Here is a 57,671-nt window from a genome sequence, read left to right as displayed (position 1 = left end):
AGATATTAAGTCCAAGAGAAGCATTCTATATGGATAAAAAAAATGTTAAAATAGAGAATAGCATAGGAAAAATTTCAGGTGAGTATATAATACCATATCCACCTGGAGTTAGCTTAGTATCTTCAGGAGAAGAGATTACGAAAGAAGTTATTGATTACATTATAGAATGTAAATCTAAGGGAATGAACGTTAATGGAGTTAAAGATAGTGAACTTAGGTTTATTCAAGTTATAGACATAGATTAAATTCATAAGAAAGGAAGAGAATATTAGTTACGTATATGAGTATATTAAGCGTGATCAATATTGATAGGTGTAAAAAATGAAAGGAAAGTTAATAATTATAGAAAGTGGTTCAGATGCTAGCGGAAAAGCAACTCAAACCAAAAAATTATACAATAGATTAATAGAGGATGGGTATAAAGTAAAAAAAGTCGAATATCCAAACTATAAATCAGACTCTGCTTCACTAGTTAAGATGTATTTAAATGGAGACTTCGGGAAAAATGCTAATGATGTAGATGCATATGTAGCTTCTACATTCTTCGCAGCAGATAGATACGCATCTTTTAAAACGGAATGGGAATCTTTTTATAATGAAGGCGGAATTATAATAGCAGATAGATATACTACTTCAAATATGGTTCATCAAGCATCGAAAATGGATGAACAAGAAAGAGATAAATATATAAATTGGTTATTTGACTTTGAGTTTAATTTATATAAGATTCCACAACCAGATTGTGTAGTATTTTTGGATGTTCCTGTAGAGTTTAGTAAAAAACTTATGGAAAATAGAAAAAATAAATTTACAGGGGAAGAAAAAAAGGATATACATGAAAGTGATATAGACTATCTAACAAGATCATATAATAACTCTTTATATATAGCAAACAAGTATAATTGGAATAAAATTGATTGTATAGACGATGAAAAATTAAGAAGTATAGATAACATACATGAAGAAATATATAAAGTCGTTAAAAAAACTATAGATTCTATGGAGAAATAGATATGTATTTTGAAAATATTATAGGACAAAGTTTTGCTAAAAAATATTTATCAAACTCTATTACAAAAGATAAAATAAATCATGCATATTTATTTGAGGGAATAAATGGAGTTGGTAAAAGCACACTTGCACAGGAGTTTGCAAAATTTTTACTTAAAACAAAACATCTTGAGAATAACCCTGATTTTATATCTATAGAACCTCAAGGTGCAAGTATAAAAATAGCTCAAATAAGAAGCTTACAGACTGATGTTATAATAAAGCCACATGGAGACTATAAAATATATTTAATTACTGATGCAGAAAAAATGACTATAGAGTCTCAAAATGCATTATTAAAAACATTAGAAGAGCCACCTAACTACGTAATAATAATACTTTTAACAAATAATAAAAACTCATTACTAGATACAATAAAGTCAAGATGTGATATAGTAAAGTTTTTACCAATACCTTTTATAGAATTAAAGGAGTATTTAAAAACAAAGGGAATTGAAGATAGAAAAGCTAGTATGTTAGCTACATTTTCTAGAGGAAGTATAAGCAAAGCTTTAGAACTGTCTGAGTCATCAGATTTTATGGTAATGAGAGAAGATATTCAAAGTAATATACAAACTATGTTAGACAAGAATGTAGTTGATATATTAGAACTTCCAAGTAAGTATGACAAATATAAAGATAATATTATTGAAGTTTTGGATATAACTTTGAATTATTTTAGAGATATAATGATGCTAAAAGAAAATATAAATAAAGATATGATTATAAATATAGATAAAATAACATTTTTACAAAATATGAGCAAAAAAATTAACTATTCTCAAGTGTCTAAGATTATTGATATAATAGAAGAGACTAAGAAAAAGTTAAAAAGTAATTGTAACTTTAATTTGAGTATACAAGTGATGTCTTTAAATATATATGAGGTGATTAAATGATAAGAATAGTGGGTGTTAGATTCAAAAGTGCAGGGAAAATATATTATTTTGACCCTGTAGAATTCGAAATAGAGAAAAATGTAGATGTAGTAGTAGAAACTGCAAGGGGATTAGAATATGGCAAGGTTGTAGTAGGACCTAAGGAATTAGATGAAAGTGAGTTAGTATCACCTTTAAAACCTATTGTAAGAATAGCAACAGAAGAAGATACTAAGATTTATTTAGAAAATAAAGAAAAAGCAAAAGAAACTTTTGAGGTTTGCCAACAAAAAATAAAAGAACATGAATTAACTATGTTTCTTATAGATTGTGAATATACATTTGATAGAAATAAGCTAATATTCTACTTTACAGCAGAAGGAAGAATAGATTTTAGAGAACTTGTAAAAGATCTAGCTTCTATATTTAAGACTAGAATAGAATTAAGACAAATTGGAGTAAGAGACGAAGCTAAATCTATAGGTGGACTTGGACCATGCGGAAGAAGATTATGTTGTTCTTCTTGGTTAGGGGATTTCCAACCTGTATCTATAAAAATGGCAAAGGACCAAAGTTTATCACTTAATCCTACTAAAATTTCAGGCATATGTGGTAGATTATTCTGCTGCTTAAAATATGAACATGATGTATATAGTGAAGCATTAGAAAAAATGCCAACAGTAGGCTCTATAGTACAATCCCCGGATGGAAAAGGAAAAGTAATTGAAATTAATCCTCTTTTAGAACAAATTAAAGTGGAATTACAAGATAAAAATATAAAACTTTATGAAAAAGAAGAGATAAAGATTTTACAAGAAGCCAAGAAATGTTCTGGATGTGGACAAAAAGATGAAAAACTTGATGCAGAAACATTAAGAGAGTTAAAAAAATTAGAAGATTAATAGGGGGGTAGGATATTTCCTACCCTTTAAATTGCGAATTTTTAACGCTTAAAGAAATTACACTTGCTGGAATTTGTGAATAATCTAAAAAATTTATTTGCATCAAAACACTATATTTTGAGCGTTAAAAAGATTTTAAGCAACGGATAAAGTCGTTTGAGTAACGGGGACACGAGCTTGCCGAGTGGACGTTGACGATATGAAATTTTGGCGATATGAAGTAGTTCGCAGACGTAGTTGCTCAAGCGAAGCGAATTTTTAATGTTAAGGAGTAGATTTATGGACGTAAAAATAAAAGAGACGGAAAGAATAGATGATATTCAATTAAAAGGACTAAGGTTGATACAAGACACAACTGGATTTTGTTTTGGAGTAGATGCTGTTTTACTAGCTAATTTTGCTAAAGTAAAAAGAGGTGCTAGTGTAGTAGATTTAGGAACAGGAACAGGTATAATACCAATATTAATAGCTGGTAAAAGTGAAGCTAAGGAAATTATAGGTGTAGAGATTCAAGAAGAAGTTTATGAGATGGCTTCAAGATCTGTACTATTAAATGACTTACAAGATAGGGTTAAAATTGTAAATGGAGATATAAAAGTAATAGATAAAACTTTAGAAGTTAACAAGTTTGATGTAGTTACTTCGAATCCTCCATACATGCACGATAATGGAATAAAAAATCCAAATGATAAAAAGGCTATATCAAGACATGAAGTAAAATGTAATTTAGAAGATGTTATAAGATCAGCATCTAGACTATTGAAAGATACAGGTAAGTTTTACATGATCCACAGACCAACTAGACTGATAGAAATAATAACATTAGCAAGACAATATAAGTTAGAGCCAAAGCAAATTCAGTTTATTCATCCTAAGCAAGGCAAGGCTCCTAACATAATGTTAGTTCAATTTACTAAGGGTGGAAGACCAGATTTAAAAATATTAGATCCATTATATGTTTATGATGAGAATGGAAATTATACTAAAGAAATTGATGACATATATGCAAATCAAGATATAGGAGAAAAGTAAATGAGTGGAAAATTATATGTATGTGGAACTCCAATTGGAAATTTAGAAGATATAACATATAGAACTTTAAGAGTTTTAAATGAAGTTGATTTAATAGCAGCAGAAGATACTAGACATAGTATTAAACTTCTAAATCATTTTGAAATATCGAAACCATTAACAAGTTACCATGAATACAATAAAGATAATAAAGGCGGATATTTAATAAATAAATTATTAAGCGGAGAAAATATAGCGTTGATAAGTGATGCTGGAATGCCTGGGATATCAGACCCTGGAGAAGAAGTAATAAAACAGGCTATTGAAAATGATATTGAGGTAGTTGTATTACCTGGGCCTACTGCATCTATAACGGCATTAATAGGATCAGGGCTTGAAACTGGAAAATTTGCATTTGAAGGCTTTTTAGATAGAGATAAAAAAAGAAGAAGAGCACAACTAGAAGAATTACAATATGAGAAAAGAACTATTATATTTTATGAATCTCCGCATAGACTAAAAGATACTTTAAAAGATATGCTAAAAATATTAGGGAATAGATCTATATCTATAAATAGAGAATTAACTAAAAAATATCAAGAAATAATAAGAAAAGATATACAAGGTTGTATAGAAATTTTTAATGAAAGAGAAGTAAAAGGAGAATTTGTACTTATAGTTGAAGGATTTAAAGGAGAAGTCGAAAAAGTTTGCGAATATGATGATTTAAATGATAGAGAGTATGTAGCAAAGCTTATGGAAAAAGGTATAAGCAAAAAAGATGCAATTAAAACTGTGTGTAAAGAAAGAAAATTAAAGAAAGATATAGTATATAAACAAGTTCTAGATTTATAAAATAGAGGTGATAAAACATGACATTAGTAAAAAAACTAATGGATTGTATAAAAAGTAAAAATACAGTTGATTCAATTAAAAAAATGGATGAGTCAGGAGATTTAGCAAAACTATTGCCTATTACCAGTGATATGAAGTGTGTAGGTGAATGCAAATATCATGTCATAAACTGCTTTGAACATTCAATTCTAGCTGTTAAATTATTTGAAGATATTGTAAAGGAAGAAAACTTTTTTGAAACCCATTTAAAACATAGGGTATTTGAATCTTTAAACAAAGAATTAGAAAATGGAATGAAAAAAATAGATCTTATAAAATTAGGGATATTCCTGCATGATATGGGTAAACCGATAGCTCAAACTGTTGATGATAATGGAAGAATTCATTTTAAAAAACACGAAATATTAGGAGCGAATAAATCATTAGAAATATCTAAAATATTAAATTTAAGTGAGTTAAATTCATCTATTTTATACAAATATATTAGATATCATATGTCATTACTTGAATTATACAGAAATAATGATATGTCCAAAGAAAGATTATTTAATATATTTGATGACCTAAAAGATGAAAGTATAGATATATTCCTTATAGGATATGTTGATATAGTATCAACTCGAAAATTAATAAGACCAGATGAAGACATGGGTATAATTAAATCTTATATGGACTATGCAATAACTAACTACATATATCGATATGAGAGAGGTTAGTTTAGATAAAAGGCAAAGTCGTTGGAATATAGGTATAGTAAAATTTTATTTAATATTAAGATATAGACAATTTGCAAAAATTTGTATATTATAAAAGTGTGTTAATTTTTTAAATTAATACACTTTTATTACGTTTATATTTAAAGATTTTATTTAAAAAAGGTTAAAAAACAATGCTTTGGAAAACGATTTTATAATTGACTTAAGCTTGGGGAGGATAAGGAATGAGAAAAGATATATCAAATAAATTAAAATCAATTCAACCATCAGTAACATTAGCTATAACTGCAAAAGCTAAGAGCTTAAAAGCTCAAGGCGTAGATATAATAGGATTTGGGGCAGGGGAACCTGATTTTAGAACTCCCAAACACATAAGAGATGCAGCTATAGATGCTATAGAAAATGAGAGTATAGGGTATACTGCTGCTTCAGGAATGGATAGTTTAAAGCAAGCTATATGTGATAAATTAAAAAGAGATAATAACTTAGAATACACTAAAGATCAAATAGTTGTTTCTAATGGAGCTAAACACTCATTATTTAATACTTTATCAGCGATATGTAATCCTGGAGATGAAGTAATAGTTCCTAATCCATATTGGGTAAGTTATCCAGAATTAACAAGATTAGTAGATGCAAAACCTGTATTTGTAGAGTGTCCAGAAGAAGCTGAATTTAAATACACAGTTGAAGCTTTAGAATCTGCAATAACAGATAAAACTAAAGCGATAATATTAAATACACCAAATAATCCAACTGGAACAGCTTATAAAGAAGAAGATTTAAAAGCTATAGCTGATTTAGCTGTGAAAAATAATATATATGTAATCTCAGATGAAATATATGAAAAACTATTATATGAAGGAACTCACAAAAGTATAGCATCTTTTAATGAAGATATAAAAGATTTAACAATAGTTGTAAATGGGGTAGCAAAAGCTTATGCAATGACAGGATGGAGAATAGGATACACTGCTTGTAAAAAAGAAATAGCTAAGTCTATGTCAAATTTCCAAAGTCATGCTACTTCAAATCCAAATACTATAGCTCAATATGCTACAATAGCTGCTTTAAATGCTCCAGAGGATACATTGAAGGAAATGCTTGAAGCATTTAAAGAAAGAAGAGACTTCATGGTTGATAAAGTTAACTCTATAGAAAATTTATCATGCTTAAAACCACAAGGGGCTTTTTATGTAATGGTAAATATAAGTAAACTATTAGGTAAAACTTTAAATGGAAAAGAAATAAAAAATTCAATAGACTTTGCTGATTATTTATTAGATGATGCAAAAGTAGCTGTTGTTCCAGGAATAGGATTTGGAAATGATAATTACATAAGACTCTCTTATGCAACATCATTAGAAAATATAAAAGAGGGTCTAGAGAGAATAGAGAAAGCTATAACTTTATAATTAAGAATTAACATGCTATTTTAACTTGTAGATTTATATTCTACTTGTTAAGATAGCTTTTTTATTTTTGATTTATATAATGTCAATTAGATTACAAAGGTCATATATTATAGAACTAAGTAATATTTTGGAGTATAATAATAAATATTGTTTGAAAAATAGAATAATGGGGGTAATTTATGTTAAAGAAAGGCATAGTAGCTATAGTTATAGCAATTGTTGTATTCCAAACGTATAGCATGGTATCATCAAAAGAAAAGGATACTTATGCAGATATAAATGAGGATAAAATAGAATCTATAGAAAAAAAACCAAAGCATGAAAGAAGTGAGTATATAGAAGGTATACAACCTCTTTATATAGATGGAATATTGGTTGCGAATAAAGATTATGGTCTTCCTAGTGAATATGCTCCAGCAAGTGGAAGTGAAGATTATGAAGCAATGGAAGCTTTTAAAGAAATGCAAGAAGCTGCAAAGAAAGATGGACTTGAAATAAATGTAAGAAGCGGATATAGAAGTTATGATACACAAGTTCAACTATATAATAATTATGTTCAAAGAGATGGAAAAGAAGCTGCTGATAGATACTCTTCAGTACCAGGGTTTAGTGAACATCAAACAGGACTAGCTTTAGATATATCAAATGGAAATTATAAAAAATCAATAGGGCCATGGTTTGACAATACACCACAAGCTAAGTGGTTGTATGAAAATGCATATAAGTATGGATTTATACTTAGATACCCAAAAGGTAAAGAAGATATAACTGGGTATATGTATGAATCTTGGCACTATAGATATGTAGGTAAAGAGCATAGTAAGAATTTTAAAATGAATGATTTAACACTAGAAGAATATTTGGGATTAAAATAGAGGATGAAAAAAATCATCCTCTATTTTATTTATAATATAGATTTACCTTCGATTATTGTTGAAAGAATAACAGATGTTTTAGTTCTTCCTACTTGCTTAATTTTATCAATTACTTGTTCAAGTGCATACATATCTGGAACTATAACTTTTAGTAAAAGACAATCATCCCCAGTTATGTGATGACATTCAACAATACGGTTATCACGTTTAACGTAGTCTATAAAAGATTGATAGTTTTCACTAGGTAAAGATATATTTATAAAAGATTTAATTACTCTTCCTAATTTATCTGGATTTACGATAGCTTTATAGCCTTTAATAACTCCAGATTCTTCTAACCTTTTAACTCTTTCTGAAACTGCAGGTGATGTTAAACCTACTATTTTACCTAAATCCTTCATGGAAATTCTACCATCTTCTTGCAGTAGTTCTATAATTTTAAAATCTGTTGCATCCATATTAAAACTCCTTTCGACTTTCGATATTAGTTAAACATTTTTTTTAGTGTCTAGCATAGAATTTTTTAGATTCCAAAGATTTTCAGATAAGTCAACTTTGTATGTTTGAGGATAGACTAGTCGTCTATATTCTCTCCATAAAGTATTTAGTTCATTTTGAGCATATTTTTTTATTTCAGACACTGATCTTTTTTCATATACACAATTTCCATTAACAAATAAAGGTTGTAAAAGTTCTCTGATTGTATAATTTTTAAATGTTTTTTTCTTCCATGTATATACTGGATGGAACACAGTCAATGGTTTTGTAGTATCTAGAACCTCATCTTCAAGCATTATTAAATCTGCTTCAGCTTTTCCCTGATTATTATATATTCTAACAACTTTTTTGTATCCAGGATTAGTAATTTTCTCTGGATCTTCAGAAATTTTTATTTTTGGTTCGATTTGGTTATTTTTAAAAGATGCTACCAGTTTATAAACTCCGCCTAATGATGGAGAATCAGCTGAAGTTATTAGTTTTGTTCCAACTCCCCAAGAATTAATTGGAGAACCAGATGATTTTAAGCTTGATATAGCATATTCATCTAAATCATTAGATGCTGTTATTTGTATATCCGTGAAACCTTCTGAATCTAATACTTTTTTACATGCTTTAGATAAATAATCTAAATCACCAGAGTCTAGTCTGATTCCAACTGGTTTATAGCCTTTAGTCTTTAAATCTTTAAAGACTTTAATTGCATTAGGAACTCCACTATTTAAAACATCATAAGTATCTACTAATAAAAGGCACTTATCTGGATAAATTTTTGCATAAGCTTCAAATGCCTCTAATTCAGAATCGAATTTTTGAACCCAGCTATGAGCATGAGTTCCAACTATAGGGATATCAAACATTTTCCCTGCGAGTACATTTGCAGTGGCACTACATCCCCCGATTATAGCTGCTCTTGCACCATATATTCCTGCATCTGGACCTTGAGCACGTCTTAATCCAAATTCTAATACTGAATCACCTTGAGCTGCAAAGCAAACTCTTGAAGCTTTACTAGCTATTAGTGACTGGAAGTTTACTATTGTAAGCAATGCAGTTTCAATAAGTTGAGCTTGATAAAGTGGTGCTTTAATCCTTATTATCGGTTCATTTGGGAACATTACAGTTCCTTCAGGAACAGAATAAATATCTCCTGTAAATTTAAAATCTTTTAAGAAATCTAAAAATTCATCTGAGAATAAGTTTAGGCCCCTAAGGTATTCCAAGTCACTGTTGGAAAAATTAAGGTTATTTATGTACTCAACTAGTTGATCTATACCACAAACAATCGTATACCCACCCTTGCAAGCGTTTTTCCTAAAAAACATATCAAATACGACTATATCATCATGAACACCATTCTCAAAATATCCATTAATCATAGTAAGCTGATATAAGTCAGTAAGAAGTGTTAAATTTTTCATTATATATCTCCTTATTACCCTAAAAATATAAAAAAATTACATAAGTATACTAAAACATAATATAGGATAAGTTTCAAGTATAATATGGGAACTTACTATCATAAAATTCATAAGAGGGGGTAGATTTATATGGGAAAAATATGGTTTTGGATGATTTCAATTGGGATAGTAGGAAGCATATGTACAAACAATTTAGCACAATTAAATGAAGTTATATTGAATGAATCATCTAAAGGAATTGAATTTGCAGTAAGTTTAGCCGGAATAATGGCCCTTTGGATGGGGATTATGAATATAGCTAAAGATTCTGGATTAATAAATAAAATAGGGGATATATTATATCCTATTTTAAAAAAAATATTTCCATCTATTCCAAAAGGTCATAAAGCTATGTCATATATAGTTATGAATATGGTTTTAAATATGTTAGGAGCAGGAAATGGAGCTACAGCATTTGGATTAAAAGCTATGAATGAATTACAAACTTTAAATAAAAGAAAAGATACAGCTACAAATGATATGGTTATGTTTTTAGTAATAAATATTTCATCTATACAAATTATTCCATTTACCATGATTAAATTAAGGTTAGATGGAGGATCATCGAATCCAGGAGAAGTAATAATTTCAACTTTATTTGCAACAATTGTATCTACTATAGTTGCAATAACAAGTTGTAAATTCCTTCAAAGAAGGAGGTATAAGTAATGATTGATTTATTTTCAAATTCTATAATACCTATTATTATTCTAGGGATTGTAATCCATGGAAAGATAAAAGGTGTAGACATATATGATAGTTTTGTTAAAGGTGCTATAGATGGATTAAAGGCTACATGGAGCATATTGCCATACATAATAGGAATATTTTTAGCAATAGGAATATTTAAAAGTGGAAAAGGAATTGATATGTTAGAGTTTATATTTAAGCCTATAGCAGAATTATTTAGTATTCCAAAAGAGCTAATAGGCCTTATAATAGTTAAACCTTTATCGGGAAGTGGAGCTTTAGGAATGTATAATGAACTTGTAAGTAGAGTAGGGATGGGAAATTTAGTTGAGAAAATGGGGGCAACTATAGTTGGAGCATCGGAAACCATATTTTATACAATGGCTATATATTTTGGAAGCTTAAAAATAAAAAATACTAGGCATACTTTAGCATGTGCAATGATGAGTCATGTTGCAGGTGTATTAGCGGCTGTGTTTATATGTTACATATTATTTGCTTAAAATATTCAATCTTAAAATTTAATATCGGATACATAGTATGTCCAATATTGTTCGATAGGCTAAAAACATTTTGTAGAATTTATACAAGAAAGTTTTTTGTTAAATTTTAAAATTTTTTATTTACAATTACATAATAAGGCACTATAATTAGTTTATAATAAAATTTCAAAATTAAATTCTATGAAAAAGAGAGTAACATTAAATTGAGTTTCAGCGAGCTAGGGTTGGTGTGAGCCTAGTAATGACGTTTATTGTGAAGAGAGCTTTGGAGAAGGTTGCCTGAAATAATAGTATGGTAATCGGTGAGCCTGCCTTAAAGGATAGAGTGGATAAGTTTACTTGTCAATTAGAGTGGTAACGCGGATATAATTCGTCTCTTGGTTTTTATAACCAAGAGACTTTTTTAATATAATGAATTATATTTGTATTAGCATATATTTGATTAACTTATCAATGAGAGTGGTACCACGGATAATTTCGTCTCTTAGCATTTTGCTAAGGGGCTTTTTTTATGCTTAAGTGGACAATTAAGGAAAAAATTATAACAAAAGCAACTATGAATTATCAATTACTAATAATTATTAATTAGGAGGTATTATAATGAAAATATTAAAAAAAGTAGTGTTTACTGGATTAATAGGAGTTTTAACTTTAGGTGTAGTAGGATGTTCATCATCAAAAGAGGATGAAAGTCAATTGCAATCAATCAAAGATAAAGGAGTACTAACGGTAGCTACAAGTGCAGATTACCCTCCGTATGAGTTCCATAAAAAAGTGGATGGAAAAGATAGCATAGTAGGATTTGAAATGATGATAGCAGAAGAAATAGCAAAAGATTTAGGTGTAAAGTTAGAAATTAAAGATATGAAGTTTGATGGTCTATTAGGGGCAATTAAATCAGGAAATGCAGATATGGTAATTGCAGGAATGAGCCCAACAGAGGAAAGAAAAAAAGCTGTTAATTTTTCTAATGTATACTACAACGGAGAACATACTATTTTAGTAAAAGAATCTAATAAAGATAAATATAAAAATATTGAAGATTTAAAAAGTGCAAATATAGCTGTACAAAAAGCTAGTTTACAAGAAACTATAGCTAAGGATGTTATAAAAACTAAGGATATAAAATCTTTAGGAAAAATATCAGATGTAATTTTAGAGCTAGAAAATAATAATGTTGATGCAGCTGTAGTAAGTAAAGAAGCTATAAGTGGATACTTAAAACAATATCCTGATCTTGTAGAATCAAATGTAAATTTAGGTGAAAATCAAGGTGAAGGATCAGCTATAGCTATAGATAAATCTCAAGATAAAACTTTAGTAGATCAAGTAAATAAAACATTGGATGAATTAAAATCTAAAAATAAAATAGAAGAGTTTGTTCAAAAAGCTACTCAATTAGCGCAATAAACAGGAGGTAAATTATAATGGATTTTAGTTTTTTAAGTGATTATTCACAGTTTTTTATAGATGGAACGAAAATTACAATTGGAATATCGATATGCACACTAATTTTAGGATTTTTAGCTGGAGTAATAGTTTGTATGGCGAGAATTTCAAGAAATAAAATTTTTAGTATTTTAGGTTCAATATATATAGAATTTTTAAGAGGAACTCCTTTACTTGTTCAAATATATATAATTTACTTTGGATTCCCTACAATAGGAATAAAATTTCCAGATGTAGGACCTATACCATCTGAGTATATATCAGCGATAGTGGCACTTTCTATTAACTCAAGTGCATATATAGCAGAAATTCTTAGATCAGGAATACAATCAGTAGATAAAGGACAAATGGAAGCTAGTAGATCATTAGGATTTGATTACTCGACTAGTATGAGATTAGTAATTATCCCTCAAGCATTGAAAAATGTACTTCCAGCTTTAGCAAATGAATTTATTGTTTTGGTAAAAGAATCTTCAATAGTTTCTGTAATAGGAATACAAGATTTAATGTATAGTGCAGATATAGTCAAAGGAAACACTTATTTAGCATTTGAACCATTACTAGTAGCAGCTATGATTTATTTTGTACTTACATTTACACTATCTAAATTAGTTGGATTATTTGAATTAAAACTTGAAAATAAAAGTGTAAGAGAATCAAAATCTTCTTTTAAAATTTTCAAAACTACTAATGCTTAATAAGGAGGTTAAATTATGATCCAAGTAAAGAATATAAAGAAAAAATTTGGTAAATTAGAAGTATTAAAGGATATAAATTTAGATATAAAAAAAGGAGAAATAGTAGCTATTTTAGGGCCAAGTGGATCTGGAAAGAGTACGTTGTTAAGATGTTTAAACTTATTAGAAAAACCAAATAACGGAGAAATTATTTTTAATAATCAAAATATACTAGATAAAAAATGTGATGTTAATAAGGTAAGAGAAAATATAGGTATGGTGTTTCAAAATTTTAACTTATTTCCAAATATGACAGTACTAGAAAATATAATTATAGCACCTATTAAATTAAAAAAAATAAATAAAGATGAAGCTATTGAAGATGCTTTAAACTTGTTAGACAGAGTTGGATTATTAGATAAAAAAGATGCATATCCATCTCAATTATCAGGAGGGCAAAAACAGAGAATAGCAATTGCTAGAGCGTTAGCCATGAAACCGGAAGTTTTACTATTTGACGAACCTACGTCTGCGCTTGACCCAGAGATGGTTAAAGAGGTTTTAGATGTTATGAAAGAACTTGCAGATGAGGGAATGACTATGGCTGTTGTAACTCATGAAATCGGATTTGCTAAAGAAGTTGCAAGTAAAGTTGTATTTATGGATGGAGGGTATATCCTAGAAGAGGGTACACCTAAAGATGTATTTGAAAATACAAAAAATATAAGAGCTAAACAATTCTTTGATAAAGTTATATAAAACATAGCAATGTAGGAAAATTACATTGACATAATGTAGTAAATTTAATAAAATTAAGCTTAATAAGTTATATAAAAATTCGCTTCTCTCATGTCGCCAACGACCTTAATAAACAGGTCCGTTGCTCAAGTTTATGAGTTGATAATTATATTAATCTAAAGTTCACGATTAAATATAATTACCTAAGAATTAAAATAATATTAACAAAAACAATGAATATAACATATACTTTATGTTAAATATAATAACTAATTAAGCTATGAAGAGATGAGTAAATAATTATTTTTCCTACAGAGAGCTAGATAAGGTGAAAGCTAGTGTTAAAAGAGTTATTGAATATGGTCTTGGAGCTATTTTATCCGAATAGTAGATTAATATCTATTTTTAAGATAAAACGGATGGACTCGTTATCGTCTTTTGAGATATCTAATATAATATTTTTTATTAGATAAAGTTAGGGTGGTACCGCGAATATAACCTCGCCCCTATGTATATCATAGGAGGCGAGTTTTTTATTTATATAGAAAATGAGGAGGAAAATATATATGACAAAACCAACTTTTTACGTTACAACTCCTATATATTACCCAAGTGGTAATTTACATATAGGACATACTTACACAACTGTTGCAGCAGATGCAATAGCAAGATTTAAACGTTTCTGTGGGTACGATGTAAAATTCTTAACAGGAACAGATGAGCACGGTGAAAAAATACAAAAAACTGCTAAAGAAAAGGGAATGACAGAAATAGAGTACCTTGATGGAATGATAGCAGATATACAAAAACTATGGAAAACTATGGATATATCTTATGATGACTTCATAAGAACAACTCAAGAAAGACATGAAGTTATAATACAAAAAATATTCACTAAGTTATATGAGCAAGGTGATATATATAAAGGATCTTATGAAGGAAGATACTGTACTCCTTGTGAAAGTTTTTGGACAGAATCTCAATTATTAGAAGGAAATAAGTGTCCTGACTGTGGAAGAGATACTTATATAGCGAAAGAGGAGGCATATTTCTTTAAACTATCTAAATATGAAGATAGATTAAGAGAGTTATTTGCAGATCCTAACTTCTGTTTCCCTGTATCTAGAAAAAATGAAATGGTTGCAAACTTCTTAGATAAAGGATTAGAAGACTTATGTGTAACTAGAACTACTTTTGATTGGGGAATTAAAGTTCCTTTTGATGAAAAACACGTTATATATGTTTGGGTAGATGCGTTATGTAACTATATAACAGCTTTAGGATATATGAGTGAAGATGATTCTGAATACAAGAAGTATTGGCCAGCTAATGTTCATATAGTAGGAAAAGAAATAATGAGATTCCATACTATAATATGGCCAGCTATATTAATGGCTTTAGGTGAAGAGATGCCTACACAAGTATATGGTCATGGGTGGATATTATTTGATAACGACAAAATGAGTAAATCTAAAGGAAATATAGTATACCCAGAACAGATGATAGAAAGATATGGAGTAGATGCTCTTAAATACTTTTTATTAAGAGAATTTGCATTTGGTCAAGATGGTAATTATACTCACAAAAACTTTGTAACTAGACTTAATTCAGATTTAGCAAATGATTTAGGAAACCTAGTAAGTAGAACTGTTTCTATGGTTGAGAAGTATAACGAAGGAATAATACCAATGCCAAAAGTAAGTACTGAGTTTGATGATAATTTAAAAGAAACAGCTAAAAATTCAGTTGAAAACTTTGAAATAGAAATGAATAAACTTCAATTTAATGAAGCTTTAGAATCAGCTTGGAAATTAATAAGAAGAACTAATAAATATATAGACGAAACTATGCCATGGGCTTTAGCTAAAGATGAAGCTAAAAAAGATGAATTAGATGCAGTGTTATATAATTTATGTGAATCTATAAGAATAGTAGCAACTCTTATAAATCCAATGATGAACGATACTGCTAAAAAGATATATGGACAATTAGGAATAAATGATGAGAGTTTAACTACTTGGGAAAGTACTAAAACTTTTGGATTAATAAAAGAAAATACAAAGGTTGAAAAAGGAAATGCATTATTCCCAAGATTAGATATAGAAAAAGAAGTAGAAGAACTACAAGAATTATTTTCAGAGAAAAAAGAAGAAGTAGAAGCGCCATTAGAACATAAACCAGAAATATCTATAGATGATTTAGATAAAATTGAGCTTAGAATAGGTAAAATTGTAAGCTGTGAAAAACATCCAAAAGCAGATAGACTTTTAGTATCACAAGTAAAAGTAGGTCCAGAGACAAGACAAATAGTTTCAGGAATAGCTAAATGGTATAAGCCAGAAGATTTAATAGGAAAAGAAGTTACAGTAGTATGTAATTTAAAACCTGTTAAATTAAGAGGGGTAGAATCACAAGGAATGATATTAGCTGCAGGAGATAATGGAGATGATTTAGTCGTACCATTCACAGAAGGAGCTAAAGACGGTTGCGAAGTTAGATAAGGAGATGACAAAATGTTATTTGACTCACATGCACATTTAAATGATGAAAGATTTGATGAAGATAGAGAAGAATTAATAAATTCTCTTAAAAATAAAGGCGTAGATTTAGTTTTAAATCCAGGAGCTTGTATAGAAACATCTAAAAGCAGTGTAGAATTAGCTAATAAATATGATTTTATATATGCTGCAGTCGGAGTTCATCCTCATGATGTAGGTGAAATGAACGAAGATGATATAGAAACATTAAGAAAACTTGCTACTCAAAATGAAAAAGTAAAAGCTATAGGTGAGATTGGTTTAGATTACTATTATGATAACTCTCCTAGAGAAACTCAAAAGGAATGGTTTAAAAGACAAATAGAACTAGCTAATGAACTTAAATTACCTATAATAATTCATGATAGAGATGCACATGGAGATACATTTGAAATAATAAAAAACACAAAAAGTCCTGAAATAGGATGTGTTCTTCATTGTTATAGCGGGAATGTAGAACTTGCTAAAGAATATATTAAAATGGGATGCTTAATATCTATACCAGGAACTGTAACATTTAAAAATAACAAAAAAACTAGAGAAGTTGTTAGAGAAATACCTCTTGAGTATTTATTTATAGAGACTGATTCTCCATATATGGCTCCAGAACCACATAGAGGAAAAAGAAATGATCCTTCTTTAGTTCAATTTGTAGCTGATAAAATAGCTCAAGAAAAAGGAATTTCATATGAGCAGGTTTGTGAAGTTACAAAAGAAAATGCTAAAAGATTTTTCAATATAAAATAAAGATAAAGGGGGTGTCTAAGACATCCCTTTATTTTGTATAAAAATATTTAAATTAAGGAACAATCTGATTTGTAGCCTTGATAAAATTTAGCATAAAGCTTAAAATATAAAGATATTAAGTAAAATGAGCGAAAAGGTGATTAGATGATAAAGGAAATAATAGTAGTAGAAGGAAGAGACGATGTAACTGCTGTAAAAAGAGCATTAGATGCAGAATTAATAACTACAGGTGGATTTGGATTTCCTAAGGGAGTTATGGAAAGAATAAAAGCTGCACAAGAAAGAAGAGGAGTAATAATATTTACTGATCCAGATTTTGCTGGTGAAAAAATAAGAAAGAAGATAGCTGCAGAAGTTCCAGGATGTAAACATGCATTTTTACCAAGAGAAGAAGCTAAAAAAAATGGAGACATAGGTATTGAAAATGCAACTCCAGAAAGTATAAGAAGAGCTCTTGAGAAGGTAAGAACTGAAAGTACAGATAAAAGAGATGAATTCGGACAAGTAGACTTAATAAGAAATGGGCTTATAGGAAGTGATGATGCATCGCATAGAAGAGATAAGCTAGGAATGATACTTGGTATAGGATACGGAAATGCAAAACAATTTTTAAATAGACTAAATAATTATGGAGTTAGTAGAGAAGAATTTGAAAAATCTTTAGAGACTCTATAAAAACTAGATAGGTAAAAGGAGAAAAATATGGATAGACTTTCGTCACATAGAAAAACCAAAGAAGTAGTAGATAAACATGGATTTAAGTTTTCTAAGTCATTAGGACAAAACTTTTTAATAGATGATAATGTAATAGATAAAATATTAGATGGAGCCAGACTTTCTGAAGGTGACAAAATAATAGAGGTAGGACCGGGAATAGGAACTCTTACTCGTGAAATGGGAAAAGTTGCAGATAAAGTGGTTGCTATAGAAATAGATAAAACTTTAATTCCGATACTTAAAGATACTTTAGATGAATTTGAAAATATAGAGGTTGTAAACCAAGATATATTAAAAGTAGATGTACAAGGATTAGTAAATGAAAAATTAAGTGGAGGGACAGTTAAGCTTGTTGCAAATCTTCCATATTATATTACAACTCCAATAGTAATGAAGTTTTTAGAAGAAGATATACCTGTAACAGATATAGTAGTTATGGTTCAAAAAGAAGTTGCAGATAGAATGAATGCAGGTCCTGGAACTAAAGATTATGGAGCATTATCTATAGCAGTTCAATATTATTGTGATACAGAAATTGTAGCAAAAGCACCTAGACATATGTTTATACCTCAACCAAATGTTGATTCAACAGTAATAGGTCTTCATGTAAGAGAAGAGAAAAAATACAAAGTAGACAGCGAAGAAATATTCTTTAAAACTGTAAAAGCAGCATTTGGCCAAAGAAGAAAAACATTACTAAATGCACTAGGAACTTTAGGGTTCTTAGATAAAGATGAAATAAGAGAAGTTTTACAAGAAGCAAATATAGATGAGAAAAGAAGAGGTGAAACTCTATCTATCGAAGAATTTGCAAATCTTGCAAACTGTGTAAATAAAAAAGTACCTTCTAAATAGAAGGTACTTTTTTGCATGTCCAAACATATAATGTTTAGAGGGATTTATATTTTTTATAGGGGGGATAACTTTGAGTACTAAAAAGAGATATAAAAGAGATTATATAATTTTAGAAGCCAAGGATATGAATTTCAGATATAAAGACAGAGTTTTACCTAAAGCTTTTGCAAAAGTTGAAGTGACAGAAGATAAATCACTAGTTGCTCTTTATGTAGAAAACTTAAAATATGTTAGAGAAGGATATAAAGTAGTTGCGATATTAGAAGATTATAACACTGTAGATTTAGGAAATATAGTTTTAAGCGAGCAAGGAAAAGGGGAATTTGCTTTAAGTTTAGATGAAAATACTTCAAATATTAAATCCATAGCTTTAACATACGAAAAAAGTATTCCTTTAATAGGTTTTAAAGGAAGTAAATTAGAAAATTATGAAGAACTAATATTTGCTGAAAATGAAGAATATGGAGAATATGAAGAAATAGAAGATGATGAATATGAATACGAAGAAGTTGAGTATATTGATGTAGAAGATGAAGATAGCGAATATGAATATGAATATTTAGAGTATATAGAAGTAGAAGAAGGTGATCAAGAAGAAGAGATAGAAGATGAATACACAGAGCCTAAACAAGAATATGTTCCTAATAACAATAATAGAAATCAAAATCAAAGTCAGAAACAAAAACAAAATAAATATAGCAAACAAGTTGAAGATATAAAACAGGTAAATGAAAATATAGAATATGAAGAAGTTGAAACAACTAAAATAAGAAACTTATTAATGCCTAGACAAATAAAAAAAGGATTAAAAATGTTTAAAGAAGTGAAACCATTTGTAAATGAAAGCTTTGATAATACTAGATGGTGGAAAATAGAAATAACACCAATGACTATGTGTGGTTATACAATGCCTTATTTAGGATATGTAAATACTCTAAATTATACTATGTATAGTGATATAGTTTTACAAGCTTATAGATATAGACACTATTTATTTGGTGTTGAATATGATGAATATAATAAACGTAAAAATTATATATATGCAATTCCAGGTAATAAAAATGAACAGCCTGATCAAGGACATACAGGATTTGATATGTATAAGCCTTGCGATGACAGAAGTGATAAATTAGGATACTGGATATGTCTTGTAGATTCTAGAACTAGAAAAATTGTAAAATAATTGGCACTAGTTTTAAAATATCGTTTTCTCTTGAAAAAACTACCAATATAAATTACAATGTATATATCACATATACCAAGGAGGAGATTTAAGATGATAAACAAACAAAGATTAATAGACGAATTCATTGAATTAGTAAAAATAGATAGTCCTTCAGCTAAAGAAGGCAAAGTTGCAAAGGCTTTAGTAGAAAAGTTAGAAGCTATAGGATGCGAAGTTTGCATAGATGAAGCTGGAACAAAAGTTGGAGGAGAAACAGGAAACGTAATAGCTAAATTAAAAGGAAACAGAGAAGGTAAAACTATTTTATTCAGTTCTCACATGGATACAGTTAGCCCAGGAGAAGGAATAAAACCTATAATAGATGAAGCTACTGGAATAATAAAAAGTGATGGAACTACAGTTTTAGGTTCTGACGATAAAGCTGGTATAGCAGCTATATTAGAAGCTTTAAGAGTTATACAAGAAAACAATATAGACCACGCTGATATAGAAGTAGTATTCTCTATATGGGAAGAAGGTGGATTATTTGGAGCTCAATACTTAGATTATTCTAAAGTAAGCCCAGATTTTGCATTCGTTTTAGATAGCGGTGGATCTCCAGGAGAAATAATAACAAAAGCTCCGGCTCAAGATAAAATAGAAATAACTATAAAAGGTAAGCCAGCACATGCAGGATTACAACCAGAAAATGGAGTAAGTGCTATAATGGTAGCTTCTAAGGCTATAGAAAATATGAAGTTATTAAGAATAGATGAAGAAACTACTGCAAATATAGGTATAGTTAATGGAGGAATAGCTACTAACATAGTTATGCCAGAACTTGAAATAGTTGCAGAAGCTAGAAGTTTAGAAGTAGGTAAATTAGAAGCTCAAACTAACCATATGGTAGAAGAATTTAAAAAAGCAGGAGAAGCTATGGGAGCAGAAGTAACAGCTAAAGTAACTAGATGTTATGCACCATTCAAAATGGATGATAATGAAGAAATAGTAGAACTTGCTAAAAAAGCATTCTCTAACTTAGGAATAGAAGCTTATACAGCAGCAACAGGTGGAGGAAGTGACACTAACGTATTAAATGGAAATGGCGTAAAAGCTGTAAACTTAGGAATAGGTATGAAAAATGCTCATACATTAGAAGAATATATAGCTATAGAAGATATAATAAATTCTTCAAGAGCAGTATTAGAAATAATTAAAGAAGCTTAATCAAATATATGATATAATATAAAGATCGCCCAACATTTGTTGGGTGATTTTTCATTTTAAAGATAAATGATAATTAATATTGAATTATAACTATAATTTATTGCACTTAATATTTAATATAAGTTTAAATGTGAATAAAAATGGATAGTAAAATAAAAGATAGTATTAAAAGGAGGAAAATTAAGTGGAAACAAGGTATGATGAAGCAAATAAGGTAACAATAAAATCTATAGTATGGAATGTTATTTTAACTTTTATAAAAATATTTGCAGGTATGGTAGGTAAATCTAACGCTATGGTTGCAGATGGACTACATTCAGCATCTGATATTATTAGCTCGGTAGGAGTTTTAATAGGAAACAAAATAGCTAATGCTCCCAATGATGAAAATCACAATTATGGACATGAAAAAGCTGAGACATTGGTATCTTTTTTACTTTCTATATTATTAATAGTGGTATCTGTAAAAATAGGATTTGATGCATTAAAATCATTATTTAATTTAAATAGTGTTAAAATCCCCACAGTTTTACCATTAGTAGTATCTGTTATATCAATAGCTATAAAAGAGTATCAATATAGAATAACAATAAAAATAGCTCAAAAAATAAATTCACCATCATTAAAAGCAGATGCATGGCATCATAGATCAGATTCTCTTTCATCTATAGCAGCATTTATAGGTATAGGAGGAGCTATGTTAGGATTTAAAGCATTAGATCCTATTGCTTCTATAGTAGTTGCTTTATTTGTTGCAAAGGTTGGATTTGATATATTGAAAAATTCAGCAAATGAACTTATGGACTATTCTATTGATACAGAAGAAGAAAAACAAATTATAAGCATAGCTGAAGGAACAGAGGGTGTAATCAACTTAGGTGAAATTAGAACAAGAAAACATGGTGCAACTGCATATGTGGATTTAACTATATGTGTAAATAGAGATTTAACTGTATATGAAGGGCATGAAATCGCCACGAAATTAGAAAAAAGGATAATAAAAGACATGCAGTTTGTCAAAGGAATAACAGTTCATGTAGAACCATGTATAAATTGCCCAGGAAATTCATGTAAAAAATAATAAAAAATTTTAAAAGTAATAAAAAAGCACTATGATTAAATTGTAGTGCTTTTTAGTTTGTGAATTTTATAGTATAATAAAATCGTAATTATATAGGGGGGAGCTTTTATGGCAAAGAAAAGAAAAATAAAAAAACGTGTAATCATACTTATAGGGATTATTGTTTTTTTCGTTGTATATGCAGGTACATATATTTATTTCTCAAAACAACAAGAAAGTAGTGAACCTGTTAAAGTTCAAGATAAAAGTACAGAATCCGATAATAAAACTTTAATTTCTCAAATGAAAGAGACTGATACTGTGTATATTTCAGATGATAAATTAAAGGATGTAAGGATAGAAAAAGATTACTGGGATCAAATAAAGTTTTTCTCTACAAAATTTAAAGAAGTTAGAAAGCCTAGTAATTACGAAAGTAAATATGAAGCTTACATGGACAATGGAATTAGATTTTCTACAGACTTAGATTACTTTAGAATTTATACAGTAAATAAAGAGGAGTTTTATAAAATTCCAGTATCAGAAAAACAAGCATTTGACAAGTTGCTTCAAGAAAGTATATATACATCTATAGATTCTGTAAAGAAATATAAAACTTGGGATAGTGTAGAAATAATATACAAAGATGAAGTGAAAAAACCGTGGAAATGGAAATATGATGATTTAGCTTATAAAATATCTGTAAAGAGATTAGTTGGAAAAATTCAACCAGAAAAGAGTAAAGAAAGAAGTGAATATAACTTTACTATTAAAATTCATGGTGATGGTTACTCTACTACATTAGAAACAATGGGTAATGATTATGTTAAAATAACATCAGATAAAGCAACTGCATATTATGAAGTTCATAATGGATTATATGAATATTTAAAAAATGATATATTTAAGATTGGAAACAAATAAAAAAACTAGGGCTTAACCCTAGTTTTTTTATTTATTAAGAAGCATTTCACCGATTTTGTAAACTGTACCAGCTCCTGCAGTTATAACTAAATCATCTTCAACTACATTTTCAGCGAGATAATTAGCGATATCTTCAAACTCACTTAGGTAGATTACATCAACATTATTTTGATATAACTTATCTACTAAATCTTTAGAATGGATATCTCCAGGATCTTTTTCACGAGCAGCGTATATATCTGTTATTATAACTTTATCAGCAGCGTAGAATGCATCTGAAAATTCGTTTAATAAAGACTTAGTTCTTGTATAAGTATGAGGTTGGAATATACACCATAATTTATTCTTTTTAATTTTCTTAGCAGCAGATAAAGTTGCTTTTAATTCTGTTGGATGATGAGCGTAGTCATCTACAACTAAAGCATTTTTATATTTACCTTTAACTTCAAATCTTCTTCCTACTCCTCCATATAATGCAATATTTTTTCTTATAGTCTCTAATTCTACACCAGAAACTAAAGCTGCTATTATAGCACCAGTAGCATTATATATATTGTGAACACCAGGAACAGAAAGTTTGAATTCTCCTAAATTGTTTCCATTATAGTTAATGTTGAATATTCCGTATCCATTTTCATCAAATCTAACATCTTTTATTAAAGCATTATTTCCTTCATTTTGACCGTATTTTATAACAGTAGCTTTTATTTCATGAAGTATATCTTTAGTATTTTCATCATCTCCATTGATTATAAAGTATCCATCATAAGGTAGTAATTTACCAAACTTATTAAAAGATGCCTTTATCTCATCTATTCCAGAGAAGTAATCTAAATGATCTTCTTCTATATTAAGTACTACTGAAATTTTAGGGTTGAAGTTTAGGAAACTGTCAACATACTCACAAGCTTCAGTTATGAAGTTTTCAGATTTACCTATTTTAACATTTCCACCTATAATACTAAGGTTTCCTCCAACTAATATTGTAGGATCAAGATTCGCGTATTCAAAAATTGCAGATAACATCGAAGTTGTTGATGTTTTCCCATGAGTACCAGATATTGCTATAGCATTTTGATACTCCCTCATTATTTGACCTAAAAATGCAGCTCTATTTATTGTTAATTTATTTTTTTCTTTAGCAGCGATTAATTCTTCATTGTCAGATTTAACAGCAGCAGTATACACTACCATATCTATATTATCAGTTATATGTTCTTTTTTATGGCCAACATATATTGTTGCTCCCTGAGAACGCAAATCATCTAATAGATATGAATCTGTAGAATCTGAACCGAAAACATTATAACCTTTATTTAGGCATATTTTAGCTAGTGCACTCATGCTTATACCGCCAACACCTATAAAGAATATGTTCATATTGAAACCACCTTTCTAATAAATTAAAAGTTCTACAATAAGAACTATGTTTGTGATATAATAGTATAATGTTCAATATTTTAAGCAAACTAAAATTATAAAATATTTCTATACATTAATATATTAAATTTCAAATAAAACATAACAAATATTATAACATATTGGAAAAAAATATGCATTAACAAGTTTAAATACATAGGTTTCAGGTACAGGAGGTATTATATATGAAGTTTAAAAGAACGGAGCGTATAGGAGCGATAGTTAAAATACTGTCAGATAATCCTAATAAAATATTTACTTTAAGTTATTTTACATCAAAATTTAATTCGGCTAAATCTACTATAAGTGAAGACTTAATAGTTGTTAAAAATGTTTTTGAAAAACTAGAACTAGGACAAGTAATAACTATATCAGGAGCCGCTGGTGGAGTTAAATATATTCCAAAAACATCAAAATCAGAAAATGAAGAATTTTTATTAAACCTATGTGAAGAAATAAAAGATCAATCTAGAATTCTTTCTGGAGGGTTTTTATACCTTATAGATTTAATATACGATCCTAGAATAGCGTCTAAGATTGGTAAAATATTTGCATCAAATATAGATTATTCACAAGCTGATTATGTTGTTACTATGGAGACAAAAGGAATACCTATGGCATTAATGACAGCAAAAGCTATGAATCTACCTTTAGTGATAATAAGAAAAGACACTAAAGTATCAGAAGGTCCGACACTTAGTATGACATATGTAAGTGGAAACAGTTCTAAGGTAGAAAGTATGAGTTTACCAAGAAAGGCTGTTAAACCTGCAAGCAAAGTTATATTAATAGACGACTTTATGAGGGGCGGAGGAACTATAAAAGGTATGATGCAACTTATGAATGAGTTTGGAGCAGAAGTTATAGGAAAGGGAGTATTCATATCTACTACTAATCCAACTCAAAAAATGGTAGAAGATTATATATCTTTAATAGAAATTGATGTAGTTAATAATGAAGTTGTAAGCGTTAAACCTAACTTACAAACTTTTAGGGAAGAGTATTGGTCTACAGATGAAGTGGGAGAAACTGTAGAAGAACAAAGTGAAAATGATAAATTAGAAGAATAATACAAATTTTAAGGGTAAATTTCTATCAAATAAAAAAAAGGTAAAAAAATAAAAAAATTTTTCTGAAATAATAGAGGAAATTTAGCAGTTTGATAGAATTAATATATTATAAATAAAAAAAGATTTTTTAATGTTCAAATTAAATGTGTCAAAACTAAAAGGGGGATATTAGTAAAATGAAAATCACTGACGTTAGAGTAAGAAAATTAACTGATGAGGGGAAAATGAAGTGTATAGTTTCATTAACTTTCGATAATTTATTTGTGGTACACGATATAAAGGTTATAGAGGGGCACAATGGATTATTTATAGCTATGCCAAGTAGAAAAATAGGTGAAGGAAACTTCAGAGATATAGCTCACCCTATAAATGCTGAAATGAGACAAATGTTAGAAGAAGAAGTTTTAAAAGCATATCAAGAAGCAATTTCTCAATTAGAAGTAGCTGCTGAATAGTAAAAAGAAGAACTAAAATAAGATATATTTTCGAATATATTTCTTAAAGAGCCGAATCTTAGGCTCTTTTTTATTTGAATAATATGTACTTTTTACTTCAAAAATGGTATATTAGTTAATAGAATTAGGAAATTGTATACAAAATAAAATATTTACACATCATATATAGATTTATTTAAAATTAAAAAAGATTGAAATGGAGTGGGTTTATGAATTTTAAGGCAATAATCCTTGCGGCAGGAAAAGGAACAAGAATGAAATCAAGTTTGCCAAAGGTAGTTCACAAGGTATGTGGAAAAGAGATGGTAAACCACGTTGTCAATGTATCTAAAAAGTCAGGGGTTAATGAAATTGTTGCGATTTTAGGTCACGGAAGTCAGGTAGTTCAAGATGTATTACCTACTGACACTAAAATAGCTATGCAAACAGAGCAATTAGGAACAGGTCATGCTGTTATGATGGCAAATGAGCACATATCAGAGAATGACACTATAGTTGTTTTATGTGGGGATACTCCTCTAGTAAATTCAGATACATTAGAAAATCTATTCAAATATCACTTAGATAATGAATATCATGCTACTGTATTAACTACTAAAGTAGAAAATCCAACAGGATATGGAAGAATAATAAGAGATGAAAATCAAGACTTATTAAAAATAGTTGAACAAAAAGATGCTAACGAAGAAGAAAAACTAGTAAATGAGATAAATTCAGGAATTTATTGTTTTAATGGAAAAAGTTTAAAATATGCTCTTTCTAAAATAGATAATAATAATGCTCAAGGAGAATATTATTTAACTGATACAGTAGAAATAATGAGAGATAATAATCTTAAAGTAGGAGCATTTAATGGAGCTACAATAGAAGAACTAATGGGTGTAAATTCAAGAGTTGAGCTATCTAAAGCTGAAGAAATAATGAGAAGAAGAATAAACACTATGCACATGGTAAATGGTGTAACTATAATAGATATAAATAGCACATATATAGAAGCGGATGTAGAAATAGGAAATGATACAATTGTATATCCAGGAGCAATGCTAAAAGGAAATACAAAAATAGGAAGTAATTGTAAAATTGGAATGAACAGTTCTATATCTAATTCAACTATAGGTGATGAAACAGAGGTAGAAAATTCTACGATAATAGATAGTAAAGTTGGTAATAATACTACAGTTGGACCTTATGCATACTTAAGACCTAAGAGCAATATAGGTAATAATGTAAAAGTAGGCGATTTCGTAGAAGTTAAAAATGCTACAATAGAAGATAATTCTAAGGCATCTCACTTAGCTTACATAGGAGATGCTCATGTAGGAAAAAATGTTAACATAGGTTGCGGAACAGTATTTGTAAACTATGATGGTAAAAATAAATTTAAGTCAGTTGTAAAAGATGGAGCCTTTATAGGATCAAACTCTAATTTAGTAGCTCCAGTTGTAGTAGAAGAAAATGGATATATCGCTACAGGATCTACTATAACAGATGATGTTCCACAAGGAGCATTAGCAATAGCTAGAGAAAGACAAGTTATAAAAGAAGGTTGGGTAGAAAAGAAGAACCTTAAGAAATAAATTGATATAAATAAGGCTATAACGCAGATATAGCCTAGTCTATACCTGCGTTTAAATATAATATTTTCTTTAACAAAATTTTCGGGAGGTAATTATGAATACTAGCGGAAGCGAAATTAAAATACTTGCAGGAAATGCGTCGAAAGAGTTGGCTCAAAAAGTAGCTGATTACATAGGTGTACCAATGGCGAAATGCGAAGTTGGGACATTTAGCGATGGAGAAATATCTGTAAATATAAGTGAAACAGTAAGAGGTTGTGATGTTTTCGTAATACAATCAACTAATAGCCCAGTAAATGATAACTTAATGGAGCTATTAATAATGATAGATGCATTAAGAAGAGCATCTGCAGGTAGAGTAACTGCTGTTATACCATACTATGGATACGCAAGACAAGACAGAAAGGCTAAGGCTAGAGATCCAATTACAGCTAAATTAGTTGCAAACTTAATAACTGCAGCAGGAGCAGATAGAGTTTTAACTATGGATTTACATGCAGCACAAATACAAGGATATTTTGATATACCATTAGATCACTTACAAGGTGGAACAATATTAGCTGACTATTTCAACACAAAAGAAATAGAAGACTTAGTAGTAGTTTCTCCAGATCTAGGAAGTGTTACAAGATCTAGAAAATTTGCTAATACTTTAAACGGAGATGTTCCAATAGCAATAATAGATAAGAGAAGACCAAAAGCGAATGTATGTGAGGTTATGAATATAATCGGTGAGGTTAAAGGTAAGAATGTTATATTATTAGATGACATGATAGATACAGCAGGTACAATAGTTAATGCAGCTAATGCTCTTAAAGAATTTGGGGCAAAAGATGTATATGCATGTTGTACACACGGAGTTTTATCAGGTCCAGCTATAGAAAGAATAGAGAATTCAGCTATAAGTGAGTTAATAGTACTTGATACTATACAACTTCCTGAAGGAAAGAAAATTGACAAGATAAAAGTGAAAAGTGTAGCTTCTTTATTTGGAGATGCAATAAAGAAAATATTTGCTAATGAATCAGTAAGTCAATTATTTTAATATGAGAATCAAATAAAAAAAGAGTTCATTTATTTATAAATGAGCTCTTTTTTTACTTCAATCTTAATATAATATTTTAAAGTTTAATATAATTTTCATATATTTCCTAGGAAAATATTTGTATATCTGAACTCAATAGAGAAATAATCTTAAAAGGGATGCAAATAAATCGTAGGAGGTATATATTATGGATATATTTGATATTTTAGTAAACGCTAGTGATTTAGGAGCCTCAGATGTACATATAAATTATAAATGCGAACCGATAGCTAGAGTGAATGGAAAGTTTATAAAAATTTCAAATGAATTATTAAGCAAGTCGGATACTGAAAAAATGGTTAATGAATTAATAGGGGCCCAAAAACTCAACGAGGTCAAAGAATTAGGAGAATATGATTTTTCTATCTCAATAAAGAATTTGTATAGATTTAGAGTGAATATATATAAACAACAAGATAGTTACGCTATTGCTGCAAGAGTAATAAATTCTAAAATTCCTAGTATTGAAACATTAGGACTGCCTGATGTTGCAAAAGAGTTTGTAAGAAAAGAAAATGGAATGGTTTTAGTTACAGGTCCAACGGGAAGTGGTAAAAGTACAACATTAGCAAGTATATTAGATTGTATTAATGAAAATTTTCAAAAACATATAATAACTTTAGAAGATCCAATAGAATATATTCACAATAGAAAAAATAGTATTATATCTCAAAGAGAAATAGGCAAAGATACAAGCAATTTTAGTTCTGGATTAAAATCAGTTCTTAGACAAGATCCAGATGTTATCCTTATAGGAGAGATTAGAGATGAAGAAACATTAGCTACAGCTTTAATAGCAGCAGAAACTGGGCATTTGGTTTTTTCCACATTACACACTATTGGAGCAGCTCAAACAATAGATAGGATCATAGATATGTTTCAAGCTAATCAACAAAATCAAATTAGGACGCAACTATCGAGTGTATGTGAGGGTATAATTTCACAACAACTTATACCTGATATAAATAATGAAGGTATGGTTGTAGCTACGGAGGTAATGGTATCTACACCTGCTATAAAAAATTTAATAAGAGATTCAAAAACCCATCAGATTTCAAATATTATACAGACTGGATCTAAAAATGGTATGCAGCTTATGGATCAAGATTTAGTAAATTTATTTAAAGGAAGGAAAATTTCAAAAGAAAGTGTAATAAATAGATGTATAGATTTAGAATATACGAAACGATTAATTGGATTAGAATTTTAGCAAGATGTTAATAATTAAAATATCCTGCTATTAGTACTTAAATTATGATGAAAATAATATTAATGAGTTTATTAATGGTACAAATAATAATATTTTTTTTAGATGAGGTCTTTAAAATTGACTTAAAAGATAATAAAATTAAAATCTTTTTATATGTTATAATACCTATAATTATCTATATGTTATACGTGAAACTAGGATTAAGTAAAGAATTTATAATGTACTCAATACTAATAGATTTTTTAATAGTGATATCTATAGTGGACTATTATACAATGTATATATACGATATAACTACGATTAGTGGTATAATAGTTCAAGGATTTATTATATTGATAACAAGAGGAATAATAATAGATCATTTGATGGGATTGATATTTGGATTTATGATTCCGTATATAGTGGTAAAAATAACGAAAGGTGTAGGCTCAGGAGATATAGGAGTCTATGCTTTGTGCTGTTTTTGTATAGGAATAGAAAAGTGCATATATATAATACCTATATCTTTTGTAATTGGGGGTATATATGGTATGTATATGTTGATTACGAAAAAGAAGCGTGTAGGATCGTATGTTCCTCTTGCACCATGGATTTCTTTAGGTACATTGGCTGTGATATTTTTAGAACAAAACAGCATGTTACTGATATGAAAATTTTAAAGTAAGGTTTAAATTGAAACAAGATATAAGGAGGAATGAAAATGTATGTAATAGTAGGATTAGGAAACCCAGGAAAACAATATGAAAATACAAGACATAACGTTGGATTTAATGTTATAGATATTTTGGCAAAGGAATATGGCATAAGCGTAACGAAAATAAAACATAAGGCCTTTATAGGTGAAGGTAGAGTAGGAGCTGAAAAAGTTTTATTGGTAAAACCACAAACTTACATGAATTTAAGTGGAGAAACTTTAATTGATATATATAATTACTATAAAGTAGATTTAAAAAATATAGTTGTTATATACGATGATATAGACTTAGATGTTGGGAAAATAAGAATAAGAAAAAAAGGTAGTGGCGGAACTCATAATGGAATGAGATCTATATTAAAATGCTTAGGTAGTAATGAATTTCCAAGAATTAGAGTTGGAGTATCAAAGCCAAGACAAGGACAGGACTTAGCAGATTTTGTGTTATCTAGATTTAGAAAAGAAGAGTCAGAAGATATTCAAGATGGCTTAGAGAAAGCAGCTAAATCCGTAGATTGTATGATTAGAGAAAATATAGATTTAGCAATGAATAAATATAATGGTTAGGTTATAAGGGGGATTTGAATATGTCTGATATTTTTATATCTCCTTTGCAAAATTCTAAAGAATATAAAGACATAATAAATAATATTGAAAATAATAAAAGTGCATTGCTTGTAAATGGATTATTACAAGCTCAGAAATCCAATATAGCTTACTCTATATTTAGTGATTTAAAGAAGCAAATTTTATATGTTGCAAATACTGATTTAGAAGCTAAAAAAGTATATGAAGATTTATGTTTTTATATGAAGGATAAAGTGGATTATTTAAGTTCACAAGATATCTATTTTTATCATTTAGATGCAAAGGATAGAAATGAAGAAGCAAAAAAATTAAAAGTACTTTTAAAGATGATAAGCAGAGAAAATACAATTATAGTCACATCTGCAGAAGCTATACTTAGAAAGTATATACCTAAAGAAATTTTAAAGAAAAATATTTTTACATATAAAATCGGTGATGTAATAGATTTAGATGAACTATCAAAAAAGTTAGTTTCTTTAGGATATGAAAGAGTATCTAAAATAGAAGGTTTTGGTCAATTTAGTATTAGAGGTGGGATAATAGATATATTCTCTTTAGAATATGATATGCCTATACGTATCGAATTATTTGACGATGAAATTGAATCTGTAAGAACTTTCGATGTTTTTACTCAAAAATCTGTAAAGAAAATAAAGAAATGTACAATAACACCATCAAGAGAATTTATATATCCTGATGATGTAAATACTACTATTGAGAAAATAAAAAAAGATACTCATAAATTTACGGATGACGATGTATATAAAAGTTTAGATAATATATCTAGCAAAACGTATTTTGAAGGTGTAGAAAATTATATAGATTATATGTATGAGGAAGAAAACAAAAGCATTTTTACTTACTTAAAAGAAGATGCAATAGTATTTATAAATGACTTATCTCGTTTGAAAGAAAGATGTGAAAATTACACATCAGAGTTTAAAGAAAATTATAAGTTAAATCTAGAAAGAGGATTAGCTTTAAAAGAACAAGGCAAACTTCTTTATCATTATTCAGATTTAGAATATTTAGTAGAAGAGAAAAAATTGATATTAAATATGCTATTAACTAAATCTGTTAAGGAATTCAACATAGGAAGTATAGTTAATTTTGAAAGTAGAGAAATACCTACTTTTAATGGAAAGATAGACATTCTAGCAGAAGAATTAAATAGACTAAAATATAATGGACATAAAATTCTTTTAGCAACTAACACATATGATAGAGCTAAAAAATTAAACAAGGAACTATTAAATTTAGGAACAGAAAGTATTTTATCTAGAAAAAGAGATATAGATATTCAATCATCACAAATTGTTATAGTTGTAGGTAATATAACGTCAGGTTTCCAATATAAGTCTATAAAATTTGATGTTATAACCGATAAAGAAATGATAGGCTCAAACAAAAGAGCTAAAACAGTGAAAACTAAAAAATCTAATAAAGGTCAAAAGATAGAAAGTTTCTTAGATTTAAATGTAGGAGACTATGTTGTACATGAAAACAGCGGGGTTGGTAGATATGTAGGTATAGATCAACTAAGTGTGAATGGTGTAAAAAAAGATTATATGAGAGTTGTATATCAAGGTGGAGATAATTTATATGTACCTATAGACCAAATGGATAAGATACAGAAGTTTATAGGTTCAGATACAGAAAAAATTAAATTAAATAAACTTGGTAGCAATGAATGGTCAAAGGCTAAAGCTAAAGTAAAAAAAGAAATAGAAGACATGACCAAAGATTTAGTAGAACTATATGCAAGAAGAGAAAAAATAAAAGGATACAAGTTTAGCAAAGATACTTTATGGCAAGGTGAATTTGAAACTTTATTCCCGTATCAAGAAACAGATGACCAAATAAAAGCTATAGAAGAAACTAAAAAGGATATGGAGTCTAACAAGGTAATGGATAGACTTATATGCGGTGATGTTGGTTACGGAAAGACAGAAGTAGCTATAAGAGCTATTTTTAAGGCTTGTATGGACCAAAAACAAGTTGCAGTATTAGTTCCTACTACAATACTTGCTCAGCAGCATTACAATACTTTTAGAGCTAGATTTGAAAATTATCCTATAAGAGTTGAGGTATTAAGTAGATTTAAGACTCCAAAAGAGCAAAAACAAATAATTGAGGATGCTAGAAAAGGATTGGTAGACGTAATTATAGGAACTCACAGAATAATATCTAAAGATATAGATCTTCCTAATTTAGGATTAGTGGTAATTGATGAAGAACAAAGATTTGGGGTAAAACATAAGGAATCTTTAAAAAAGATAAAATCAACAGTAGATGTTTTAACATTATCAGCAACACCTATACCTAGAACTTTACACATGTCTCTAAGTGGAATAAGAGATATGAGTGTTATAGAAGAACCACCTCAAGAGAGATATCCAGTTATAACATATGTTGTAGAAGGTAAAGAGAGTATAATACAAGATGAGATAGAAAGAGAAATCGCTAGAGATGGTCAAGTATTTTTTGTATATAATAGAGTTGAAAGAATAGATGAGATGGCTAGCATGATTCAAAGATTAGTTCCAGATGCTAAAATAGCTGTTGCTCATGGAAGGATGACTGGTAAAGAGTTAGAAAATATTATACTAGGATTTTTAAACAAAGAATACAATGTTCTTGTCTGTACAACTATAATAGAAACAGGTATGGATATATCTAACGCTAACACCATGATAGTTTATGATGCTGACAAAATGGGATTAGCCCAACTGTATCAGTTAAGGGGTAGGGTTGGAAGAAGTAATAGGCAAGGTTATGCTTACTTTATGTATGAAAAGGATAAAGTTTTAAGTGAAGTTGCAGAAAAAAGATTAAAAGCTATAAAAGAGTTTACTGAGTTTGGATCAGGCTTTAAAATCGCTATGAGAGACTTAGAAATTAGAGGTGCAGGAAATATACTAGGACCACAACAACATGGACATATGGCTGTTATTGGATATGATTTATATGTTAAAATGTTAAATGATGCAATAAGAAAGGTAAAAGGAGAAATATTAGAGGAAGAAATAGATGTAGAAATAGATTTACCGGTAAATGCATACATACCTGATAGCTATATAGAAGATGAAATTATAAAAATTGAAATGTACAAAAAAATTGCTTCTATAGAAAATGAAGAAGATTTAAATGATATAAAAGATGAATTAGAGGATAGATTCTCTGATATTCCTAAGTCTGTAAATGCACTTATGTCTATTGCTTACATGAAAACATTATGCAAAAAGTTAGGTATAGAAAAAGTTAGAATGGCAAAAGATGAAATTATTCTTTTACCACAAACAAGATACAAAACTAAGGAAAAAAATGGATATAAGATAATTTTAGAATTAGAAAACATACTTGAACAAATGTGTAATTCAAAAAATAAAAATTAGAGAGGATGTTGAAATTGAAAAAAATAATATCATTAATAATGGTAGTTCTTTTAGGGGTAGCTATGACTGCGTGTGGCAATGAAAAGCCTGTAGCGGTAGTAAATGGAGTTGAAATAACTGCATCTGATTATAAAAAGACAGTTGAGACTTATAAAGAATCTATTTCTAAAATGTATGGTAAGGATTTATGGGATCAAGAAATTAAAGAAGGTGTAAAATATAAGGATGAAATGAAAAAGGCTATTTTACAACAAATGGTACAAGAACAAGTTATATATCAACAAGCAAAAAAGGATAAGTTAGAAGCTAAACAATCAGAGGTTGATAAACAATTTAAACAATTAAAAGAAAGTGTAAAGCAAGATAAAGATTATGAGAAATTTTTAAAAGATAATGGTATCGATGATGAGTTTTTAAAATCTCAATTAGAAAAAGATATAACTATACAAAACTTTAAAAATAACTTTGATAAAAATACAAAAATAAATGAAGCTGAAATGAAAAAGTATTATGACGAAAATAAAAATAACTATGTAGATGATGAGGTTAGAGCATCTCATATATTAATATCAACAGTTGATCAAAAAACTAATAAACCTCTTTCTGAAGAAAAACAAAAAGAAGCTAAGAAAAAAGCTGACGATCTTTATGAAAAAGTTAAGTCAGGAGGAGATTTTGCTAAGCTTGCTAAAGAAAATTCAGATGATAAAGGTTCTGCAGCTAAAGGTGGAGATTTAGGATTCTTCTCAAAAGGCCAAATGGTTCCAGAATTTGAAAAAGCTGCATTTGCAATGGACAAAGGAGACATTTCTAATGTAGTAAAAACTCAATATGGATATCATATAATAAAAGTAACTGATAAAAAATATAAAGAATACACATTTGATGAAGTTAAAGACAATATAAAACAAAACTTACTATATCAAAAATATACTGAAAAAGTTAAACAGTTAACAGATAAGGCAGACGTTGAAACAAATGAAAAAGAAGCTCTAAAAATTAACATATAAAAAAAACCTATACCATTATTATAATGGTATAGGTTTTTTTTGTATATTTTTCTTAACGTTGGTAAAAATAAGTTCAAAGTTACTAATGGAGGTATTAATCTGATATGAGAGCTACAGGAATAGTTAGAAGAATAGATGACCTTGGAAGAGTTGTTATACCAAAGGAAATAAGAAAAACTCTAAGAATTAGAGAAGGAGATCCTTTAGAAATATTTACAGCTAAAGATGGAGAAGTAATATTAAAAAAATACTCTCCAATTGGAGAGCTTAATGAATTTTCTCAAGAATATGCAGAAACTTTGGGAGAAACCTTAGGTCATGGAGTTGTGGTAACAGATTTAGATTCAATAATAGCTGTATCTAAATTACCTAAAAAAGATTATAAAGAAAAAAGTATAAGTAGGGAATTAGAAGATCTTATAGAAAATAGAATTTCTACTCACGTAAAAGATAATAAATTAGTTGCACTATACAAAGATGATTCAATGGACTATAAAATGCAAATAATAATGCCTATAGTTAGTTCATCTGGAGATTGTATAGGATCTATATGCTTAGTTTCTAAAGATGAAGCAGGTCTAAATGATAGTGATGAGAAATTACTTAAAGTGGCAGCTAATTTCCTAGGCAAACAAGTTCAATAGTATTTTTTAAAAGACCCTTTGATATAGGGTCTTTTAAAGTTTACAAGGTAATTATTGAATCTACAATAGCATATATGTTATATTAGAGTTTGTTATACAACATAATATGGAGGGGAATTATGAGTAACAATAAGGGAAAAGATTCATTCTTGAAAGGGGCATTAATACTAGGATTAGCAGGAATCATAGTTAAAATAATAGGTGGATTTTTTAGAATACCTGTTGGGAATTTAATTGGGGCAGAAGGTATGGGGTATTATCAAGCTGCATACCCTGTATATACCTTTTTTTTAATTTTGGCAACTGCAGGGTTTCCAACTGCACTAGCTAAATTGGTTTCAGAAAAAATAGCTATAGGTAACTATAAAGGAGCACATAAGGTATTTAAAGTATCTCATCGTGTACTGACAATAACAGGGTTCGTATCATTTTGTATATTTTTCTTTGGATCAGATTTTATTGTAAATTACATAATGAAAAATCCGGGAGCTAAATATGCAATGGTTGCTATTTCACCAGCTCTTTTATTTGTTCCGGCGATGTCATCTTATAGAGGATATTTTCAAGGAAGAAGAGAAATGACTCATATAGCGATTTCTCAAATAATTGAACAACTTTTTAGAGTTATATTAGGAATAACTCTTGCGTATCTTTTTATGACTAGTCTTGGGCCAAACCCTGGATCACAACAAGGTGCAGCAGGGGCTATAATTGGTGCTACTATAGGGGCTATAGCATCTATTATATATCTGATAATAGCTTATTTATTTAAATTAAAAACTATAAAAAGAGAAATAAAATCAAGTAAAAAATTTAGAGAAGAAAGTGTATCTAGGATACTAAAAAAATTATTAGTAGTAGCTATACCTATAACTATAGGAGCAGCTGTTATGCCACTAGTAAATATGGTAGATACTGTAATTGTTATAAGAAGGTTAGTAGAGGCTGGTTTTACCCAAACTGAGGCAAATGTAATGTTTGGTCAATTAACGGGAATGGCTATGGCTATAATCAACTTACCAGCAGTTATAACTGTTGCTATGAGTATGAGCTTAGTTCCTGCCATATCACAAGCTTATGCTGTTGGAAATAGAGCTAAAGCTATAAAAGAAACTAAAACTGCTATAAAAGTAACATTAATGATTGTTTTACCAGCGGCTTTTGGGATGGCATCTTTAGCACATCCTATAATGAAACTTTTATTTCCAGCGCAACCAGATTCAGTTGGGACTATATTATTAGTTTTAACACCTTGTGTAGTATTTTTAGGGCTTATACAGAGCTTAAATGGTATACTTCAAGGTATGGGAAAACCTATGGTTCCAGTTTTTTGTTTGGTTATAGGTATGGCTTTTAAAATAGTGATTAGTTACACATTAACAGCAATACCAGAAATAAATGTTATAGGATCAGCTTTAGGGACTGTAACGGCTTATTTTGTAGCTGCTATGCTTGAATTAAACTACATAAAAAAAGCAATGAGAATGAGATTATCAGTTAAAACATTTTTCATAAAGCCATTAATAATTGTACTTATTATGTTTGTAACAGTAAAATTAAGTTATGGTATTATGATAGGAACGTTAGGAAATACTTTATCGACTTTAATATCAATGGTTATTGGAGGTATAGTTTATGTAATTTCAACTATTGGATTAGGCGGTATAAAAAAAGATGAATTGTTAAATATGCCTAAGGGAGATAAAGTATATAAAGTTCTTAGAAAATTAAAACTTATGAAATAATGTATATATATGTGTAAATAAAGGAAATACTTATATTAAGTAACTTCCTTTATTTTTACAGGATAAGGAGACTTTTTATATGGGAAAAATAACTATAGTAGGTCTTGGGCCTGGAGAATATTCTTTAATAAGCCAAGGAGCTTTAGAAGCTTTAAAAAATAGCTCTAGAGTTTTTCTTAGAACTGAGAAACATCCTATAATTGATAAGTTAAAGAATGAAATAAAATATACATCTTTGGATTATTTTTATAATCAAGATGAAAACTTTGATAATATTTATAATAACATATCAAATTTTATAATTGAAGAAACACAAAATGGGGATCTTATATATGCAGTACCTGGACATCCTAGGGTTGCAGAAAAGACTGTAGGTATAATTGCTGGGATTGCACATAGAAAAGGCGTAGAAGTGGAAACAATAGCTTCTATGAGCTTTGTAGATGCTATGTTTAACTATTTAGAAGTTGATCCATCAGAAGGATTTAAGTTAGTAGATGCATTTGAAATTGAAAATAGCTATATAGATATAAATACTAGCATGATAATTACTCAAATTTATGATAGATTTATAGCATCAAATGTAAAGTTAGCATTAATGGAAAATTATGATGATGAACAAGAAATATGTATAGTAAAAGCTGCAGGTGTTAAAGCTTTAGAAAGCAAAAAGTATGTTAAATTATATGAACTTGATAGAAATGATAATGAATTTGATTATTTAACAAGTTTATATATTCCAAAATCTGATAAAACTATGTATAATACAGTAAAAGATCTAGAAAATATAGTTGAGCAACTTAGAGGAGAAAATGGATGTGATTGGGATAAGAAACAAACGCATAAATCTCTAAAAGCTCATATAATTGAAGAAGCATATGAACTTGGACAAGCTATAGATAATGATGATATTGATGAAATGATAGAAGAACTAGGTGATATTTTACTTCATGTTGTTTTTCACTCACAAATAGGTAAAGAAGAAGGCTACTTTGATTTAAAAGAAATTACTAATAGCATTTGTGAGAAATTAATATTTAGACATCCTCATGTATTTAAAAATGAAGAAGTGGATATGAATACATATGACAAAACTTGGGAAGAGTTAAAAAAGAAGGAAAAAGGTGAATCTACGATAACAGAAGGATTGAAAAGAATTCCAAACAGTTTACCAGCACTAACAAAGGCTAAAAAAGTACAATATAAGGCATCTTTGGTAGGGTTTGACTGGGATGATATTGACGATGTTTTTAAAAAAATTGTAGAAGAATATAAAGAATTACTTGACGAACACAAACAAGGAAATATAAAATACATAAAGGAAGAACTAGGAGATTTACTATTCTCTATAGTTAATCTTGCTAGATTTTTAGATATAAATCCAGAAGAAGCATTGAACTTGACTACTGAAAAATTTGTAAATAGATTTGAATTTATAGAAAATAGAGCTATAAGTTTAAATAGACAATTAGAAGATATGTCATTAGCAGAGATGGATGAAATTTGGAATGAATCTAAAAAAATTTAGTAAGCAGAAGGTATTTTGTTAAAAATCTAGAATTTTATCTAATATTGAGTATAAAATTCTATAATATAAACTTTTAGGAGGTAAGTAACGTGAATAAAGCTGAATTAGTAGCAAAAATGGCAGAAAAGAGTGAATTAACAAAGAAGGAAGCAGAAGCAGCATTAAATGCTTTCATGAAATCAGTTGAAGAAGCATTAGTATCAGGAGAAAAAGTTCAATTAGTAGGATTTGGAACTTTTGAAACTAGAGAAAGAGCAGCAAGACAAGGAAGAAACCCAAGAAACCCAGAAGAAGTTATAGATATACCAGCTTCTAAGGCACCAGTTTTCAAAGCTGGAAAGGGATTAAAAGATATAATAAATGGATAATTTTATTTATATTTAAAAGTGTGGATTTTCCACACTTTTTCTATATAAGGAGGTTTTCATAGATGAGATTAGATAAATTTTTAAAAGTTTCAAGAATAATAAAAAGAAGAACAGTGGCTAAAGAGGCTTGTGATAAAGGTATAGTTACTATAAACGGTAAGTTAGCTAAATCATCATCAGAAGTTAATATAGGAGATATTCTTGAAATTCAATTTGGTGAAAAACTAATGAAATTTGAAATAAAAGAAATAAAAGATCATGTATTAAAAAATGATGCTAAAGAAATGTTTGAGATAATAGAATAAATTTTAAATATCCCTCGTATATTTATATTAGGTTAATTATAAAGATTTAATATGGAGGGATATTATGGAACATAGTATAAGCTTAAACAATCGATCAAGTTTAACTATTTCTGGAGTAGAGCATATATACTCTTTCAATGATAAAAAAGTAGAAATAAGAACTACATCTGGAGATATGATTGTAGATGGAGAAAATTTAGACATGAGTAAGCTTAGTATAGACGAAAAAGTTATTACTGTGACAGGGACTATAAATGGAATAAATTACAGTAAGGCTAAGGAACCTCAAGAAAATTTCTTTAAGAAGTTATTTAAATAATGATACCATTCACTCAGGACCTCGGAGCATTTTTTGCAACGATATATGGTGGAATATTTATAGGGGTTTTATTTGATCTATATAGAGCTTTTAAACAAAACTTTAATATAATAAAAATTTTCTCAGTTTTTTATGATGTATTATTTTGGATAATTGTGACTTTGCTTGTTTTTGTAACTATAAATGTCATAGAATCCTTTGATTTAAGATATTATCATTTTATTGCTTTATTTATAGGATTTATTATTTATTATAATACTATCAGTAAATTCATACTAAAAGTATTAAATAAATCAATAGGATTTGTTATTAACACTATAAGACGAATTTTAGTATGTACGTGCAAGATTTCGGTTAATTTGTATTACGTTATAATCTACTCAATACACTTATTATTTGATACTATATTTTATATACCTAATTTAATTTTAAGAATAGCGATGTTTATGAAATTTAAGTTAGGTAAGTTAAAAAGAGTAAAAATTAAATCGTAAGGGGAGAGATTATGAACAAAAGAAAAAAATTTTTAGGGCAATATCTAATTGTTGGGATGTTTTTATCTTTTTTAGTAATATCACTTATAGGTGGGTTTACTACTCAAATTTTTAAATCTGTTAAATACAACAATGAAATTGCTTCTTTGAAAAAAGAAATAAAAGAAACAGAAAAAGATATTAAAGGATTAAAAAAATCCAAGAAAAGCTTAGATGATGATAAATATGTAGAGGACATAGCCAGAAATAGATTGAAAATGGTAAAGCCAAATGAAATAATATATGTAGATATAAATAGAGGAAGTAATTAGATACTTCCTCTATTTATATCTACATTTTTTAATTACGTTAATAGGAGGTTAGCAAATTGAGATTAGGAGCTATAGATATAGGAACGAATTCTATGAGATTATTAGTAGCAGATTTCATAGATGGCAAACTTTTAAATAGAGAGAAGTTTGTAAATACTACTAGAATTGGTCAAGGGGTAGATGGTGAAGGATGCATATCAAAAGAAGCTATAGAAAGAAATATTGAAGCTTTAAAAGAATTTTCAATTTTAGCAAAATCTAAAGGTTGTAAAACAATTTTTTGTATAGGGACATCGGCTTTAAGAGATAGCAAAAACAAATTGGATTTTGTAAATAGAGCAAAAAAGGAATTGAATATAGATGTAGATATAATAAGTGGAGAAGAGGAGTCCAATTTAGGTTTTGCAGGGATTTTACAGGGTCTAGAAGAAAAAGAAAGTATATTAGCTATAGATATAGGTGGAGGTTCTACAGAATTTATTTTAGGAGGCTCTGAAGGAATTGAATTTTGCCAAAGTGAAAATGTAGGAGCTTTAAGAATGACTGAAAAATTTTTAAAGCAGGATCCAATATGTGAAATAGAGTTTAAAAATATGGAAAAATTTATATTTAAAACTATAAATAAAACTCTAAGTGTATTAAAAAAAGAAAATATAAAATCAATAGTTGGTATTGGAGGAACAATAACTTCTGTTTCGGCCATAAATCAGGAGTTAGAAACATATTCTATGGAAAAAATCCATGAAAGTGAAATATGCAAAAAAGATTTAGATAATATTTTACAAAATTTAAAAAAGATGACATTAAATGATAAGAAAAACTTAAAAGGGCTACAGCCTAAAAGAGCGGATATTATAACAGCTGGTGTAGCAATTTTAAATTTAATAATGAAAAACTTAGAAAAAGAAAAAATTATAGTAAGTGAATACGATAATTTGGAAGGATTATTATGTCAAAACGCAAAAAAAATGTCTTAATATTATAAGGTATTTGCTACCTATTATGACAAAAAAGCTATCTCTCATTTGTTACAATTTCAGTATGAAAATAACAGGGGGAGGTTTTTTTATGGAAAGAAGTATATCGGTTAATAAAAGAAATTTAGTTTTTAAAAATATAGGACAAGTTAATTTTTTGGATACGAACACACTTGTTTTATGTTTGTTTGGATTTTTACTTAGTAGAGCTATGGTTGTGGATAATATAGCTCCATTGGGGGTAGCTTTTTTCTTATGTGTATCTGTTATAGATAAGTATAAACTACCTGTATTTATAGCTACTTTAGCGGGTACGGTACTATCGTTTAATCAAGTATCTAACATTATAAAATATTCAATTTGTATAATTATTATTCAAATTATTTCTAGTTATATTAAAAATATAAAATCAATAAATAAAATATCTATTATAGGAACTTTAATAATGATTCCCATATCTATTGGACAAGCTCTTATATTTGGTAGTTATGTATATAACTTAAGTATAGCTTTAGTTGAATGTATTCTAATGTTTGTAGGAACATATATTTTTTCGTATGGAGTAGCTGTAATAAACAAAAGGGCTTCAAGAACAGTTACATCTAATGAAGAAATAGTAGCTTTAACGATCATTGTGATCTTTAGCATAATGGGAATAGGAGAAGTTTCTTTACTTGGAATATCTATTAGAAATGTTTTAACAACAATGACTATACTAATATTATCTATTACAGGTGGGGCTGCACTAGGTTCATCTAGTGGAGTTATAATTGGATTAGTTTACTTCATAAATAACCTTGTATCTAGTATGTATATGGGTATTTATGCATTTGCAGGATTGATTTCAGGTGGATTTAATAAAGTTAACAAGTATTTAAGTATAGCAGGATATATAGTAGGATGGAGTTTGATTTATATTTATACATCTGGAATTGGATCTAATATTATGGAAGTTAGAGATATTTTGATAGCAAGTGTATTGGTAATACTTATTCCTGATAAGATAATAAAAGGTATAGAAAAAACTATAAAAGGTAATGGCAGTCTTAAAGATGGAATTGAAGATTATTTATCTAGAAATAGAGAAATAACAAATAATAGATTGAGGGGAATGTATAAAACGTATTCAGATTTAGCGAATACTTTTGATAGGGTAAGAGAAAAAGAAAAAATATTAGATCAAAAGGATATAGCACACATAATAGATATGGTTCATAACGATGAGTGTAAAAATTGTGGAATGAGAAGAAGATGTTGGGACTCTAAATTTAATTACACTTATACAATGCTGAATAGGATATTAGAAGAATTAGAGGATAGTGGTGAAATTTATTTAGAAAATATACCTATTGATTTTAAAAAGGATTGTATAAAACCTGAAAGTATTGTTAAGGCATCTAATTATTATTATAAAATGTTTGCATTAGATTATAGTTGGGAACAAAAATTTTCTGAAAATAGGAAATTGGTAGCAAATCAAATCAGGTATATGTCTAAATCAATAGAATGTATGGCTAAAGAATTAGATAAAGATATAACGTTTGATATGGAGATGGAAAAAAACTTGCTCGTTGAACTAGATAGAAATAATATAAGTGTAAAAAAACTTAATTATATATCTACAGACAGCAATGATTTTGAAGTTTTAATAGAAAAAGAAACTTGCAGTGACAATAAATTATGTGAAAGGAAAATAACAAATATTATATCTAATATTTTAGGAGAAGAGTTAGTGGCAAGAAAAGTTGGATGTACCTGTACAGGAGGCCAGTGTAAAATAAAACTAACTAAAAGGCAAGAATTTAAAATTGCAACGGAAGTTTCAAATATGTCAAAAGATGGATACATAATTTCTGGAGATAATTATACTTATATGGAAGTGTCAGATGGTAAATATATGCTAGCCATAAGTGACGGAATGGGTAAAGGAAGAAAAGCATATGAAGAATCATCTGTTACCATAGATATATTAGAAAATATGATGGATTCCAATATAGATGAAGAAATAATAATTGATACTATAAATAATATATTAATGCTTAAATCATCAGATGAGATGTTTTCGACATTAGATTTAGGAATTATTGATTTAAACAAGGGAGTATTAAATACTATTAAAATGGGAGCTTGCTCAACTTATATAAAAAGAAGTAGTGGAGAAATAGAACTTATATCTAGTGCTTCTTTGCCAGTAGGAATACTATCAGATATAAATATAGATAGAGACAGTCGAAAATTAAAAGATGGAGATTATATAATTATGGTTTCTGATGGAATTGTTGATGCTGGAAAGAATAAAAATTTAGGAGATAACTGGCTTATATATTTCTTAAAAGGATTAGATACAACTAATCCAAAAGAAATTTCAAATGAAATTTTAAATAGAGCACTTGATATACAAAATAATAATATTCATGATGATATGACGGTACTTGTTAGTAAAGTATTCAAGCATTAAATTTATAAATCCACAAGTTATACACAAAATGTTAATAAAATGTGGATAAAATGTGGATATATATATATGATTTAAAGCTATGAATATGTTGAAATTACAATATTCGACAAAATATGCGCGAATTTAAAAATAATTCTAACAATTTTAACTAGAAAATATCTATTTAAAAATAAATAAATATCAACAAAAAAACATAAAAAATGTTAATAACTATGTATAATATGTGGATAATTACAGTGTTAAATGTATAAATACGAAAAAATTTGTATAAAATATGTTGAAAAATTAACATTTTAAACATGTGAATATGTTGATAATTATGTGGATAATTTTCAAAATACTTATTTTCCAAAAACTGAATAATATAAATTCAAAAAGCCATCCTAATACTAATAATCTTAGTGAAAGGATGGCTTTTTATGGGGAAAAATATGTATAGAGTAATAACTATAGTCATTGCAGTTATATTATTTGCATCTATTTTATTAAAACGAGATATAAACGGAAACAGTGAAGCTTTTAGTGAAAAAGCACTTGAAATGATAAATGATACTAATAAAAAAGAACCTTCTAAAAATGATAAAAAAGAAGAAGAAAAAAAACCAACAAAATTTACTACTTGGGATATATCTAAATTATATAAGAGTAATAGTGATTGGAAAAAAAATCTAAGTAAATTTAGTAAAGAAACTAAAGAGTTAGAAAATTATGTGGGAAAAGTAACAAAATCTCAAAAACATTTACTATATGCATTAAATATAAAAGAAGAATTAGATTCAGAATTAGAAAAATTAAGTGCGTATGTATCTTTAAATAGTGATATTAACAATAAATCGTATGACTATCTAAATATGAACGAAAGTTTGAATAAAGTATATAAAGAATATAGTTTTATTTGTTCTAATTTAGAATTAGAAATTTTAAAACTATCAAATAAAGATTTTAAAGATATCATGAAAAATGAAAAAATATCAAGTAAGTATAGTATGTATTTAAATGATATCAGAAGGAACAAAAAGCATTATCTAAATTCTAAGGAAGAAGAAATGTTAAGCAATATAAGTGATATAGCTTCTTTACCTAAAGAAGTATATGACCTTTTTATGAATATGGATAAAAAATCGAACTTAAATCCATCACAATATGCATTAGCACTAGAAAGTTCTAATCGAGAAGAAAGAAAAAAAGCTTATGAAAATGAATCTCTACAGTACAATGATAATATAAATATGTTATCAGGATTATTTATAGGACAAGTTAAGAAAAATATTTTTTATTCAAATACTAGAGGTTATAAAAATTCAAGAGATATGTACATGTCAGGCGATGATATAGATCCTAAAGTTTATGATGAACTTATAAATACGGTTGATAATAATTTAGGAAGTTTGCACAAATATATACATTTAAGAAAAAAAGTATTGAACTTAGATAAAGTTTACTCATATGATATGCATGCTCCAATCATAAATCCAGTAGATGAGTATATTCCATATGATAAAGCGCAAAGTATTGTATATGCATCGTTAAATCCTTTAGGTAAAGAATATGGAGATATACTTTATAAAGCTTTTAATGAACGATGGGTGGATGTATATTCTAATCATAATAAAGTAAGTGGAGCATATTGTTTATCTGTATATGATAGTCATCCCTATGTTTTAATGAATTATAGCGGAAATTTAGATTCTGTATCTACTTTATCTCATGAATTAGGACATGCTGTGTATGGATATATGAGTTCAAAGAATCAAAATTATTTAAATTCAAAACCTAGTATTTTTACTCATGAAGTAGCATCTATAACTAATGAAGCTATGTTATATGAAATGTTAATAAAAAATACTCAAAATAAAGATGAAAAAGCTTATTATATAACTCAGTATCTAGATTTAATAAAAAATACTTTGTTTGTACAAACCATGTATGCGGAATTCGAGTACAAAGTGCATCAAAAGCTTGAAAGTGGAGAAGTTGTAAATGTATTAGTACTAAATGATATATGGGGAGAACTTTTGCAAAAATATTATGGTAAAGATTTTGGAGTAGACCAATTATCTAAGGTTGGTTGGTCAAAAATACCACATTTTTACAATAGTTTCTATGTTTATAAATATGCTACAGGATGTAGCGCCGGAATTGCATTTTCTCAAGATATAATTAAAAATGGTCCTGAAAATTATTTATCATTTCTTAAAAAAGGAGGTTCTAACTATCCGATAGAATTATTGAAAGAGAGTGGTATAAATCTTTACAGTACTAAACCTATAGAACAAACTACACAAAAATTTAATTCTTTAGTATCAGAGTTAGAAAAGCTCTTAATAAATTAAGGATAGAAGTAATTGAGAAATAGTGGTAGAATATATTAAAAAGTCCTTGTAATTTAAGGACTTTTTAAACTTTTAGTTTAGGTTAATTTATAAGTAATACATAATGTTTAAAATTGATAAGGTAATAACTTTATTTATAGGATTGTAAATATAAGGAGGTAAAACATGAAACTATTTATAGATACTGCAAATGTAGATGAAATAAAAGAAATAAACTCTTGGGGAGTTATAGAAGGTGTTACAACAAACCCTTCATTAATAGCTAAAGAAGGAAGAGTTTTTGAAAATGTAGTTAAGGAAATAACTCAAATTGTAGATGGACCAATATCTGCAGAAGTTATCTCAATGGATAGCGAAGGAATGATAAAAGAAGGCGAAGAGTTAAGTAAAATTCATGAAAATATAGTAATAAAGATACCTATGTGTGCAGAAGGATTAAAAGCTGTATCAGCTTTACATAAAAAAGGAATAAAAACTAATGTAACTTTAATATTCTCATCAAACCAAGCATTATTAGCAGCTAAAGCAGGTGCTTCTTATGTAAGTCCTTTTGTTGGTAGATTAGATGATATAGGTCAAGAAGGAATAATGTTAATAGAGGAAGTTGCAGAAATATTCAGCATACATGGTATAGACACTGAAATAATATCAGCTAGTATAAGACATCCTCAACATGTTTTAACTTCAGCTAAAGCAGGTGCTGATATATCAACTGTTCCTTACAAAGTTTTCAAACAAATGCTAGGGCATCCTATGACAGATATAGGTATAGAAAAATTCTTAAAAGACTGGGAAACTGTACCTAAGAACTAATAAAAAGGCGATAATTTTTAAATTATCGCTTTTTTTATGTATTTTTACAATTATATAACATACTAAAACCCTTATTTAACATTTATAAATGTTTACTATTTATTAAATGTGATATATAATTTGAAGAGAGATTAACGAACTAAGGGAGATGAATTTTATGGATAGAAATTTAGCATTAGAGTTAGTTAGAGTAACGGAAGCAGCAGCTTTAGTCTCATCGCAGTTTATGGGCAGAGGAGATAAAAACGGAGCTGACGGCGCAGCAGTTGAGGCCATGAGAAGAGCTTTTGAAACAGTTAAGGTCGATGGTGAAGTTGTAATAGGAGAAGGAGAGTTGGATGAGGCTCCTATGTTATATATTGGTGAAAAAGTTGGTATGGCGACAGATGATAGCATGAAAGTTGATATAGCAGTAGACCCTTTGGATGGAACTACACTAATCGCTAAAGGACTACCTAATGTTATTTCTGTAATAGCAATGGGTAAAAAAGGAAGTTTACTTAAAGCGCCTGACACTTATATGAAGAAGATAATTGTTGGACCTAAGGCAAAGGGATGTATAGATTTAAACGCAAGTGTTGAAGAAAATATAAAAAATGTAGCAAAAGCTTTAAATAAAAAGACAACAGAAATGACTATAATAGTACAAGACAGGGAAAGACATGACTATATATTTGAAGCAGCTAGAAAATTAGGGACAAGAATAAAAATGTTCGGAGATGGAGATGTAGCAGCAGGTATTGCAACTTGCTTTGAAGATACAGGAATAGATATGCTTATGGGAATTGGTGGTGGACCAGAAGGTGTTATAACAGCGGCAGCAATTAAGTGCATGGGCGGAGATATGCAAGCTCAGATTTATCCACTAAGTGAGCAAGAAAGAATTAGATGCCATGAAATGGGATTAACAGATGAAGATATATCAAAAATATTATCATTAGAGGACTTAGCTCAAGGTGATGAACTGTTCTTTGCAGCAACAGGAATAACAGATGGAGATTTATTAAAAGGTGTAGTTAGTTTAGGGAACAATAGAATAACAACAAATTCGGTTGTTATGAGAGCAAAAACAGGAACAATCAGATTTGTCGATGCAATACATTCAGTTGATAAAAATGATATATTAACGGATTTAATGGGTAAATATAGTATATAGAAGGTGAGAAAAATAAAACTATTTTGTTTGAATAGTTTTATTTTTTTATTTGTTGACCATAATGTATAAATAGTGATAGTATTAAGTTTAACTGTTTGCTATAATAATGGTAGCTTCTCATTTGCACGCCTTTAATTTCCGAATAAAATTGTAATTTAATTATGGGATAGGAGGACTTTTTTGAATACGAAAGATATGACTTTGGATAATTTAGATGACATGACTCTAGTTCAACTAAAAGAATTAGCAAAGAAATTAGAGATTAAGTCTATAAGTAAGTATAAAAAAAATGAGTTAATACAAATAATAAATGAGTATAAAAATAAGGACATGATAGATAATAATAAAGAAATCGAGAAAAAAGAAACCGAAAAAAAAGAAATTAAAAGTGAACAAAAACAAAGTGTGAATAAGCAAGAACCTAAGGTTTATGAAAATAGAACTCAAAGATACAATCAAAATTACAACAGGAATTCATATAATGTTAAAGAAGTTGATGAAGCTAAAATTGTTGACGAGTTCAATACATCTAAAGATGATGAGGTAATGGGTGTTTTAGAAATACTACCAGATGGATTTGGATTTTTAAGAGGACCTAACTATTTATCTACAGAACACGATGTATATGTTTCACCATCGCAAATTAGAAGATTCAATATGAAAACAGGAGATAAAGTTAAAGGTATAACAAGACATCCAAAAAGTGGTGAAAAATTTAGAGCATTATTATATGTTCAAAAAATAAATGACGAACATCCTGAAACAGCTACAAAAAGAAGGTCTTTTGAAACTCTTACACCGATATACCCAGAAGAAAGACTTACATTAGAGAAGTATCAAAATGAAATATCTACAAGGTTAATAGATTTAATTTCTCCTATTGGTAAAGGGCAGAGAGGATTGATAGTAGCACCACCTAAAGCTGGTAAAACGATTCTTTTAAAAAGTGTAGCCAATAGTATAGTTAAAAATCATCCAGATGTAGAGTTAATAGTTCTTCTTATCGATGAAAGACCAGAAGAAGTTACAGATATGCAAGAATCTATAGACGCAGACGTTATTTATTCAACTTTTGATCAGGTATCAAGCCATCATGTTAAAGTTGCTGAGATGGTTCTAAATAGAGCGCAAAGATTAGTTGAGCATGGAAAAGATGTTGTTATATTATTAGATAGTATTACAAGACTTGCAAGAGCGTACAACTTAAGTATATCACCAACTGGAAGAACGTTATCAGGAGGATTAGATCCTGGAGCGCTTCATGGGCCTAAAAAATTCTTTGGAGCTGCGAGAAATATTAGACAAGGCGGATCTTTAACTATTTTAGCTACAGCGTTAGTTGAAACAGGATCTAGAATGGATGATGTTATCTTTGAAGAGTTCAAAGGAACTGGAAATATGGAATTACACTTAGATAGAAAATTAGCTGAGAAGAGAGTGTTCCCTGCTGTTGATATATACAAATCAGGAACAAGAAGAGAAGATTTACTATTAACAGAAGAAGAGAAAGCTGCACTTTGGAAACTTAGAAAAGATATGAGCAGTAATTCAGTATATGAAGTAACTGATAAAGTACTAGAATTACTTAAGAGAACAAAGGATAATAATTCGTTTATAAAGTATATAAAAGAGACTTTAAACTAATTAGAAAACTCTTGTACCCTAAATAATCTTATGTTATAATGGTGTAGTTGAATAATGAAAAACGAAAAGTTAATATAATTAATTTCGAAAAGTAAGGAGAAGAGGTGACAAATATGCAAAAAGATATACAACCAAAATACCAAGAAGTTGAAGTACGTTGCGCTTGTGGAAACACATTCGTTGCTGGATCAACTAAAGACGAAATAAAAGTTGAGATATGTTCAGAATGCCATCCTTTCTATACTGGAAAGCAAAAGAATATAGAAGCTGGTGGAAGAATAGACAAGTTCAAGAAGAGATTCAAAATCGACTAATAGTAAATACGGAGTTGGCTTGCCAACTCCTATTTTATTTATATAGGAGGATTAAGTATGTATAGACCGGTAAATCATGGATATATAGAAATTGTCATAGGTCCTATGTACAGTGGTAAAAGTGAGGAATTAATAAGAAGATTAAAAAGAGCTAAGATTGCAAAACAAAACGTAGTTGTTTTTAAACCTCTTATTGATGATAGATATAGTAAAGAAGATGTAGTATCTCATAGCGGATATGCAATAAATGCTATTCCTATAAAGGATTCTTCGGAAATGGAAAAGTATATAAATGAAGATACTCAAGTAGTTGGAATAGATGAGGTTCAATTTTTTGATAATGAAGTAGTTGATATGGCTATAAAGTTAGCAGATAAAGGGATAAGAGTTATTGCAGCTGGATTAGATATGGATTTTAAAGGAGAGCCTTTTGGTCCTACGCCTAAATTGTTAGCTGTAGCTGAATTTGTAGATAAAATTCAAGCTATATGTTCAGTTTGTGGCCAACCAGCAACTAGATCTCAAAGACTTATAAATGGTAAGCCAGCTAAGTATGATGAACCGATAATACAAGTTGGAGCTGTAGAAAGTTACGAAGCTAGATGTAGAAAATGTCATGTAGTTGAAAAATAAATTTACACATAACAAACACCTTTTAGGTGTTTTTTCTTTGCCTAATATAGTAATATTATATATATAGTTTAGGAGTAGAGGTGGATATATGAAAAAACAACCAGTAGGTGGGCAAGCTGTAATTGAAGGGGTTATGATGCAATCTAAAAACAAGAGAGCAATAGCTGTTAGAAAAAATGATGGAGAAATTATAATTAGAAAAAGAAATATAAAAAGTTGGATATCTGATAAGAATATAGATAAGATTCCATTTTTAAGAGGTGCTTTTATATTAATAGAAACCATGATTGAAGGAATAAATAGTATGAACTTTTCATCTGAGTTTTTTTTAGATGATGATGAAGAAGAGTCAGCTTTTGATAAATTCATAAATAAACTATTTAAAGATAAGGCAAATGATGTGATAATAATAATTTCCCTGATAATAGGATTGTTTTTTGCAATGTTATTATTTGTAGTAACACCCACAATGATAGGTGGATTATTTTCAAGATTTATAAATAGTGACTTAATATTGAACTTAATAGAAGGATTTACAAGAATATGCATTTTATTTATTTATATACTATTAATATCTATGAATAAAGATATTAAAAGAGTGTTTGAGTATCATGGAGCTGAGCATAAAGCTATTTATTGTTATGAAAATGATCTAGATTTAACTGTTGAAAACGCAAGGAAGTTTAAGACACAACATCCAAGATGCGGAACTAATTTTTTATTTATAGTAATGTTCACTTCAATAATACTTTTTTCTTTTTTTGGGTGGCCTAACCCAATTGTAAGAATTATTATGAGAATTGTATGTGTTCCTATAGTTGCCGGAATATCATATGAAATAATAAAATTGCTTGGGAAATATAATAACATTTTGACAAAAACTGTAGCTTATCCAGGAATGATGTTACAAAAACTTACAACTAAGGAACCAGATGATAAACAACTTGAAGTTGCATTAAAAGCATTAGATGCTGTCATAAAGTAAAAAAGGAGAAATTCTATGACAATAAGAGAAATTTTAATTAAATATATGGAGGAGTTATCAAGTATCAGTGATACTCCCAAATTAGATACAGAAATAATATTGCAGAAAGTATTAGGTGATGTTGATAGGCTGTATATTCAATTAAACTTGAATAAAAAACTTTCAGATGAACAAATGGAAGAGTTTAATAGAATGATTAAGGAAAGATTAGATGGAAGACCTATTGCATATATAGTTAACAATAGAGAATTTATGGGATTAGATTTTTTTGTAGAAGAAGGAGTTTTAATTCCTAGACCAGACACTGAACCGTTAGTTGAGGAGATAATAGAACTTACTAAGGATAAGAAAATGTTGAACATTGTTGATATTGGAACTGGATCAGGAGCTATATCTGTAAGCTTAGCAAAGTATATAGACAACTGTCATGTCTATTCACTAGATATATCCGAAAAAGCTTTGAGTATAGGTAAAAAGAATGCTATAAGTAATAAAGTTAACAGTAAAATTGATTTTATAGAATCTAATTTATTTAGTGGAATTAAAGATAAAAACATAAAGCTAGATTTAATAGTTTCTAACCCTCCATATATAAGAAAAAAAGATATAGATACACTTCATACTCAAGTTAAAGATTATGAACCATATATAGCGCTTGAAGGTGGAGAGGATGGTTTAGATTTTTATAGGTCAATAACTAAAGAATCTGTTTGTTATTTAAAGGATGGAGGAATATTAGCTTTTGAAGTTGGCCATGATCAAGCTAAAGATGTGTATGATATTATGAAGGATAATGGTTACTCTAAAATATATACAAAGAAAGACTTGCAAGGAATCGATAGAGTTGTTATAGGTTATAAACTATGATATAATCAACTATTGATATTTTACAATTAAAGAGGTGAAAAGTATGCTAAACAAATTAGAAGTACTAGAAGATAAATATAAAGAACTAAGTGAAAAAATAGCGGACCCGGAAGTAATAAATGACCAAAAAGTATGGCAGAAATTTATAAAAGAACATGCTGAAGTAGAGCCAATTGTAATGAAATTTAGAGAATATAAAGATGTGATGAAAGCTATATCTGATTCTAAAACTATTTTACAAGAGGAATCAGATGAAGAACTAAGAGAATTAGCTAAAATGGAACTATCTGAAATGGAAGAAAAAGTTGAGCCTATAGAGGAAGAATTAAAAATACTATTATTACCAAAGGACCCTAATGATGATAAAAATGTTATAGTTGAAATAAGGGGTGGAGCTGGAGGAGATGAAGCAGCTCTATTTGCTGGGGACTTATTTAGAATGTACTGCAGATATGCAGAAAGAAGAAAATGGAAAATTGAGTTATTAAGTGCTAGTGATACTGGTGTTGGGGGATATAAAGAAGTATCTTTCATGATAAAAGGTAATGGAGCATACTCTGTTCTTAAATACGAATCAGGAGTTCATAGGGTTCAAAGAATACCATCTACTGAATCAGGAGGAAGAATACATACATCAACAGCAACTGTTGCAGTTTTACCAGAGGTAGAAGACGTTGAAGTAGAAATAAATCCAAATGACTTAAGAATAGATGTTTTCCGTTCTTCAGGAAATGGAGGACAAAGTGTTAACACTACAGACTCTGCAGTAAGGGTTACACATATACCTACAGGAGAAGTAGTATCTTGCCAAGATGGAAAATCTCAATTAAAGAATAAAGAACAAGCTTTAAAAATATTAAAGGCTAGATTGTATGATAAAGCAGTTGCTGAGCAACATAAAGATATAGCTGCAGAAAGAAAAAGTCAGGTTGGAACAGGGGATAGATCTGAAAGAATAAGAACTTACAACTTCCCTCAAGGAAGAGTAAGTGATCATAGAATAAACTTAACTCTATATAAATTAGATGCATTCTTAGATGGAGATTTAAATGAAATGATAGATGCATTAATAACTGTAGATCAAACTGAAAAAATGATGTCTATATAATTTTAATATAAAAAATCCCTATTTTGAATAGGGATTTTTTGCAAGCAAAAAGAGTTATTATCTAGTGTTGTAATAATAGTAATTTATATTACATAAAATTTAGAGCAAGTTAAATAATACTAGGGGGTAACAAGAATTGTTTCGAATAACATTGATTGGATTGATATCTGGAGTTATAGGGACAGGAATCGGAGGCATCATATCCACTGTTTTTAGAAAAAATATAAAAAGATATATAACTTTTTTTATGGGAATATCTGGAGGCGTGATGCTAGCTGTTGTGGTATTTGATCTTCTTAAAGAATCCATGAACCAAATAGGGGTTATTTATACAAGTTTGTTTGTATTTGCTGGAGCTTTACTTACTATGTTAATAAAAAATAAACTAGAAGTAGAATCGGATCTTAAATCAGGGTATTTAATATTTTTAAGTATACTTTTACATAACTTACCGGAAGGTTTAGCGATAGGATCTTCATTTATAGCAACTGAAAACCTAGGAATTACCTTAGCAATTGTAATAGGTATTCATAACATACCAGAAGGTTTAGCAATGGCGCTTAGTTTAGCTGGGAGTAAAATGAGCACGTTTAAAGTTGTATTATTAACATTAATAGCAGGGATTCCTATGGGTATAGGTAGTTTTTTTGGCGCATATTTCGCAGGTATGTGTACTTCTTTAATAGGGGGGTTCTTGGCTATAGCAGCAGGAACTATGATGTATGTAGTTTTAGAAGAAATATTTCCATCAGCAAAATCTATGTATTCTATAATAGGTTTTTTAATTGGAATTTTAGTAGTCAGCTATATATAAACTAAATATGGAGGAAGGTATACTAATGATAAATACAAAAATAAGTAAAATTGATGAATCAAATATAGATATAGAAGAAATAAGAAAGCATGCGAAATTATTATCTGAAGGAGATACAGTTATTTTTCCTACAGAAACAGTTTATGGTTTAGGTGCAAATGCTTTAGATGAAGATGCTGTAAAAAAAATATATGAAGCAAAAGGACGACCTAGTGATAATCCTTTGATAGTACATATATGCGAACAAGATGAGGTAAATAAATTAGCTACTGATATAAATGAAAAAGCTAAGGTGTTAATGGATGAATTTTGGCCAGGACCACTTACTATGATTTTTAAGAAAAAAGAAATAGTTCCACAAAGAACTAGTGGTGGTTTAGATACGGTAGCTATAAGAATGCCTTCGAATCCTATTGCTAGAGAAATTATAAGACAATCAGGAGTACCTATAGCTGCTCCATCAGCTAATATATCAGGTAGACCATCTCCAACAAAAGGGAAGCATGTATGCGATGAAATGAACGGAAGGGTAAATGGGATTATAGTTGCAGGAGACTGTGATTTTGGACTTGAATCTACAGTTGTAGATATGACATCTGAAAAGCCTATGATCTTAAGACCCGGAAGTGTTACTAAAGAGCAAATGGAACTTTTAATAGGAGAAGTTCTTATAGACCCATCTATTGAAGGAAAAGCAGACGTAAAAAAAGCTAAAGCACCAGGAATGAAATATACGCACTATTCACCAAATGGAGATGTTTTTATAGTAAGAGGAGAAGATTCAAAAGTAATTAATAAAATAAACTCTTTAATAGTTGAAAATGAAAAAAAAGGATTAAGATGTGGTGTTATGTGTCTTAATAAAAATAAAGAAAACTATAAAGGCGAAGTCATAGGTCTTGGAGACAACTTAGAAGAAGTTGGAAGTAACCTTTTTAATGCATTAATAGAAATGGATAAAAAAGAAATGGATATAATATATTCTGAAGCTTTTTCTAATCATGGAGTTGGTAGAGCTATAATGAATAGATTAATGAAGTCAGCTGGGTATAAAATTATAGAATTATAATAATAAAGTCCAAAAAATATATGAAATAATTATGTATAAATGATGCAAAAATATTTAAAGTTTAGTATAATATAAAATTAAGTATAAATCTATGTATACAAAAGTATTGGAGGTATTGGACTATGAAGATAGGTTTAGGTAGCGATCACGGTGGATACAATTTAAAAGAAGAAATAAAAAAACACTTACAATCAAAAGGAATTGAATGTGTAGACTTTGGAACTGAAAATGGAATAGATTCAGTTGATTATCCTATATATGGAGAAAAGGTTGCCAAAGCGGTTGTTAGCAAGGACGTAGACTATGGGATATTATGTTGCGGGACAGGTATAGGAATCTCATTAGCAGCTAACAAAGTTAAAGGTATTAGATGTGCTGTTGTTTCAGATACATTTTCAGCTAAAATGTCAAAAGCACATAATAATGCAAACATGCTTTCTTTAGGTGAGAGAGTAATTGGAAAAGGGTTAGCTCTTGAGATAGTTGATGCGTGGATAAACACTGAATTTGAAGGTGAAAGACACTTAAGAAGAGTAAATATGTTAAATGACATAGAACAAAATAATTAGGAGGCTTACATAATGAAAAAAGTAGTAGTTGCAGATCATCCATTAATACAACACAAATTAACTTTAATGAGGGATAAAAATACAGGATCTAAAGATTTTAGAGAACTTCTAACAGAAATAACAATGCTTATGGGATATGAAATAACAAGAGAATTACCTTTAGAGGAAATAGAAATAGAAACTCCTGTTGTTAAAACTAAAGCAAAAGTTATAGCTGGAAAAAAATTAGGAATAGTTCCGATATTGAGAGCTGGATTAGGAATGGTAGATGGACTTGTAAACTTAGTTCCAGCGGCTAAAGTTGGACATGTTGGTTTATACAGAGACCCAGAAACTTTACAACCAGTTGAATACTATAGTAAATTCCCACAAGATATACAAGAAAGAGAAATGATAGTAGTAGATCCAATGTTAGCTACTGGTGGATCTGCTGTAGCAGCAATAGATGTATTAAAGAGAGATGGAGCTAAAACTATAAAATTAGTTAACTTAGTTGCTTCTCCAGAAGGTATAGAAGAAGTTCACAAATATCACCCAGATGTTGATATATACGTAGCTAATATCGATGAGAAATTAAATGATCATGGATATATAGTTCCAGGATTAGGAGACGCTGGAGATAGATTATTTGGAACTAAGTAATAAATTTAAACAAGGTATCTATAAAGTTTTATAGATGCCTTTTTCCGTTTAGTTATTAGCCTAAATATTAGGAAAACACTTATTAAAATAACCAATGAATACTATAAAAAAATCAAATTTAAAA

The 57,671-nt window shown here is 28.8% G+C and carries 57 protein-coding genes and 2 other annotated features (1 of these 59 running past the window's edge); of the genes, 54 read left to right on the top strand and 3 right to left on the bottom strand.

From position 1 onward, the window contains the following. The 9 genes from VN21_RS01370 to VN21_RS01330 all read left to right on the top strand — a co-directional run. Positions 1 to 245, top strand: partial view of an aminotransferase class I/II-fold pyridoxal phosphate-dependent enzyme gene (locus VN21_RS01370; RefSeq protein WP_046821686.1) — the end only. Its footprint begins 1,171 nt before the window's first position; the window shows 245 of its 1,416 coding nt (coding positions 1,172–1,416); its start codon lies off the left edge, out of view; it ends in the stop codon at positions 243 to 245. Positions 246 to 321: 76 nt separating this feature from the next. After that, on the top strand, positions 322 to 1,011 hold the full coding sequence (locus VN21_RS01365; RefSeq protein WP_046821685.1) for a dTMP kinase: 690 nt from the start codon (positions 322 to 324) through the stop codon (positions 1,009 to 1,011). A 2-nt stretch (positions 1,012 to 1,013) separates the two neighbouring features. Then, entirely contained in the window at positions 1,014 to 1,949 is a 936-nt protein-coding gene (locus VN21_RS01360; protein ID WP_046821684.1) for a DNA polymerase III subunit, read from the top strand. Next, positions 1,946 to 2,830: a PSP1 domain-containing protein gene (locus VN21_RS01355; protein WP_046821683.1), complete on the top strand. Its 885-nt coding sequence runs from the start codon at positions 1,946 to 1,948 to the stop codon at positions 2,828 to 2,830. Before VN21_RS01360 ends, VN21_RS01355 begins: the two co-directional genes overlap by 4 nt. 279 nt (positions 2,831 to 3,109) lie before the next feature. After that, entirely contained in the window at positions 3,110 to 3,862 is a 753-nt protein-coding gene (locus VN21_RS01350; RefSeq protein WP_046821682.1) for a tRNA1(Val) (adenine(37)-N6)-methyltransferase, read from the top strand. Beyond that, on the top strand, positions 3,863 to 4,696 hold the full coding sequence (gene rsmI, locus VN21_RS01345) for a 16S rRNA (cytidine(1402)-2'-O)-methyltransferase (protein WP_046821681.1): 834 nt from the start codon (positions 3,863 to 3,865) through the stop codon (positions 4,694 to 4,696). It begins immediately after the preceding gene. A gap of 17 nt (positions 4,697 to 4,713) precedes the next feature. Further along, positions 4,714 to 5,412: an HD domain-containing protein gene (locus VN21_RS01340; protein WP_046821680.1), complete on the top strand. Its 699-nt coding sequence runs from the start codon at positions 4,714 to 4,716 to the stop codon at positions 5,410 to 5,412. A 224-nt stretch (positions 5,413 to 5,636) separates the two neighbouring features. After that, complete coding sequence (locus VN21_RS01335) at positions 5,637 to 6,827, top strand: pyridoxal phosphate-dependent aminotransferase (RefSeq protein ID WP_046821679.1); 1,191 nt, start codon at positions 5,637 to 5,639, stop codon at positions 6,825 to 6,827. Between the two features lie 179 nt (positions 6,828 to 7,006). Further along, positions 7,007 to 7,702, top strand: coding sequence for a M15 family metallopeptidase (locus tag VN21_RS01330; RefSeq protein ID WP_046821678.1), 696 nt, complete (start codon positions 7,007 to 7,009; stop codon positions 7,700 to 7,702). Positions 7,703 to 7,731: 29 nt separating this feature from the next. Here VN21_RS01330 and VN21_RS01325 read toward each other — a convergent pair whose 3' ends face one another. Both VN21_RS01325 and VN21_RS01320 read right to left on the bottom strand, forming a co-directional pair. Then, positions 7,732 to 8,160, bottom strand: coding sequence for an Lrp/AsnC family transcriptional regulator (locus tag VN21_RS01325; RefSeq protein WP_021430395.1), 429 nt, complete (start codon positions 8,158 to 8,160; stop codon positions 7,732 to 7,734). A 30-nt stretch (positions 8,161 to 8,190) separates the two neighbouring features. Beyond that, complete coding sequence (locus tag VN21_RS01320; RefSeq protein ID WP_046821677.1) at positions 8,191 to 9,621, bottom strand: nicotinate phosphoribosyltransferase; 1,431 nt, start codon at positions 9,619 to 9,621, stop codon at positions 8,191 to 8,193. A 129-nt stretch (positions 9,622 to 9,750) separates the two neighbouring features. On the opposite strand from VN21_RS01320, the gene VN21_RS01315 reads away from it, so the two are divergent. From VN21_RS01315 to VN21_RS01255, 13 genes are all read left to right on the top strand, one after another. Continuing rightward, the gene (locus VN21_RS01315) at positions 9,751 to 10,329 is read left to right on the top strand and encodes a nucleoside recognition domain-containing protein (RefSeq protein WP_046821676.1); all 579 of its coding nucleotides are present in this window, start codon (positions 9,751 to 9,753) and stop codon (positions 10,327 to 10,329) included. Then, positions 10,329 to 10,853 (top strand): spore maturation protein, encoded by a 525-nt coding sequence (locus tag VN21_RS01310; protein ID WP_046821675.1) that lies wholly within the window; start codon positions 10,329 to 10,331, stop codon positions 10,851 to 10,853. The genes VN21_RS01315 and VN21_RS01310 overlap by 1 nt, the downstream gene beginning before the upstream one ends. A 171-nt stretch (positions 10,854 to 11,024) precedes the next feature. Then, positions 11,025 to 11,234, top strand: a binding site (T-box leader). Positions 11,235 to 11,453: 219 nt separating this feature from the next. Next, positions 11,454 to 12,263: a transporter substrate-binding domain-containing protein gene (locus tag VN21_RS01305; protein ID WP_046821674.1), complete on the top strand. Its 810-nt coding sequence runs from the start codon at positions 11,454 to 11,456 to the stop codon at positions 12,261 to 12,263. Between the two features lie 17 nt (positions 12,264 to 12,280). Then, positions 12,281 to 13,000 (top strand): amino acid ABC transporter permease, encoded by a 720-nt coding sequence (locus tag VN21_RS01300; RefSeq protein WP_046821673.1) that lies wholly within the window; start codon positions 12,281 to 12,283, stop codon positions 12,998 to 13,000. Positions 13,001 to 13,015: 15 nt separating this feature from the next. Beyond that, positions 13,016 to 13,738 (top strand): amino acid ABC transporter ATP-binding protein, encoded by a 723-nt coding sequence (locus tag VN21_RS01295; RefSeq protein ID WP_046821672.1) that lies wholly within the window; start codon positions 13,016 to 13,018, stop codon positions 13,736 to 13,738. A 250-nt stretch (positions 13,739 to 13,988) separates the two neighbouring features. Beyond that, positions 13,989 to 14,228: a binding site (T-box leader), on the top strand. A gap of 55 nt (positions 14,229 to 14,283) precedes the next feature. After that, positions 14,284 to 16,218, top strand: coding sequence for a methionine--tRNA ligase (gene metG, locus VN21_RS01290; protein ID WP_046821671.1), 1,935 nt, complete (start codon positions 14,284 to 14,286; stop codon positions 16,216 to 16,218). A gap of 12 nt (positions 16,219 to 16,230) precedes the next feature. Beyond that, entirely contained in the window at positions 16,231 to 17,001 is a 771-nt protein-coding gene (locus tag VN21_RS01285; protein ID WP_046821670.1) for a TatD family hydrolase, read from the top strand. Between the two features lie 144 nt (positions 17,002 to 17,145). After that, positions 17,146 to 17,676, top strand: a complete 531-nt coding sequence (gene rnmV, locus VN21_RS01280; RefSeq protein WP_021430389.1) for a ribonuclease M5 — start codon at positions 17,146 to 17,148, stop codon at positions 17,674 to 17,676. Positions 17,677 to 17,703: 27 nt separating this feature from the next. Then, positions 17,704 to 18,573, top strand: a complete 870-nt coding sequence (gene rsmA / locus VN21_RS01275; RefSeq protein WP_046821669.1) for a 16S rRNA (adenine(1518)-N(6)/adenine(1519)-N(6))-dimethyltransferase RsmA — start codon at positions 17,704 to 17,706, stop codon at positions 18,571 to 18,573. Between the two features lie 70 nt (positions 18,574 to 18,643). Then, complete coding sequence (locus VN21_RS01270) at positions 18,644 to 19,756, top strand: hypothetical protein (protein WP_046821668.1); 1,113 nt, start codon at positions 18,644 to 18,646, stop codon at positions 19,754 to 19,756. A 93-nt stretch (positions 19,757 to 19,849) separates the two neighbouring features. Next, a complete protein-coding gene (locus VN21_RS01265) occupies positions 19,850 to 20,965 on the top strand; it encodes a M20/M25/M40 family metallo-hydrolase (protein WP_046821667.1) in 1,116 nt (371 codons plus the stop codon). A gap of 184 nt (positions 20,966 to 21,149) precedes the next feature. Further along, on the top strand, positions 21,150 to 22,046 hold the full coding sequence (locus VN21_RS01260) for a cation diffusion facilitator family transporter (protein WP_046821666.1): 897 nt from the start codon (positions 21,150 to 21,152) through the stop codon (positions 22,044 to 22,046). A 108-nt stretch (positions 22,047 to 22,154) separates the two neighbouring features. Next, positions 22,155 to 22,949 (top strand): hypothetical protein, encoded by a 795-nt coding sequence (locus tag VN21_RS01255; RefSeq protein ID WP_046821665.1) that lies wholly within the window; start codon positions 22,155 to 22,157, stop codon positions 22,947 to 22,949. A 27-nt stretch (positions 22,950 to 22,976) separates the two neighbouring features. On the opposite strand, the gene murC is transcribed toward VN21_RS01255, so the two are convergent. Then, positions 22,977 to 24,329, bottom strand: coding sequence for a UDP-N-acetylmuramate--L-alanine ligase (murC, locus tag VN21_RS01250; protein WP_046821664.1), 1,353 nt, complete (start codon positions 24,327 to 24,329; stop codon positions 22,977 to 22,979). A 224-nt stretch (positions 24,330 to 24,553) separates the two neighbouring features. Here murC and purR point away from each other — a divergent pair, with 224 nt between their 5' ends. The 32 genes from purR to upp all read left to right on the top strand — a co-directional run bounded on the left by purR (position 24,554) and on the right by upp (position 57,547). Then, positions 24,554 to 25,438: a pur operon repressor gene (gene purR, locus VN21_RS01245; RefSeq protein ID WP_046821663.1), complete on the top strand. Its 885-nt coding sequence runs from the start codon at positions 24,554 to 24,556 to the stop codon at positions 25,436 to 25,438. Between the two features lie 176 nt (positions 25,439 to 25,614). After that, entirely contained in the window at positions 25,615 to 25,893 is a 279-nt protein-coding gene (gene spoVG / locus VN21_RS01240) for a septation regulator SpoVG (RefSeq protein ID WP_021430398.1), read from the top strand. Between the two features lie 209 nt (positions 25,894 to 26,102). After that, entirely contained in the window at positions 26,103 to 27,470 is a 1,368-nt protein-coding gene (gene glmU / locus VN21_RS01235; protein WP_046821662.1) for a bifunctional UDP-N-acetylglucosamine diphosphorylase/glucosamine-1-phosphate N-acetyltransferase GlmU, read from the top strand. Between the two features lie 94 nt (positions 27,471 to 27,564). Continuing rightward, positions 27,565 to 28,515 carry a ribose-phosphate diphosphokinase gene (locus VN21_RS01230; protein WP_046821661.1) on the top strand — a complete coding sequence of 317 codons (951 nt, stop codon included), beginning with the start codon at positions 27,565 to 27,567 and terminating at the stop codon, positions 28,513 to 28,515. Between the two features lie 187 nt (positions 28,516 to 28,702). Next, positions 28,703 to 29,764: a type IV pilus twitching motility protein PilT gene (locus VN21_RS01225; RefSeq protein WP_046821660.1), complete on the top strand. Its 1,062-nt coding sequence runs from the start codon at positions 28,703 to 28,705 to the stop codon at positions 29,762 to 29,764. Between the two features lie 179 nt (positions 29,765 to 29,943). Continuing rightward, the gene (locus VN21_RS01220) at positions 29,944 to 30,414 is read left to right on the top strand and encodes a prepilin peptidase (protein ID WP_161794361.1); all 471 of its coding nucleotides are present in this window, start codon (positions 29,944 to 29,946) and stop codon (positions 30,412 to 30,414) included. A 50-nt stretch (positions 30,415 to 30,464) separates the two neighbouring features. Further along, on the top strand, positions 30,465 to 31,025 hold the full coding sequence (gene pth, locus VN21_RS01215; RefSeq protein WP_046821658.1) for an aminoacyl-tRNA hydrolase: 561 nt from the start codon (positions 30,465 to 30,467) through the stop codon (positions 31,023 to 31,025). Positions 31,026 to 31,045: 20 nt separating this feature from the next. Next, positions 31,046 to 34,441: a transcription-repair coupling factor gene (gene mfd, locus VN21_RS01210; protein WP_046821657.1), complete on the top strand. Its 3,396-nt coding sequence runs from the start codon at positions 31,046 to 31,048 to the stop codon at positions 34,439 to 34,441. A gap of 14 nt (positions 34,442 to 34,455) precedes the next feature. Continuing rightward, positions 34,456 to 35,451, top strand: coding sequence for a peptidylprolyl isomerase (locus VN21_RS01205; RefSeq protein WP_046821656.1), 996 nt, complete (start codon positions 34,456 to 34,458; stop codon positions 35,449 to 35,451). 104 nt (positions 35,452 to 35,555) lie between these two features. Beyond that, complete coding sequence (locus tag VN21_RS01200) at positions 35,556 to 36,095, top strand: stage V sporulation T C-terminal domain-containing protein (protein WP_021430424.1); 540 nt, start codon at positions 35,556 to 35,558, stop codon at positions 36,093 to 36,095. A 119-nt stretch (positions 36,096 to 36,214) separates the two neighbouring features. Beyond that, a complete protein-coding gene (locus tag VN21_RS01195) occupies positions 36,215 to 37,840 on the top strand; it encodes a putative polysaccharide biosynthesis protein (protein ID WP_046821655.1) in 1,626 nt (541 codons plus the stop codon). A gap of 79 nt (positions 37,841 to 37,919) precedes the next feature. After that, positions 37,920 to 39,368: a bifunctional methyltransferase/pyrophosphohydrolase YabN gene (gene yabN / locus VN21_RS01190; protein WP_046821654.1), complete on the top strand. Its 1,449-nt coding sequence runs from the start codon at positions 37,920 to 37,922 to the stop codon at positions 39,366 to 39,368. Between the two features lie 89 nt (positions 39,369 to 39,457). Further along, entirely contained in the window at positions 39,458 to 39,736 is a 279-nt protein-coding gene (locus VN21_RS01185; RefSeq protein WP_021430423.1) for an HU family DNA-binding protein, read from the top strand. A 62-nt stretch (positions 39,737 to 39,798) separates the two neighbouring features. Beyond that, entirely contained in the window at positions 39,799 to 40,041 is a 243-nt protein-coding gene (locus VN21_RS01180) for an RNA-binding S4 domain-containing protein (protein WP_046821653.1), read from the top strand. A gap of 64 nt (positions 40,042 to 40,105) precedes the next feature. Beyond that, on the top strand, positions 40,106 to 40,360 hold the full coding sequence (yabP, locus tag VN21_RS01175) for a sporulation protein YabP (RefSeq protein WP_021430372.1): 255 nt from the start codon (positions 40,106 to 40,108) through the stop codon (positions 40,358 to 40,360). Then, positions 40,360 to 40,854 carry a spore cortex biosynthesis protein YabQ gene (yabQ, locus tag VN21_RS19380; protein ID WP_046821652.1) on the top strand — a complete coding sequence of 165 codons (495 nt, stop codon included), beginning with the start codon at positions 40,360 to 40,362 and terminating at the stop codon, positions 40,852 to 40,854. Before yabP ends, yabQ begins: the two co-directional genes overlap by 1 nt. An 11-nt stretch (positions 40,855 to 40,865) precedes the next feature. After that, the gene (locus tag VN21_RS01165; RefSeq protein WP_046821651.1) at positions 40,866 to 41,165 is read left to right on the top strand and encodes an FtsB family cell division protein; all 300 of its coding nucleotides are present in this window, start codon (positions 40,866 to 40,868) and stop codon (positions 41,163 to 41,165) included. Positions 41,166 to 41,221: 56 nt separating this feature from the next. Then, a complete protein-coding gene (locus VN21_RS01160) occupies positions 41,222 to 42,142 on the top strand; it encodes a Ppx/GppA phosphatase family protein (RefSeq protein ID WP_046821650.1) in 921 nt (306 codons plus the stop codon). Positions 42,143 to 42,233: 91 nt separating this feature from the next. Then, positions 42,234 to 44,600: a stage II sporulation protein E gene (gene spoIIE / locus VN21_RS01155; RefSeq protein WP_046821649.1), complete on the top strand. Its 2,367-nt coding sequence runs from the start codon at positions 42,234 to 42,236 to the stop codon at positions 44,598 to 44,600. Between the two features lie 419 nt (positions 44,601 to 45,019). Then, complete coding sequence (pepF, locus tag VN21_RS01150; protein WP_046821648.1) at positions 45,020 to 46,933, top strand: oligoendopeptidase F; 1,914 nt, start codon at positions 45,020 to 45,022, stop codon at positions 46,931 to 46,933. Between the two features lie 165 nt (positions 46,934 to 47,098). Then, the gene (gene fsa, locus VN21_RS01145; protein WP_046821647.1) at positions 47,099 to 47,746 is read left to right on the top strand and encodes a fructose-6-phosphate aldolase; all 648 of its coding nucleotides are present in this window, start codon (positions 47,099 to 47,101) and stop codon (positions 47,744 to 47,746) included. A 157-nt stretch (positions 47,747 to 47,903) separates the two neighbouring features. Further along, entirely contained in the window at positions 47,904 to 48,902 is a 999-nt protein-coding gene (gene glpX, locus VN21_RS01140; protein WP_046821646.1) for a class II fructose-bisphosphatase, read from the top strand. A gap of 195 nt (positions 48,903 to 49,097) precedes the next feature. Then, on the top strand, positions 49,098 to 50,546 hold the full coding sequence (rho, locus tag VN21_RS01135) for a transcription termination factor Rho (protein ID WP_046821687.1): 1,449 nt from the start codon (positions 49,098 to 49,100) through the stop codon (positions 50,544 to 50,546). A 113-nt stretch (positions 50,547 to 50,659) separates the two neighbouring features. Beyond that, positions 50,660 to 50,860: a 50S ribosomal protein L31 gene (rpmE, locus tag VN21_RS01130; protein WP_025161269.1), complete on the top strand. Its 201-nt coding sequence runs from the start codon at positions 50,660 to 50,662 to the stop codon at positions 50,858 to 50,860. 57 nt (positions 50,861 to 50,917) lie between these two features. Beyond that, positions 50,918 to 51,493, top strand: a complete 576-nt coding sequence (locus VN21_RS01125; RefSeq protein ID WP_021430400.1) for a thymidine kinase — start codon at positions 50,918 to 50,920, stop codon at positions 51,491 to 51,493. Positions 51,494 to 51,581: 88 nt separating this feature from the next. Continuing rightward, positions 51,582 to 52,478: a DUF1385 domain-containing protein gene (locus VN21_RS01120; protein WP_046821645.1), complete on the top strand. Its 897-nt coding sequence runs from the start codon at positions 51,582 to 51,584 to the stop codon at positions 52,476 to 52,478. Between the two features lie 15 nt (positions 52,479 to 52,493). After that, a complete protein-coding gene (prmC, locus tag VN21_RS01115; protein ID WP_046821644.1) occupies positions 52,494 to 53,345 on the top strand; it encodes a peptide chain release factor N(5)-glutamine methyltransferase in 852 nt (283 codons plus the stop codon). 43 nt (positions 53,346 to 53,388) lie between these two features. Then, positions 53,389 to 54,453 (top strand): peptide chain release factor 1, encoded by a 1,065-nt coding sequence (gene prfA / locus VN21_RS01110; protein WP_046821643.1) that lies wholly within the window; start codon positions 53,389 to 53,391, stop codon positions 54,451 to 54,453. A 136-nt stretch (positions 54,454 to 54,589) separates the two neighbouring features. Then, complete coding sequence (locus tag VN21_RS01105) at positions 54,590 to 55,267, top strand: ZIP family metal transporter (protein ID WP_046821642.1); 678 nt, start codon at positions 54,590 to 54,592, stop codon at positions 55,265 to 55,267. A gap of 25 nt (positions 55,268 to 55,292) precedes the next feature. After that, positions 55,293 to 56,336 carry an L-threonylcarbamoyladenylate synthase gene (locus tag VN21_RS01100; RefSeq protein WP_046821641.1) on the top strand — a complete coding sequence of 348 codons (1,044 nt, stop codon included), beginning with the start codon at positions 55,293 to 55,295 and terminating at the stop codon, positions 56,334 to 56,336. Positions 56,337 to 56,458: 122 nt separating this feature from the next. Continuing rightward, positions 56,459 to 56,905: a ribose 5-phosphate isomerase B gene (gene rpiB, locus VN21_RS01095; protein ID WP_046821640.1), complete on the top strand. Its 447-nt coding sequence runs from the start codon at positions 56,459 to 56,461 to the stop codon at positions 56,903 to 56,905. A 12-nt stretch (positions 56,906 to 56,917) separates the two neighbouring features. Continuing rightward, positions 56,918 to 57,547 carry a uracil phosphoribosyltransferase gene (gene upp, locus VN21_RS01090; protein WP_021430412.1) on the top strand — a complete coding sequence of 210 codons (630 nt, stop codon included), beginning with the start codon at positions 56,918 to 56,920 and terminating at the stop codon, positions 57,545 to 57,547. Positions 57,548 to 57,671 lie beyond the last annotated feature (124 nt).

Source organism: Paraclostridium benzoelyticum (assembly GCF_001006285.1).
GTDB classification, from domain to species: domain Bacteria; phylum Bacillota; class Clostridia; order Peptostreptococcales; family Peptostreptococcaceae; genus Paraclostridium; species Paraclostridium benzoelyticum.
This window is presented reverse-complemented; position numbering and strand designations above follow the sequence as displayed.

Coding starts and splice junctions, on each gene's coding strand:
- VN21_RS01365 (WP_046821685.1), top strand. CDS start 322: ATGAAAGGAAAGTTAATAATTATAGAAAGTGGTTCAGATGCTAGCGGA.
- VN21_RS01360 (WP_046821684.1), top strand. CDS start 1,014: ATGTATTTTGAAAATATTATAGGACAAAGTTTTGCTAAAAAATATTTA.
- VN21_RS01355 (WP_046821683.1), top strand. CDS start 1,946: ATGATAAGAATAGTGGGTGTTAGATTCAAAAGTGCAGGGAAAATATAT.
- VN21_RS01350 (WP_046821682.1), top strand. CDS start 3,110: ATGGACGTAAAAATAAAAGAGACGGAAAGAATAGATGATATTCAATTA.
- rsmI (WP_046821681.1), top strand. CDS start 3,863: ATGAGTGGAAAATTATATGTATGTGGAACTCCAATTGGAAATTTAGAA.
- VN21_RS01340 (WP_046821680.1), top strand. CDS start 4,714: ATGACATTAGTAAAAAAACTAATGGATTGTATAAAAAGTAAAAATACA.
- VN21_RS01335 (WP_046821679.1), top strand. CDS start 5,637: ATGAGAAAAGATATATCAAATAAATTAAAATCAATTCAACCATCAGTA.
- VN21_RS01330 (WP_046821678.1), top strand. CDS start 7,007: ATGTTAAAGAAAGGCATAGTAGCTATAGTTATAGCAATTGTTGTATTC.
- VN21_RS01325 (WP_021430395.1), bottom strand. CDS start 8,160: ATGGATGCAACAGATTTTAAAATTATAGAACTACTGCAAGAAGATGGT.
- VN21_RS01320 (WP_046821677.1), bottom strand. CDS start 9,621: ATGAAAAATTTAACACTTCTTACTGACTTATATCAGCTTACTATGATT.
- VN21_RS01315 (WP_046821676.1), top strand. CDS start 9,751: ATGGGAAAAATATGGTTTTGGATGATTTCAATTGGGATAGTAGGAAGC.
- VN21_RS01310 (WP_046821675.1), top strand. CDS start 10,329: ATGATTGATTTATTTTCAAATTCTATAATACCTATTATTATTCTAGGG.
- VN21_RS01305 (WP_046821674.1), top strand. CDS start 11,454: ATGAAAATATTAAAAAAAGTAGTGTTTACTGGATTAATAGGAGTTTTA.
- VN21_RS01300 (WP_046821673.1), top strand. CDS start 12,281: ATGGATTTTAGTTTTTTAAGTGATTATTCACAGTTTTTTATAGATGGA.
- VN21_RS01295 (WP_046821672.1), top strand. CDS start 13,016: ATGATCCAAGTAAAGAATATAAAGAAAAAATTTGGTAAATTAGAAGTA.
- metG (WP_046821671.1), top strand. CDS start 14,284: ATGACAAAACCAACTTTTTACGTTACAACTCCTATATATTACCCAAGT.
- VN21_RS01285 (WP_046821670.1), top strand. CDS start 16,231: ATGTTATTTGACTCACATGCACATTTAAATGATGAAAGATTTGATGAA.
- rnmV (WP_021430389.1), top strand. CDS start 17,146: ATGATAAAGGAAATAATAGTAGTAGAAGGAAGAGACGATGTAACTGCT.
- rsmA (WP_046821669.1), top strand. CDS start 17,704: ATGGATAGACTTTCGTCACATAGAAAAACCAAAGAAGTAGTAGATAAA.
- VN21_RS01265 (WP_046821667.1), top strand. CDS start 19,850: ATGATAAACAAACAAAGATTAATAGACGAATTCATTGAATTAGTAAAA.
- VN21_RS01255 (WP_046821665.1), top strand. CDS start 22,155: ATGGCAAAGAAAAGAAAAATAAAAAAACGTGTAATCATACTTATAGGG.
- murC (WP_046821664.1), bottom strand. CDS start 24,329: ATGAACATATTCTTTATAGGTGTTGGCGGTATAAGCATGAGTGCACTA.
- purR (WP_046821663.1), top strand. CDS start 24,554: ATGAAGTTTAAAAGAACGGAGCGTATAGGAGCGATAGTTAAAATACTG.
- spoVG (WP_021430398.1), top strand. CDS start 25,615: ATGAAAATCACTGACGTTAGAGTAAGAAAATTAACTGATGAGGGGAAA.
- glmU (WP_046821662.1), top strand. CDS start 26,103: ATGAATTTTAAGGCAATAATCCTTGCGGCAGGAAAAGGAACAAGAATG.
- VN21_RS01230 (WP_046821661.1), top strand. CDS start 27,565: ATGAATACTAGCGGAAGCGAAATTAAAATACTTGCAGGAAATGCGTCG.
- VN21_RS01225 (WP_046821660.1), top strand. CDS start 28,703: ATGGATATATTTGATATTTTAGTAAACGCTAGTGATTTAGGAGCCTCA.
- VN21_RS01220 (WP_161794361.1), top strand. CDS start 29,944: ATGTTATACGTGAAACTAGGATTAAGTAAAGAATTTATAATGTACTCA.
- pth (WP_046821658.1), top strand. CDS start 30,465: ATGTATGTAATAGTAGGATTAGGAAACCCAGGAAAACAATATGAAAAT.
- mfd (WP_046821657.1), top strand. CDS start 31,046: ATGTCTGATATTTTTATATCTCCTTTGCAAAATTCTAAAGAATATAAA.
- VN21_RS01200 (WP_021430424.1), top strand. CDS start 35,556: ATGAGAGCTACAGGAATAGTTAGAAGAATAGATGACCTTGGAAGAGTT.
- VN21_RS01195 (WP_046821655.1), top strand. CDS start 36,215: ATGAGTAACAATAAGGGAAAAGATTCATTCTTGAAAGGGGCATTAATA.
- yabN (WP_046821654.1), top strand. CDS start 37,920: ATGGGAAAAATAACTATAGTAGGTCTTGGGCCTGGAGAATATTCTTTA.
- VN21_RS01180 (WP_046821653.1), top strand. CDS start 39,799: ATGAGATTAGATAAATTTTTAAAAGTTTCAAGAATAATAAAAAGAAGA.
- yabP (WP_021430372.1), top strand. CDS start 40,106: ATGGAACATAGTATAAGCTTAAACAATCGATCAAGTTTAACTATTTCT.
- yabQ (WP_046821652.1), top strand. CDS start 40,360: ATGATACCATTCACTCAGGACCTCGGAGCATTTTTTGCAACGATATAT.
- VN21_RS01165 (WP_046821651.1), top strand. CDS start 40,866: ATGAACAAAAGAAAAAAATTTTTAGGGCAATATCTAATTGTTGGGATG.
- spoIIE (WP_046821649.1), top strand. CDS start 42,234: ATGGAAAGAAGTATATCGGTTAATAAAAGAAATTTAGTTTTTAAAAAT.
- pepF (WP_046821648.1), top strand. CDS start 45,020: ATGGGGAAAAATATGTATAGAGTAATAACTATAGTCATTGCAGTTATA.
- fsa (WP_046821647.1), top strand. CDS start 47,099: ATGAAACTATTTATAGATACTGCAAATGTAGATGAAATAAAAGAAATA.
- glpX (WP_046821646.1), top strand. CDS start 47,904: ATGGATAGAAATTTAGCATTAGAGTTAGTTAGAGTAACGGAAGCAGCA.
- rho (WP_046821687.1), top strand. CDS start 49,098: ATGACTTTGGATAATTTAGATGACATGACTCTAGTTCAACTAAAAGAA.
- rpmE (WP_025161269.1), top strand. CDS start 50,660: ATGCAAAAAGATATACAACCAAAATACCAAGAAGTTGAAGTACGTTGC.
- VN21_RS01125 (WP_021430400.1), top strand. CDS start 50,918: ATGTATAGACCGGTAAATCATGGATATATAGAAATTGTCATAGGTCCT.
- VN21_RS01120 (WP_046821645.1), top strand. CDS start 51,582: ATGAAAAAACAACCAGTAGGTGGGCAAGCTGTAATTGAAGGGGTTATG.
- prmC (WP_046821644.1), top strand. CDS start 52,494: ATGACAATAAGAGAAATTTTAATTAAATATATGGAGGAGTTATCAAGT.
- prfA (WP_046821643.1), top strand. CDS start 53,389: ATGCTAAACAAATTAGAAGTACTAGAAGATAAATATAAAGAACTAAGT.
- VN21_RS01100 (WP_046821641.1), top strand. CDS start 55,293: ATGATAAATACAAAAATAAGTAAAATTGATGAATCAAATATAGATATA.
- rpiB (WP_046821640.1), top strand. CDS start 56,459: ATGAAGATAGGTTTAGGTAGCGATCACGGTGGATACAATTTAAAAGAA.
- upp (WP_021430412.1), top strand. CDS start 56,918: ATGAAAAAAGTAGTAGTTGCAGATCATCCATTAATACAACACAAATTA.